This window comes from Manganibacter manganicus, from assembly GCF_002075885.1.
Classification (GTDB): Bacteria; Pseudomonadota; Alphaproteobacteria; order Rhizobiales; family Rhizobiaceae; genus Mesorhizobium; species Mesorhizobium manganicum.
In genome coordinates this window covers 1-55,365 of the sequence record NZ_MDET01000002.1, presented here as the reverse complement: position 1 = coordinate 55,365, position 55,365 = coordinate 1, and the positions used below count along the sequence as shown (strand labels likewise).

Here is a 55,365-nt window from a genome sequence, read left to right as displayed (position 1 = left end):
GTTTCATGGCCGAGAAAATAGATGGAAAAAGAATAGGTTGGCCGTTCAGTCTGCCATGGTAACCGTATAGCCGGCCTTGCGGAAATCTTCGACAAGGCCCTCCGCGCCGGGCAGATGCAGCGCACCCACCGCCATGAAGACATTGCCCTGGCCAAGGATCGGCAGCGCGTGTTCGGCCATCGCCTTGTTGCGGCTGGTGACCATGGTTTCCTCGAAGGCGGCATAGCCGTCGCCGTCGCCCGGCTCTTCAGGGACGGCTGCCCGCAGGAATGGCCAGATCATGCCGATCTCGCCCTGTCGGTAAAGCGCGATCATCGTCTCGTTGAGATCGTTCACGCGATCGCCAAGTTCCAGCGTCTGCACCAGCCCCTTCACATGGAAGGAAAGCGGCAACGATGCCATGGCGCGAAGCTGATCGGCGACCGTCTCGACGCCCTCGATCGTTTTGCCTGCTGCCCTGGCCTGTTGTGCGAGGCTGATGTCGAGCACCGGTTCGCCCCTGGATTTGCGCGCCAGTTCGCATTCTGGCACCGCCAGCATGGCGGCGAGCATCCAGGGCTTCATCCTGGCGACGCTGGCCGGCGGAATGCCGCGAGCTTCGAGCGCCTTGTCAACCAGTGCGGCATCCTTGGGTGAAAGCAGGGACGGCAGCGTTGTCTTGCCGGTGAACATGGTCAGTTCGGGGTCGCTGGCGAGACTCGCCATCATAGCCTTCTTGTCCAGAACGCCGGTGGTCTCGATAACCAGCGTGTTGGCGCCGTCAAAGGCCTTTTGTGCGGTGGGAGGCAGCGTGATCACCCGCGGATCAGTCATATGCATGGTGCCGAACAGGAAAGACGGCTGCTGACCGGCTTTCTCCAGTTTCCACGACAGCCCCTTGCCGTTCGGCACCTTGGCCGCTTCGGCAGTGATTTTCGCAAAGGCGGCCGGATCGTTCTTCTGCATTTCCGTTGCAAGATCTATTCCGGTACAGGCCGGAGTTTGCGCCTGCGCCTTGCCGGCGGCAAGCAGCGCTATGACAAGGAAAGACATGAAGAATAGCAGGTTGAGGCCGGCAAGGAGGCCAAGCCAGGCAAGGGAGCTACATTCGGCAAGCGCGACGATGCGTTTCATGTCTTTCATCTAGACTTCAAAAGCGGCGAAACGGTTAATTGATCGCGCACAATTGTTCGCAGGGTGCTATCACGCGCGCGGATGGGCGGCGTCGTAGATATCGAGCAGGCGCGCCGTATCGACACCGGTATAGATTTGCGTGGTCGACAGGCTGGCATGGCCGAGCAGTTCCTGAATGGTCCTGAGATCGCCGCCGCGCCCGAGAAGATGGGTGGCGAAGGAATGGCGCAAGGCATGTGGTGTCGCTGTATCCGGCAGGTCAAGCGCAGAGCGCAGCTTTGCCATGTCGCGTTGCAGGATGGCCGGATTGAGCGGACCGCCGCGCGCGCCGCGAAACAGCGGACCGTTGGTATCGAGATCATAGGGGCAGAGCCGGCGATATTCCGTCACAGCCTTGAGTGCGACAGGCAGAACCGGTACGAGACGCGTCTTGCCGCCCTTGCCGATAATGCGCAGCACGGTGTCGCTGGTCGATGCCAATTCGGTGCCGGACAGGCCGAGCGCCTCGGAAAGGCGCAAGCCGCAGCCGTAAAGCAGGGTCAGCACCGCGGCGTTGCGCGCGGCAACCCATGGCACCTCGACCAGTTGCTCGCCTGCCGAGACGACGCGTCTCGCATCGTGGGCTGTCAGCGGCTTGGGCAGCGATTTCGGCTGTTTCGGCGCACGAAGCGCAGCGGCGCCTGCTGCATTGACGAGACCGCGGCGTTCGAGATAGCGCAGCAGCGAGCGGATGCCGGCAAGGCCGCGCCCCAGCGTGCGCGCGCCTGCGCCGTCCGAGCGGCGCGCGGCAAGAAAGCCGCGCAGATCGGCGGGGCGCAGATCGGCAATGTCGGCAATGCCGGGTGGGCCGCCGCAATGGCCGGTCAGGAATTGCAGGAACTGGCGTGTGTCGCGCTCATAGGCCTCGACGGTTTTTCCCGCCAGCCGCCGCTCGCCGGCCAGTGCTTTCAGCCATGCCTGACGCGCGTCTTGCAGGTCGGGCCTGGCCGATATGAGGAATTCCTGCATTGGCAGCCGCTTTCCGATTGAATAAGTCAATGTTGACCGAAGCAGGTTAGCAAGCGGTGAAGCGTATTCATGGGTAAGCCCGAAAATCTCATCCAGATGGCCGTGATCGGCGCAGCCCACGGTATCAAGGGCGAGTTGCGCGTGAAAACCTTTACCGGCGATCCGCTGGCGCTCGGCGATTACGGGCCACTGCACGCCCGTGACGGCAGGATTTTCGAGGTGGCGAATATCAGGCCAACCGGCAATGTCGTCGTCGTCCGCTTCAAGGGAGTGGGAGACCGCAATGCGGCGGAGGCGCTGGCCGGTACGGAGCTTTTCATCGACCGCGCCGCCCTGCCCGAAGAAGACGAGGATGAGTTCTATCATGCCGATCTCGTCGGGCTGGCGGTGAGGGACGAGACGGCCGCGGCGGTCGGCAGGGTCGCAGCCGTGCAGAATTTCGGCGGCGGTGACATTCTCGAACTGACGCTTGGCGGCCGCAAGGGCGTGCTGATTCCGTTTTCCAAGGCTGCGGTGCCGGAAATTTCAATTGCCGGCGGCTATATCCGCGTCGATCGGATAGCTGCCGGGCTTGTCGAAGACGAGGATAAGATGCTTCGGCAGCAGTCAAAGGGCACCGAACAATGAGTTTTCGCGCCACGGTGCTGACGCTTTATCCGGAGATGTTTCCGGGCGCGCTCGGTCAGTCGCTCGCCGGTCGCGCGCTCGACGCCGGCACCTGGGACTTGCAGACGGTGCAGATCCGCGATTTTGCTGTCGACCGCCACCGCACGGTGGACGACACACCGGCCGGCGGCGGTGCCGGCATGGTGATGCGCGCCGATGTGCTGGCGCGCGCCATCGATCAGGCTTCGCCGCGAGGTGATACGCGCCCGCGTCTCTTGATGAGCCCGCGCGGCAAGCCGCTGACACAGGAGAAGGTCCGGACGCTAGCTGCCGGCCCCGGCGCGACGATCCTGTGCGGGCGCTTCGAGGGCGTCGACCAGCGTGTCATCGAGGCGCGCGGGCTGGAGGAAGTCTCGATCGGCGATTTCATCCTGTCGGGGGGCGAACCGGCGGCATTGGTATTGCTTGATGCGGTGGTGCGGCTTCTGCCCGGCGTCATGGGCAACGAAGTGTCCGGCGAGGAGGAGAGTTTTGAAAACGGCCTGCTGGAGCATCCGCATTACACGCGGCCGCAGGTGTTCGAGGGCATGACGATCCCCGAGGTGCTGACTTCAGGCAATCATGGAAAGATCGCCGCGTGGCGCCGTGCCGAGGCCGAGCGGTTGACGCGCGAGCGGCGGCCCGAACTGCTGGCAGCGGCTCAGGGCTTGACGAAATAATAGACGGCCAGAAACAGGCCGACGGCGATGACGAAGCCGCGTACAACGCCTTGCGGAACCCGCTTGGCGATCCAGACGCCCGAATAGCCTCCAAGCGCGCCGCCCGGGATCATCACGATCGCCTCCGGCCAGGCCACCACGCCGCCGACGACGAAGACCACGATGGCAAGTGAGGCGATCACCATGGCCAGCATGTTCTTCAGCGCGTTTATGCGGTGATAGTCGCCGCTTTCCGTGAGGCCCAGCGTCGCCAGCATCATCACGCCCATGCCGGCGCCGAAGAAGCCGCCATAGATAGCGGTAAAGAATTGTGCAGTTGCGCCGACCAGCGATCCCACCTTGGGTTGATTGCCGGTCTTCGGCTTGGGTTTCAGCCATGGTCCAACAGCAAACAGGGCTGTTGCCGCCAAAAGCAGCCACGGCACCAGAGCCTTGAACGACGCGCTGTCCAGCGCCAGCAGGATGAGCGAGCCGCCCAGCGCGCCGAAAGCCGAGATGGCGCAGAGCAACAGCGCGCCGCGCCAGAACAGCTTTATGTCGCTCCAGTAAGCGAGCGTCGAGGTGATGTAACCGGGAAATTGGGTGACGGAGGAGGTCGCGTTGGCGAGAATCGGCGGTGTTCCCAGAAGCGACATGGCGCCGAAAGTGAGGAAAGTACCGCCGCCGGCCATCGCATTGACGATGCCCGACAAATAGCCGGCAAGGAAAAGAATGATCGCATCGACTATGGACATGAAAGGCGCACCGCGCGTGGAGGAGGTGAGATTGCGCCGACCCGACGCCTTACTTTGTTGCGCAATCTTCGATATAGACGGCCCGCGCTAGGCTCAATGGCTAAAAAGTCTCGGGCCAAGGCGTGACAAAGCGATGAAATGGCTGTATGAGCGCGCCCGACCCGCTGGGAATTTCCCGGCGGACTAAAGATATGGACCCGTCAACAATGGCGGTGTAGCCGTCCCTGCCCAAGCCTGCTGGCGAGGGCATAGCCAAGCGGTCGAAGCGACTGCAAGGCGAGCCGAGGACGCTCTGACTGTCGGAAGAACAAGAAGTGGATTTCAAGATGGATATAATCCGTCAACTCGAGGCCGAACAGGCCGCCAAGATCGAAGCCAAGCGCCAGCTTCCCGAATTCCAGCCCGGCGATACGGTGCGCGTCAATGTACGCGTTACGGAAGGCACGCGCACACGCGTGCAGGCCTATGAGGGCGTCGTCATCGCCCGTTCCGGCGCCGGCCTGCATGAAAACTTCACGGTGCGCAAGATTTCCTATGGCGAGGGGGTGGAGCGCGTGTTCCCGGTCTATTCGCCTATGGTCGAGGGCGTCGAGGTCGTGCGTCGCGGCAAGGTGCGTCGTGCCAAGCTCTATTACCTGCGCGACCGTCGCGGCAAGTCGGCACGCATCTCGGAAAACACCGGCGTGCGCGCCCGCAAGCTGAACGATGCCGAGCGTGATGCGCTGGCCGCCGAAAAGGCGCGGATCGAGGCCGAGAAAATAGCGGCTGCCGAAGCTCTTGCCGCCGAGAAGGCCGCGCAGGAAGCCGCCGAGAAGAAGGCTGCCGAAGCCGATGCCGCTGAGGCGGAAAAGGCCGCGGAATAAGATTTCCGGCAGAACTGTTTGAGAAGGCGGCTTCGGGCCGCCTTTTTCATGACCCAGCTCAAACAGGCTGCTGATCGCGCTGCAAAGGCGAATGCTCCGATTGCCGAAGTGCCAAAAGATTGCTATTTGACGGTCATGGAAGAGCTGTTCGGAGACCCGTCCTATAAGGGCTTCGTGCTGCAGGACAAGAAGCGCCTGCCGGCACGGTTCTTCGCGCGCGTCTGCGGTGTGCCGACCGCCCGACTTATCTGACCCGGTTCCGTACCGGTTTACCGGCTATGGCCGGGTCTTTCCATGTCTCGCATCGACGGATTTACGCAAATGAGCGCACCGCGCACCCTCTACGACAAGATTTTCGACGACCATCTGGTTGACCGGCAGGACGATGGCACCTGCCTTCTGTGGATCGACCGGCATTTGGTGCATGAAGTGACCAGCCCGCAGGCCTTCGAAGGTTTGCGCATGGCCGGCCGCCCGGTGCGTCACCCGGAAAAGACGCTCGCCGTGGTCGATCACAACGTGCCGACCTCGGCGGACCGCGTGAACGGCATCAAAAACGAGGAAAGCCGCATCCAGGTCGAGGCGCTGGCGAAGAACGCCGCCGACTTCGGCGTCGAATATTATTCCGAGAAGGATCGCCGACAGGGCATCGTCCATATCATCGGGCCGGAGCAGGGCTTTACGCTGCCGGGCATGACCATCGTGTGCGGCGACAGCCACACCTCCACCCATGGCGCGTTCGGCGCGCTGGCGCACGGCATCGGCACATCCGAGGTCGAGCATGTGCTGGCGACGCAGACGCTGATCCAGCGCAAGGCCAAGAACATGCTGGTGCGTGTCGATGGCAAACTCCCCGAAGGCGTTACCGCCAAGGACATCATCCTCGCCATCATCGGCGAGATCGGTACGGCCGGCGGCACCGGCTATGTCATCGAATATGCCGGCGAGGCGATCCGTTCGCTGTCGATGGAAGGCCGCATGACGATTTGCAACATGTCGATCGAGGGCGGCGCGCGTGCCGGCCTCATCGCGCCGGACGAGACGACTTATCGCTATGTCAAGGACAAGCCGCGCGCGCCCAAAGGCGCGGCTTGGGACATGGCGCTTGACTATTGGAAGACGCTGAAATCCGACGAAGGCGCGCATTTCGACAAGGCGGTGGTATTGGATGCCGCCAAACTGCCGCCTATCGTCACTTGGGGCTCGTCGCCTGAGGACGTGGTCTCGGTGACCGGTGCGGTGCCCGATCCGGACCTGATCGAGGACGAGGCCAAGCGCAATTCCAAGAAGCGCGCGCTGGATTACATGGGACTGACGGCAGGCACCAGGATTACCGATATCGAGCTTGACCGCGTGTTCATCGGTTCCTGCACCAATGGACGCATCGAGGACTTGCGCGCCGTGGCAGCGGTGGCCAAAGGCAAGACGGTCAACCCGCGCGTCAACGCCATGATCGTGCCGGGCTCCGGCCTGGTGAAGGCGCAGGCCGAGGCCGAGGGGCTGGACAAGATCTTCATCGAGGCCGGTTTCGAATGGCGTGAGCCGGGTTGCTCGATGTGCCTGGCCATGAACGACGACCGGCTTGCCCCGCATGAGCGCTGCGCCTCGACCTCGAATCGCAATTTCGAGGGCCGGCAAGGCTTCAAGGGCCGTACCCATCTGGTCTCGCCGGCCATGGCGGCGGCGGCGGCGATTGCCGGCCATTTCGTCGATATCCGCGACTGGAAGTAATTTCGCCGTTCTGCGGCGTGGCGATCAAGCAAAGCCCGGGCTGCAACAGCCTGGGCTTTTTCATGCAGGGCGGCGAATGATCTCGTGGAACTGCTCGCGTTTGCCGGGCTGGTCCTCTTCGACCACCATCGCCAGTTTCTCCTTGTCGAAGAGGCGGAACCATTCATCCCATTCGACCAGTTCATAGCCGCCGGCATTGGGCGGCCGCTCAGGTTGGTCGAAATCCTCATAAGCCTCCTGTCCGAATACAATGGAGAGCATGGGTTGCGTTCCGCCCTCTGGCGAAACGTCGATGATCGCCGGATGTCCCGCTCTGGCGGCTGCCCAGTCGCGGATCGCCTGATGATCGGTAAGAGTGACTGTTTCCGGCATTGCGGAATCTCCCTGGGTTCGATTGCGGCAACGCGGCACCTCTTCTCTGGTTCCAGACCACTGTCCGACTGTCCGCAAAACAGTTTAACGCGTTGTTTGATCTTCGCGGCTAGGTTGTTCTCCAACGGCAATCAACGAAGGCGCACTGTTGGATACCGGCCTTTTTCTTGCACTGTTGAACCCGTCAATCGCGCTCGTGCTTGCCGCGGCGTTCGGTGCGCTATGGGCTTATCAGAAAAACCGGTCTTACCTAGCCGTGCTCGCCATCGGCTATGTCGCCACGGCCATCGGCTTCCTGCTGCAGCATTTTGTCCAGCCGCTCGGCTTGAAGGCGTCGCAGATTGCGTCGTCTCTCGCTTTCATGGTGGCCGTCTGCTTGATTTCCGGTGCCATCGTTTCGCGATACCGAAATCGCTTGCCTCTGGTGGGCATCGGCATCGCGGCCTCGGTGGGTGCCGCGCTTTACGGCTGGTTCATGTTCGTCGACCAGGATCTGATCCGCCGAATCCTGGTCCTGAACTTCGCGTTCGGCGCAATCAGCCTGGTGGTCGCGGCAGAACTGTGGGGCGTGCGCAAACGAGGCCCTGCGGAGACGGTTCTGCTCGTGTTGTCACTTCTGGCCAGTATGAACTTCATCGTGCGCACGCTGATCGTCCTGAAGATCGAGGGCCCGATCGGTGATCATCAGGGGTTCCTGCATTCGACTTACTGGACAACAGCGATGCTGTCACACGCGGTGTTGACGCTGATGCTGGCGCTGTGTCTGTTTACCGCTGCGGCACTTGATGTCGTGGCCGCGCTGCGTTCCGATTCGCATACCGATGCGCTCTCTGGCCTGTTCAACCGGCGCGGTTTTGAGGAGCAGGCATTGGAAGCGCTGGCACGTTGCGCTCCCACTGGCCTCCCTGTCAGTCTGGTGCTGGCCGATCTCGATCATTTCAAGGCGGTCAACGACAGTTTCGGCCATGCGGAAGGCGATCGCGTGATTGCCAATTTTGCTGGAGTGCTGCGTCGGGTTGCCGGCACGCAGGGTATTCCCGGCCGCATCGGCGGTGAGGAGTTTGCCGTTCTTCTGCCGTTGGCCGACCTAGCCGCCGCACGCTTGTTTGCCGAGACGGTTCGCGCCGGTTTTGGACTCAGCGAATCCGGCGGTATGCGTGTGACGGCCAGTTTCGGGATCGCCATGCTGAGCCATGATGAGCCGCTACATCGGCTCATGCAGCGGGCCGACGACGCGCTTTACAGGGCCAAGCAGAGCGGCCGTGATGGCGTGCGTGTGGTCTACGAGCGCTCCGCTTTGTCTACGCGTGTCGATCTTGGCGGGCGTGGCTGATACGCCGCTTTAGATGTTCTTCGTATCTCAGCGGCACGGATTGAGTTCCGGCATCTCGCCATCGGACAGGCCGTACATATAGCTGCGGCCTTTGACGAAGACCGGCGGGCGATAGCAATCGCGTGCATCGGTCAAACGGGCGGCCCCACCATGGCTTTCATTGATCTGACCGGCGTTTGTATAAGCGGCCAGTTTCTTTGCCATTGCGCCTTCCCCGATGAGAATGCGCTTGTAGCCGGCGGCGCTTTCGATAACGAGATTGCCGAAAGAATCGGCATAGACGTGATCATGGTCGTAAGTCCCGGCGACGGCAGATGTGACAAAAGCCGCATTTATGAAAGCAGCCAAGGCGGCGGCGAAAGCTGACAGAGCTAATCTGGAACGCATGGCATGTCTCCTTTCAGCGGCAAGCCTCCTCGAATCGCAAGATTAACCTTTCCTTAACCTTTGTTAAGAGGCATCGCGTTTGACGCGGCGCGAATTTTTGCGCAGTGGTTAACACGCCAAATACGGGTTGATCCTGGCGTTCCCGGACCGTTAGAGTGCCATGCATTCAATCGAACGCAGGACGTTCTAACGCTTTGATCGGGCATCGGAATAACTTGATCCGATTCCGCTTCGGCCCGAAGCCTTAGTGTTCGCTGTAAACGGAGATTCTCGCATGGCGTTACGCCGCATGGTTCCGGTGACGCTCGCCCTCCTGCCGCTTTTCAGCGTCGTCGCGTGCGTGTCGCAACCGGGCACGTCGAACAAGGCGTCTCAGCAGGCGGCGGTTCGGGCATCGTCTCAGCCGCGCACGGCGACCTATAGTTGCTCCGATGGCGGTATGATGACGATCGAGAATGTCGGCACGGCCATACGCCTTCTCGGGCCGGACGGTGTATCGGAAGAATTGCCGGCCGCACCGCCCAGCCAGCGAAGCCGATATGGCGCGGAGCATGACGCGATCGTGCTCGACGGCAAGGATGCGCTGGTGATGAAGAGCGGCCAGATGCCCCTGAACTGTACGCGCTGAAGCGAATGTCGGACAGGCAGTTGCTATGAGCTGCGCTTCAATCGGTTGAAGCGGCAAAGCTGGCAAATTTGGACTAAATTCCGAGTCGGGAAGGGTTTTCCGGCTTTGACGCGCTGCAAAAAGAGTTTTAGAACCCGCCTATTCGAAGTCGTATCCGCGACCGGCGATGCTGCATTTGCGTCGCCCGCAGGATGTTGAGCTGGGGGAGCCATGAGCCACTCACACGCCACCCGAGAAAGACCGCTCTCACCGCACCTTACCATCTATCGGCCGCCGATCACCATGACGACGTCGATCGTTCATCGTATCACCGGCGGTGCGCTTTATTTCGGTACGCTGCTGGTGGCCTGGTGGCTGACAGCGGCCGCAGGCCCGCAAGATTATTTCGAATTCGTAAACGGCATCTTCGGTTCATGGATCGGCCAATTGGTTCTGTTCGGCTACACATGGGCACTCCTGCACCATTTGCTCGGCGGTATCCGCCATCTGATCTGGGATACCGGTGCCGGCCTTGAAAAGCACACCGCCTCGAAGATTGCGTGGGCGAACGTCGTCGGTTCTGTCGTGCTAACGATCCTGGTTTGGGTCGTTGGCTATATGGTGCGGGGAGGCTGACCATGGCGGATATGCGCACACCTCTCAAGAAGGTCGAAGGTCTGGGCTCGGCGCGTGATGGCACCATTCATTTCTGGCGCCAGCGGGTAACGGCGATCGCCAGCATCCCGCTCACGCTGCTCTTCATCGGCTTCCTGATCGCGATGAATGGCGCCGGTTATGCGGAAATGCGTGCGGCGCTGGCAAATCCGCTGGTGGCGCTGCTCATCGCCCTGATGCTGATTTCAGCGCTCATCCATATGCGGATCGGCATGCAGATCATCATCGAGGATTACGTTCATGGCGATGGCGGCAAGCTGGCTCTTTTGATCCTCAACACTTTCTTCACAATAATCGTCGGCGTCGTCTCGCTCTTCGCGCTCGCCAAGCTGGCGTTCGGAGTTTGAGCATGGCCAAGGACGCAAAGACGAGCGGCGGCGCCGCAGCCTACACTTATGTCGACCATCAGTTCGACGTGGTAGTGGTGGGCGCCGGCGGCGCGGGCTTGCGCGCCACGCTCGGCATGGCCGAACAGGGGCTGAAGACCGCCTGCATCACCAAGGTGTTCCCCACCCGCTCGCATACCGTGGCGGCGCAGGGCGGCATCGCCGCTTCGCTCTCGAACATGGGTCCGGATAACTGGCAATGGCACATGTACGACACCGTCAAGGGGTCGGACTGGCTCGGCGACATGGACGCGATGGAATATCTGGTGCGTCAGGCGCCGGCGGCCGTGTATGAGCTTGAACATTACGGTGTGCCGTTCTCGCGCACTGAAGAAGGCAAGATTTATCAGCGGCCGTTCGGTGGCCATATGATGAATTTCGGCGACGGTCCGCCCGTGCAGCGCACCTGCGCGGCAGCCGACCGGACCGGTCACGCCATCTTGCATACGCTTTACGGCCAGTCTCTGAAGCATCACGCGCAATTCTTTATCGAATATTTCGCGCTCGATCTCATCATGGATGCGGACGGCACCTGCACCGGCGTGGTAGCCTGGAACCTCGACGACGGCACCATTCACCGCTTCTCGGCCAAGATGGTGGTGCTGGCGACCGGCGGCTATGGCCGGGCCTATTTCTCCGCCACCTCGGCGCATACCTGCACCGGCGACGGCGGCGGCATGGCCTCGCGTGCCGGTCTGCCGCTGCAAGACATGGAATTCGTGCAGTTCCACCCGACTGGCATCTATGGCGCCGGCTGCCTGATTACCGAGGGCGCTCGCGGCGAAGGCGGCTATCTGGTCAATTCCGAGGGCGAGCGCTTCATGGAGCGCTACGCGCCCTCGGCCAAGGATCTGGCATCGCGCGACGTCGTTTCGCGCTGCATGACGATGGAGATCCGCGAAGGCCGGGGCGTGGGCAAGAACAAGGACCATATCTTCCTGCACCTCGACCATCTCGACCCCGCCGTTTTGGCCGAGCGGCTGCCGGGCATTTCGGAATCGGCGAGAATCTTTGCCGGCGTCGATCTGACGAAGGAGCCGATCCCGGTCCTGCCGACCGTGCATTACAATATGGGGGGCATTCCGACCAATTATTGGGGTGAGGTGCTCAATCCGACCGCGATGAACCCGGACCAGATTTCGCCCGGCCTGATGGCCGTGGGCGAGGCAGGCTGTGCTTCGGTGCATGGCGCCAACCGGCTGGGCTCCAATTCGCTGATCGATCTTGTCGTGTTCGGCCGCGCTGCCGCCATTCGCGCCGGTCAGGTGATCGACCGCGACGCGGCGATCCCAACGCCCGATCCCGCATGCCTCGACAGGATCATGGACCGGTTCGATGGATTGCGGCATGCCAATGGCACGAGGCCGACCGCTGTGCTGCGCGAAAAGATGCAGCGCGCGATGCAGGAAGACGCCGCCGTGTTCCGCACCCAGGAAACGCTTGAGGCAGGTTGCCGCCGCGTTTCCGAAATCTGGGGCGAACTCAAGGACTTGCATGTCACCGATCGCTCGATGATCTGGAACTCCGATCTGGTCGAGACGCTCGAGCTTGAAAACCTGATGGCTAACGCCGTCGCCACGGTTTACAGCGCCGAAGCTCGCAAGGAGAGCCGTGGCGCGCATGCCCGCGAGGATTTCTCCGATCGCGACGACGTGAACTGGCGCAAGCACACACTGGCCCGAGTAGAGACCGACGGCCGGGTGACGTTAAGCTATCGCCCGGTGCATACCGAGCCGCAGCTCAAGGAAGAAGACGGCGGCATCAGCCTGGCCAAGATCGCGCCCAAGGCGCGGGTGTATTAGGCCATGGCCGCGCCGCGCCCATTTGTCGGCGAACCGGATATTCCCGGCGCAGCCGCCCATGGGGCGGTGGATGGCATGCTTGCCGGTTCGATCCTGCAAGCGGGAGTGTCTGACGCGGTATTTTCTCCCACCGATAGCGACGGTCGGGTGGCCATCCAGCCCAACACGTCGAAGCTCGGCATTTTTGCCGTCAATCTCGAGCGTTCTCCAGACCGCTGGGCGGCGATCGAGCAGCATTTCGGTCATCTGCCCTGGCCGCTCTACCGCACGCCCGCGCTCGATGCGCGGCGCGATCCGGGTGCCGTGCTCGCTATGCGCGGCCAGGAGCTGGCGCTGCCTCCGGAGGGTGTCGGATGGAACCCGTATCGCTTCCGTGTTTTCTCGCTAGTGGAGGAGGCTTGCCTCGCCGGCCATATGCTGGCCTGGCGGCAGTTTCTGCAGTCGGGTCATGAACGTGGCCTGATCCTGGAGGACGACGCCCAACCCTATGGCGATTTCGAGGGCGTTGTCCGTGCGCTTCTGGAAGACGGGCCGGCGATCGACGTCGTCAAGCTGGAAGGCACGCCCGCGCGGGCAAGCGGCCGGCTGGCTATCCCTGTGCGGCCGCTTGGGAAAGCCCATCAACTGGTGCGCTCATTGCGGCCGCGTTCCGGCGGTGCCGCCTATATTCTTACCCGGACCGCCGCCGAGCGGCTCTTGCAGCGGATCGACAAGGTGATGATGCCGGTGGACGATTTTTTGTGGAGTTCGGGCCTGCACGGTCTGGATGTCACCCATGTGTCGCCATGGCTGGTCATGCAGTCCGGCATTGTCAGCACCATGGTGCCCGACCGGGCACCGCACCGCCATGTCAAGCGCCGCGATCCGGTTCATCTGTTGTTGCAGGTGGGGCGCCGGCTCTTCTCGCGCTGGCGGCTTTGGTGGTCTGCTTTGCATGGCCGGCCCTGGGCGATTTTTGCTGCACGGCCCGCGCCGTGGCTGCCGCAAGACTATCCGAAAACACGAAATGCGGCTTCGGCTGCGAAAGGCTGAGGCGGACAGAATGGTCGAACTCGCACTCCCCAAGAATTCGCAGATCAGGCAGGGCAAAACCTGGCCGAAACCGGAAGGCGCCACGAATCTGCGGGAATACCGCATCTATCGCTGGTCGCCCGACGATGGCGAGAATCCGAGCATCGACACCTATTTCGTCGACATGGACGATTGTGGACCGATGGTTCTGGACGCACTTTTGTGGATCAAGAACAAGATCGATCCGACGCTGACACTGCGCCGGTCCTGCCGTGAGGGCATTTGCGGTTCCTGTGCAATGAACATCGACGGGTCCAACACGCTCGCCTGCACCAAAGGGGCCGACGAGATTTCAGGGCCGGTGAAGATCTATCCTCTGCCGCATATGGAGGTGGTCAAGGACCTGGTGCCTGACCTCAACAATTTCTATGCCCAGCACGCCTCGATCCAGCCCTGGCTGCAAACTGTTTCGCCGGAGCCGGCCAAGGAATGGCTGCAAAGCCATGACGACCGCGCCAAACTCGACGGGCTTTATGAATGCATCCTGTGTGCCTGTTGCTCGACCGCCTGCCCGAGCTACTGGTGGAATGGCGACCGCTATCTCGGCCCGGCGGTGCTGTTGCAGGCCTATCGCTGGCTGATAGACAGCCGGGACGAAGCGACGGGCGACCGGCTCGACAATCTGGAGGATCCGTTCCGGCTCTATCGCTGCCACACTATCATGAACTGCACCCAGACCTGCCCCAAGGGATTGAATCCGGCGAAGGCGATCGCCGAGATCAAGAAGATGATGGTGGAGAGAAGGGTGTGACGGCAATCGGTTCCTTGTTTCAGCGCGCCTGCGGCGGCGCGGTTGCCGAAATCAAGAAGACGATGGTTGAACGGCGCGTATGAGCGACCAGAACGAACTGCCAATCCTGTCTCCCGCAGAAGCGCGTGTGCTCGGCTGCCTGATCGAGAAGAAAGAACTGACGCCGGATGTCTATCCGATGACATCCAACGGGCTGGTCACGGCGGCCAATCAGAAGACCTCGCGCGATCCGGTCATGGCGCTGGAGGTGACCGACATCAATCGCGCCCTCGCCACGCTGCAAACGAAAGGTCTGGCGCGCCAGCAATTCGCTTCGCGCGTCGAACGCTACGAGCATTTGATGGCGCAGGCATTTTCGCTCACCCGCAACCAGACAGCGCTGCTCGGCTTGCTTTTGCTGCGCGGGCCGCAGACGGTCCATGAGTTGCTGGCGCGCACCGAGCGCATGGCGAACTTCGCCGATGCCGATGCGGTGCGTTCCGAACTCGACATGCTGATCGGGCGCCGCCCGCCGCTGGTCAAGGAAATCGGCCGCGCACCCGGCCAGCGTGAGGATCGCTACGCCCACCTGCTGTGCGGGGATGTGGAGGTCTCGGTCTATGTTCCCGCGCCGACAAGCCGGACGACAGGTTCACCGGCGATCGCGGAACTGGAAGCGCGCATCACGGCTCTGGAAGAGCAGATGGCGGCGTTGACCGCACGGCTTGACGCCCTCGGCGGCTGATGCCGTTACGCGGAGGCGCGCCGTCACCGACGACGCGCCCGAAAATCGGCCCCGGAAATCGGCCGATGAATAATCAGGCCAGCCTGGCGTCGAGCGTCACCTTGATGGCGCCCAGCGCCTTGGAGACGGGGCAGCCGGCCTTGGCCTGCTCGGCCAGCTCGTTGAATTTTGCCGCATCGATGCCAGGCACCTTGCCGGTGAGCTTGATGGCGCTTTCGGTGATCTCGAACCCGCCCTCGGCAGCCGCCCCATAGGTCACGACTGCTTCCGCGTTCAATTCTTCGGCGGGCGTGCCGTTCTCGGCGAGGAAATGCGAAAGCTGCATGGCAAAGCAACCGGCATGGGCGGCCGCGATCAATTCCTCGGGGTTGGTACCTGATTTGCCGCTTTCATCCTGGAATCGGCCTTTGAACGAGTAAGGCTGTTTGGAAAGGGCGCCGCTTTGCGTGTCGAGCGTGCCCGTGCCTGCGGTGAGCGTGCCTTTCCAGACGGCGGTGGCGTGACGGTTCATGGCCTTCTCCTTATTGGCTGTGCAAAATGACGGGCCGCGTAGCAGCTTGCATGATTATAGGACTCATAGGTGCCAAGGCCATGGCGGTCTTTGCGCGAGGTCAACCAATGGGCAGGAACGTGCGGAGAGCGGCCTCGTCAAGCCGTAGCTGCAACCGGCTCGCGGCAGACATCGACCCATTGCGCGCTGGTCAGCGCGGCCAGTCGCTCCGGGGAAAGTCGCACGGCCGCGTTGGTGGCGCCGGCAGCCGGCACGACAATATCGAAGCGCCGCAAGGACACGTCGCAATAGATCGGCATCGGCGCCGGTAGGCCGAAAGGACAGACGCCGCCGACCGGGTGACTGGTCAGCGTCGCGACCTCCTCGGCGTCGAGCATGCGCGGCTTGCCGCCGAAGCGATCCTTGAATTTGCGGTTGTCGAGCCGTGCGGTGCCGCAGGCCACCACCAGCATGGCCTGCTCGCCGGCGCGCAGGCATATGGTCTTGGCGATCTGCTCCGGTTCCACGCCATGTGCTTCGGCAGCCAACGGCACCGTCGCCGAGCTTTTTTCGGTAACGATCACCTCGATGTCGGGAGCATGGGTTGCGAAATAGCGGCGGACGGATTCAAGGCTCATGGAGCGACCATAAAGGCAGGCCCGCTGGTCGGGCAACCCCTTTACATGGGCAGGCGAAACGCAGCCGGCTATATCGCTTCGCCCCTGAGCAGGCGCGGTGTCGATCTGGAGAGGCCCGACGCCTGGCGGATAAAGAAATCCTTCAGGCGCGGCATGCGCTCGACAAGGCCGAGGCCGATGTCGCGCACCGCGCGCAGCGGGGCGATATCGTTGGAAAACAGCCGGTTGAGCACATCGGTGGTGACGCCCATTTGCACCGTGTCGAAACGCCGCCATTGCTGATAGCGTTCCAGCACGTTCATGGCCCCGAAATCCTGGCCGAGCCGGTCGGCTTCGACGATCACTTCGGCCAGTGCCGCCACGTCCTTGAAGCCGAGATTGAGGCCCTGGCCGGCGATCGGGTGGATGCCGTGTGCGGCGTCTCCGGCAAGTGCGACGCGCGGTGCGACGAAGGCGCGGGCAAGGGTCAGGCCGAGCGGCCATGCGCGCGGCTTGTTGTCCACGCGGATTCCGCCCAGTTGCAGGCCGAAGCGCTGTTCCAGTTCGGTCTCGAAGACGAGATCGTCGCCATTGACCAGCTTCTCGGCATCTTCGGTGCGCTCGACCCAGACGATGGAAGAGCGGTTCCGGCCCTTTTCATCCGGCTTGAGCGGCAGGGTGGCAAAGGGGCCGGCGGGCAGGAAATGTTCTTCGGCGCGGCCGTCATGCGGGCGCTCATGCGCCACGGTGCAGACGATGCCAGACTGGCCGTACTCCCAATGCACGGTCTTGATGCCGGCCATGTCGCGCAGCTTCGAGCGCACGCCGTCGGCGGCAACGACAAGGCGTGTCCTGAGCGTGGCGCCATCGGCCAGATGCACGGTGGCGAAGGCGCCGCCCGGCTCCAACCCCTCGACCGCCATGCCCTCGATCATGTCGATACCGAGCTTGGCGGCGCGGGCGCGCAGCGCCCCGTTCAGATCCTTGTTGGCAACCATATGGGCGAAGGGCTCGCCCGCCTCGACCTCGCCGCCGAAGCTCAGGAACACCGGCCGCACCGGGTCGGCGGTGCGCGAATCGGTGATGATCATTTCGGTGATCGCCTGCGCCTGCGGAAGAATTGCCTCCCACACGCCGAGCCGGTCCAGCATGCGGCTGGCCGCCGCCGCGATGGCCGAGGCGCGGCCGTCTCTTTGCCAGACGCCGGCGGGGGCTGCGTCGACGATGGTGATGTTCAGGCTCGGCCGCGCCTGTTTCAGCGAGACAGCGGCGGCCAGGCCGACATAGCCGGCGCCGGCGACAAGCACGTCGAGCGGGCCGGGATCTGCCGTCTGCAGCTTTGAAGTTGCCATTTTCCGCACCTTTGATGCCGTTCCCTTGCGTCACTGTCTTGACGGGGCATCGCCCCTGTCCGACACCAGCCGCGATCCTGTTTGCGAAAGGTGCAAAAAGCATGACGGCAGCCATGGACGAACTGCTCGCCATTCTCGACCTCGAACGGCTGGAGCACAACCTGTTTCGTGGTCGCAGTCCCAATCTCGACTGGCAGCGCGTGTTCGGCGGCCAGACTGTCGCGCAGGCGCTGGTGGCGGCGCAGCGCACGGTGGAGCCGGCGCGCCATGTTCATTCCCTGCACGGTTATTTCATGCGGCCCGGCGATACCAGGCTGCCGATCGTCTATGAGGTCGATCGCATCCGCGACGGCACCTCTTTCACCACTCGCCGCGTCGTGGCGATCCAGCATGGCCATGCGATCTTCTCGCTCGAGGCATCTTTCCAGCGCGACGAGCCGGGGCTGGAACATCAAATGAAGATGCCGCTCGACGTGCCCGATCCCGATACGCTGCTTTCGCAGCCCGAACTGATCGGCAAATATGGCGATGCGGTGCCGGAAGGCGTGCGCCGCTATTGGGAGCGCGAGCGGCCGCTGGAAATGAAACCGGTGATGCTGAAGCACTATACCAGCCGCGAAAAGCTCGACCCGGTGCAGCATATCTGGATTCGCACCAGCGGGCCGGTGCCGGACGACCGCGCCACGCAGGCTGCGGTGCTGGCTTATCTCTCCGACATGACGCTGCTCGATACGTCGACCTTCGCGCATGGCCGTGCGGTTTTTGACCGCGATATTCAGGCCGCGAGCCTCGACCACGCCATGTGGTTCCACCGGCCGCACAGGCTCGACGACTGGGTGCTCTACACGCAGGACAGCCCGTCCACGCAAGGTTCGCGCGGTTTCACGCGCGGGCTGATGTTTGCGCGTGACGGCACGCTGATCGCGTCGGTCGCGCAGGAGGGGTTGATCCGTCTGAGGCGTAAGCTCAAGGAATAGGCATTTCGATAGGCTTGCACTTATTTTGGGCAGCCATGCGGTTAGGCGGGAAGCTGCGCCGCAGCGCGCATCATCGAAAATCATTCCATGACAAGGCGTTAGAGCCCGTGTCCGGCAATTGGCACGGAGCTTGATTGTCTGCTGGCAATTGGCCCGCATATCGGGTCGAGCCACGGAACGGAGACGTCGATGAAATCTGCTTTTGTTGCGAACAGGCGGCTGATGGCCGCCAGCCTGCTGCCGGCATTGTTGTGGCCTGCCATTGCCACTGCGCAGGAGGCGCAAGCCGTCTCGCTGCCACCACCTGCACTTGACAGCGGCAATACCGCCTGGATGCTCGTCTCGACGGTTCTGGTGCTGATGATGACCATTCCGGGACTGGCGCTGTTTTATGGCGGCATGGTGCGCAAGAAGAACGTGCTGGCGACAGTGATGCAGAGCTTCGCCGTGTGTTGTCTCGTCACCGTGCTATGGTTCGTCGTCGGCTATTCGTTGGCCTTTTCGGACGGCGGCGCGCTGAACGCCTGGGTCGGCGGCCTGTCGAAGTTGCTGCACCAGGGCATCACGGTCGAGACACTGTGGGCGCCGGGCGTGGCCAATATCCCCGAATTCGTCTTCTCGACCTTCCAGATGACCTTCGCCATCATCACGCCGGCGCTGATTGCCGGCGCGTTTGCCGAGCGGATGAAGTTTTCGGCGCTGCTTCTGTTCACCGGCCTGTGGCTGCTTGTCGTCTATGCCCCGATCGCGCATTGGGTGTGGGGCGGCGGCTTTCTCGGCTCGGCCGGGGTGCTCGATTTCGCAGGCGGTACGGTCGTGCATATCAATGCCGGTGTCGCGGGTCTCGTCTGCGCGCTGGTTGTCGGCAAGCGCGAGGGCTACGGCCAGGTCAACATGGCGCCGCACAATCTCGTCTATTCGGTCATCGGCGCTTCGCTGCTGTGGGTCGGCTGGTTCGGCTTCAATGCCGGATCGGAGCTTGCCGCCGACGGTCTCGCGGGGGCTGCCATGTTCAATACGCAAATCGCCGCCGCCGCGGCGGCGCTCGCCTGGATGGCCGCCGAATGGGTGATCGCCCAAAAGCCCAGCGTGCTCGGCATTATCTCAGGCGCGGTTGCCGGCCTCGTCGCGGTGACGCCGGCGGCCGGCTTCGTCAACCCGACCGGCGCCTTTTTCATCGGTATCGCGTCGGGCCTCGTCTGCTATGTCGCGGCCGTCAAGCTCAAGCATGCGCTGGGCTATGACGATTCGCTCGATGCCTTCGGTGTGCATGGCGTCGGCGGCCTTGTCGGCGCGCTCCTGACCGGCGTGTTCGCCGATCCGGCGATCAACGGGCTTGGCAAGAACGCCTCGGTCGGCACCCAGCTTTACGGTGTCGTCTTCACCGTTGCGTGGACCGCGATCGCCACCTTCGTCATCCTGCAAGTGGTGAAGATCGCCGTCGGCGGCCTGCGCCCGACAAGGCAGCAGGAGATCGAAGGGCTCGACGTGACGCTGCATGGCGAGGTGGTGCAATAACGTTCCCACCGTGGGTGCTCGGCGGCGCCCACGCCTTGAGGCCCGGTTGATTCCGGGCCTCTTTTTTATGGAAAAATACGAAACAGCTTCGAACGAACGGGGGCGAGTTGCCCCTTGCGCCGGTTCCGCAAGCAGCGGAAATTGCGCGCTGCTGGAGGGGCCGGCGCCGATCATGGCGCTGGCGCGGCGTCAACCGCCGCCGGAAGCTGAACGAGGAGGAGCGCCAGTGCTCGAGACATTTTTCAAGCCGCGAGAGCAGGGCTCTTCGGTCCGTACCGAAATCATCGCCGGCGTCACGACCTTTCTGACGATGTCCTACATCATCTTCGTCAACCCGGAGATATTGTCCACGACGGGCATGGACCGCAGCGCGGTCTTCGTCGCCACCTGCCTTGCCGCCGCCATCGGCTCGCTGATCATGGCCTTCCTGCCGCGCTGGCCGATCGGTATGGCGCCCGGCATGGGGCTCAATGCCTTCTTCGCCTTCACCGTCGTCGGCGCCATGGGCTTTACCTGGCAGCAGGCGCTGGGCGCGGTGTTCATTTCGGGCGCGATCTTCCTGATCCTGACCGTCACCGGGGTGCGAAGCTGGCTGATCGCCGGCATTCCGCATTCCATGCGCAGCGCGGTCGCCGCCGGCATCGGCCTGTTCCTGGCCATCATCGCGCTGAAAAGCTCGGAGATCGTGGTTGCCGACAAGGCGACCTTCGTCACGCTCGGCAATCTGACCAGAACCGGGCCGCTGCTGGCGATTGCCGGCTTCTTCATCATCGCGGCCCTTGACGCACTCAAGGTGCGCGGCGCCATCCTGCTCGGCATCCTCATCATCACCATCGCCTCGATGGCGCTCGGCGTCAGCCAGTTCGGCGGCATCATCTCCATGCCGCCCTCGATCGCGCCGACCTTCCTGCAACTCGATATCGTCGGCGCGCTGCATGGCGGCCTTGTCCATGTCATCCTGATCTTCGTGCTGGTGGAAGTGTTCGACGCCACAGGCACGCTGATCGGCGTCGCCAAGCGCGCCGGCTTGATCGACGAGGGCAAGCCGAACCGCCTCGGCCGCGCGCTGCTGGCGGATTCGACGGCGATCCTCGCCGGCTCGCTGCTCGGCACGTCGAGCACCACCGCTTACGTGGAGAGCGCGTCGGGCGTGCAGGCTGGCGGGCGCACCGGCCTGACCGCGCTGGTCATCGGCATCCTGTTTTTGGCTGCGCTGTTCTTCTCGCCGCTGGCCGGTGCCGTGCCGGTCTACGCGACGGCTCCCGCTTTGCTCTACGTCGCCTGCCTGATGATGCGCGAACTGGTCGAGGTCGAATGGGCCGAGATCACCGAGGCGGCGCCGGCCGCGCTGACCGCGCTGATCATGCCGTTCACCTATTCCATCGCCAACGGCCTTGCCTTCGGCTTCATCAGCTATGCGGTGTTGAAGGCGCTGACGGGGCGCTGGCGCGAGGTGCATCTGGCGACCTGGCTGGTGGCGGTCCTGTTCGCCATCCGCTTCGCCATGGTCGGTTCATAGGCCACACCATTGTCTTCGACAAAGCTGCGCCCGGATCGTTCGACGGTTCGGGCGCTGTCGTATCGGGGCTTGCCTTCTCCCTTGTCGAGAAGGAAGGACATGCTTCACCGTTGCCACGCCCGGCTTTTCGCCGTCTGGCTATTGTCAAGGAACGCTTCTCCGGCACCGGGGAGAGGAAATCGGGACGTGGGTCGCCGGACCTGACATCTACGACGTGTCGGGCGCCGGCGGCGCCGGGACGTCCGGCCGGTGAGGCGTCGGGCCGGACATCTCGTGCGGCGGCTGGCTGGCGCGCTGACCGGCCGTGCCGGGACGTGCTGCCCGCCGCGTCAGCATGGCGCACAGCAAAAGCGCCAGAACGCGCAGACGCGCCGCAAGCCGTGCCGCATCGCCGGCTTGTTCCGGCGCATCCGCCGGCACTGGCGGCACCGGCGCGCTGCCGAACAGGAAGGCCCACGCCTCGGCCTCGCCGCGGCTCAGAATGCCGAGAACATGCCTGCGGCGAAGGAAAGGAGCGCCGGCGGCACGGTCGGCCAGCTGGGCCAGCGCGAACAGCAGCGCCACGATGCGCTCCAGCACATCGCGCTCGCCATTCCCGTCCTTGTCCCAGCCAGCCATCCTGTCCTCCGCTTCGGCTGCGTAAAGTATGGATGAGGTTTCGCGGGTGTGGACAAACGAGACCAGAGGAAATCGCCGCGAACCGGGCAAGCCCTTGTTCGGCAACGGCTTCATTTTCGATCGTGCCGGTTGGCGGTGAGTTTTCGTCCACGCCGGCCGGAGCAACTCTTGTGGGTCGAGTCACCATGAGAGCGGGAGGCAGCGCACATCTCTTTGCCTTGAGGCCGTTGTGCACGTCACCTCCTCCGCATGAGAGGACGGGAATATCCTGCGGCTTGCTACCCTCATTTATTTTTGAATTCCATTTGACTTAATAAATAAGCGGTGCCACTCTGTTCCTCGGGAGGACATTGACGCATGGCGTTGCGTGGGACCAATCAGGAGTTCGGCGGGCCTTACAACCGGCGCATCGTGCTGGAGGCTATCCGCCTGCACGGCCCGACGACACGGCGCGACATTGCAAGGCGCGTCGGCCTCACCGTGCAGACCGTCTCGACCATCGTGCGCGAACTGGAGGAGGGCGGTTATGTGCTGTCCGCCCGCGCCGAGCCGAAGAAGCGCGGCCTGCCGCCGGCGACACTCAGCATCAATCCCGGCGGCGGCTATGCGGTCGGCATCCATGTCACGCCCATCGGCATCGACGCGGCGCTGGTCGATCTCAGCGGCGAGGTGGTGGCCAGCGGCCGCCGCGAGGCGCCGAACCCCACGCCCGACCATGCCTTCGAGCAGATCGGCAATCTTGTGAGCGAACTGGCCGGCATGAAGGCCGGCCAGCGGATACTGGGCATCGGCCTGGCCCTTCCCGGTCCGTTCGGCGTGGAGAAGATGAGTTTCATCGGCCCGACCACCATGGCAGGCTGGAACGACGTGGCGCTTGCCGAACGGCTTTCCGATTCGACCGGCCTGCCGGCTTTCCTGGAAACGGACATGGCGGCGGCGGCCCTCGGTGAGCGGCTTTACGGCCTCGGCGCCGGGTTCTCGGATTATTATTATCTCTATTTCGGCGTCGGACTCGGCGGCGTCATGGTACATGATGGCATCGTGCTGCGTGGCGCCTGGGGCAATGCCGGCGAGATCGGCCATATTCCGCTCGTGGCGGGCGGCGAGCCTTGCCCGTGCGGCAATCGCGGCTGTCTTGAACGCTATCTTTCGCTGGAAGCATACGGGCGCAGCGGGCGCAGCGAAGCGGATTGGGTGAAAGAGGTCACGCCGGCCTTCCATGCCGCCATCACCATCATCGAGAACCTGTTCGACCCCGAGACGGTCATTCTCGGCGGGCTGGCGCCGGAAAGCCTGCTCGAAAGGCTGGCTGAAGCTGCGCAGCGCCTGCCCAATTCGGTCTCGGCGCGCGGCGACCGCACGGCACCGCGCATTACGGTGGCGCATGGCGGGCCGCATGCGGTGCTGCGCGGGGCTGCCGCGCTGGCGGTTTCCGGCGTGCTTTCGCCGCGCTTCGGCCGGATGTTTGCTACCGGACGCGAACGCGACAACGATGTCCTGCGCGGAAAGGGAATGGCGGCATGAGCGAACCTCTCCTCGTCCTCGACGATGTCACCAAGAACTACGGCGCCATCCAGGCGCTGAAAGGCATCAGCTTCTCGATCGGCCGCGGCGAGGTGGTGGCGCTGCTGGGCGACAACGGCGCCGGCAAATCGACGCTGGTCAAGATCATTTCCGGCGGGCTGGAGCCGACCTCCGGGCGCATGCTGTTCGAGGGCAAGGAATTTCTGGCGCGCTCGCCATCGGAAGCCAAGGACGCCGGCATCGAGACGGTCTATCAGGACCTTTCCCTGTGCACCAATGTCGATGTGGTGGCCAATTTCTTCATGGGGCGCGAGATCACCCGCAAGGTGCTTGGCGTCCCGGTTCTCGACGAGCGGGCGATGGAAGGCGTCGTCGCCAAGGCGCTCGCGGATGCCGGCACGCGCATTCCCTCGTTGCGCGCCAATGTCGAGCATCTGTCGGGCGGCCAGCGCCAGGCGATCGAATTGAACCGCTTCGTCCATTGGGGCGGCAAGCTGGTGCTGCTTGACGAGCCGTTCGCGGCGCTCGGCGTCGAGCAGACGCGGCGCGGCCTCGACATGATCCGCAAGGTGGCCAGCCAGGGCATCGGCGTCGTCATCATCACCCATATCATGCAGCAGGCCTTCCAGGTCGCCGACCGGATCGTGGTGATCCGGCAGGGCGTCGTGGCCGGCGATGTCGCAACCAGTCAGACCAGTCCAGACGCGGTGATCAACATGATCACCGGCGAGACGCTTGCCGGCGCCGGAGCGGCAAGTGTTGCGAGGTGAAACGGGAGAGTATCCGGTGAAACAGGGAGGAAGGACATGAAACGAACAGTTCTGGCCGTACTCGGCATGGTGGCCCTCGGCCTCGCCATGCTGCAGCCGGCCTTCGCCCAGACCAAGGGCACCGTCTATTATCTGGTGCCGACCCTGCTCGACGAGTTCCAGACCGGCTCGGTGAGCGCTCTGGAGCTGTTCCTGAAGCAGGTCGGCTACAAGATGGAAACGCTCAACGCCGACAACAAGACGGACCGCCAGCAGTCGCAGATGAATGACGTCATCGCCTTGAAGCCGAAGGCGATCATCCTGGCCGCGGTGGATTTCAACGCGCTGAAGCCTTCGGTGGAGAAGGCGCGCGCCGCCGGCATCCCGGTGGTGGAGTTCGACCGGCAGATCACCTCGACGCCGTCCGACTTCACCTCTGTCGCCGGTACGATCGAAATCGGCCATATCGCCGCCGAACAGGCGCAACGCCTGCTCAAGGAGAAGAATGGCGATGTCAAGGGTAAGGTCCTGCAGGTGCTGGGCGACCCCGGCGATCCCTATACGCTCGATATCCAGAAGGGTTTCGAGGAGAAGATGAAGGCGTTCCCGGATGTCGAGATCATCTCGCTTCCGGCCCTGCAATGGGAAGCCAGCAATGCCGGCACGATCGTTGCCGACCAGATGCTCGCCAATCCCGATATCGACCTGATCTTCAGCCATGCGGCACATCTTTCGGTGGCTGGCGTCGCGTCGCTTGAAGCGGCCGGCAAGAAACCGGGCGACGTGATGATGATGAGCTCCAATGGCGCGCCGGTGGGTCTCGACCTGATCCGCAAGGGCTGGCTGAATGTCGAGGTGGAGCAGCCGCTCTACGCACAGGCCGCCGCCGTTGCCATGTTCATGGACAAGATCGTCAACAAGCAGGAACTCAAGCCCGGCGAATATGACGTGCTTGGCCTGAAATCGACGCTGACCAATGAAGCGTGGGGCCCGAATCTCAAGATTCCGGGTGCCGCGATCACCAAGGAAAACGTCGACAATCCGGCTTTCTGGGGCAATCTGAAGCCCCCGACGGACACCATCAAACCGGTCGAATAAGCCTGTCGCTCCCGCTCCGGGCCGCGCGCCCGGAGCATCTTTATTGCCAAGCTGCGCTTCTGTCGGAGGCGCATACAGGAAACTGCGCAAACCAGGATCGCCCGCATGAATCCTCGCACACGCCGCGCCCTCGAGTTCGTTCTCGACCATCTCGTCTGGTTCATGCTGCTCTTCGTGCTGGTGGTCTTTTCCCTCTTCATCCCGCACTATTTCCAGCTCGGCATCTTCGCCAATATCATCGAGGCGTCGAGCGTGCTCGGTGTCATGTCGATCGGCCTGGCGCTGGTCATCATCGCCGGCCATATGGACCTGTCGGTCGAATCGGTGGCCGCGCTCAGCGCCATGGCGGTCGGCATATTGTTCTGCTCGGCGGGCATCGGCATCGGGCTCGATATCCAGCCCGCATGGCTGATGGTGCCGATCTCGCTGCTGATCGCCATTATCGTCGGCGGCCTGATCGGCCTTTCCAACGGCTATTTCATCGTCAAGATGAAGATGGATGCCTTCATCATCACGCTGGCCTCCTACATCTGGGTGCGCGGCCTGGTGCTTGCCATTTCGGGCGGGCGCTCTGCACAGGATCTCGCGCCGGCGATCCGCTGGTTCGGCATTCAGCGGCTGCTCGGCCTGCCGCTCACCGCCTGGATCGCCATTGCCTGCTTCGTCGCCTTCTCATTGCTTATGGCCAAGACGCCGTTCGGCCGCCATCTGGTCATGATCGGCGGTAATGAAACGGCGACGTTTCGCGCCGGCATCCACGTCAAGCGCAATCTCATCATCGCCTTCATGCTGGCCGGCGCCATTGCCGGGCTGGCGGGCTGGCTGCTGACCATCCGTACATCCGGGGCCACGGCCAATCTCGGCATCGGCCTTCTGTTCAACGCCTTCGCGGCGGTGGTCATCGGCGGCGTCAGCCTCAAGGGCGGCGTCGGCGCGCTGCCCGGCGTCTATGCCGGCGTGCTGCTTCTGTCGGCGATCAACACGGCGATCAATCTGATGGGCCTTCCCGCCAATTACACGCAGGTCATCCATGGCCTTCTGGTGCTCGCTGCCGTGCTGCTCGATTCCTTCAAGCAGACGCTGCGGCTGAAGCTGGCTTAGGAGGCAGGCATGGCTGGAAGGATCGAAGGCAAGGTGGCGCTGGTCGTCGGTGCGGCGCGCGGCATCGGCAAGGGCATCGCACAGCGTTTTGCCGAAGAGGGCGCGAAGCTGGTTCTGGCCGACATGGATACCGAGGCGGGCCAGGCGAGCGCGACCGAACTGAATGCCGCCTTCCTTGCCACCGATATTTCGCAAATCGCCGATGCCAGGGCTGCGGTGGCGCTGGCGCTGGAACGCCACGGCCGGCTCGACATCATCGTGCAGAATGCCGGCATCTATCCGTGGCAACTGATCGAAAACACCAGCCCGGAAGATTGGGACGCGGTGATGGCGGTCAATCTGCGCGGCACGTTCAACGCCGCGCGCGCGGCACTTGAGCCGATGAAGGCGCAGCGTGCGGGACGCATGCTGTTCACCTCCTCGATCACCGGCCCGCATGTCACCAGCCCCGGCCACGGTCATTATTCGGCGACCAAGGCCGGCATCAACGGTTTCATCCGCTCGGCGGCGCTGGAGTTTTCCGGCTATGGCATCACCGTCAACGGCGTCGAGCCGGGCAACATCCTGACCGAAGCCATCCAGGAGCATCGCGGCGCGGCCTTCATCAAGAATATGGAGGCGGCGATCCCGCTCGGCCGCCTCGGCACGCCGCGCGACATCGCCAACGCCTTCCTGTTCCTCGCTTCCGACGATGCCGCCTATATCACCGGCACGACGATCGTCGTGGATGGCGGGCAATTGCTGCCCGAGGGCCAGGATTTCCGCCTCAACCCGCCGTGAGAAGGCGATGGTCGGGTCCGGCATCGTTCTCGACTTCGGCGGCGGGTTCACCCTGCGCCGCGCCTGTACCGCCGATCATGTGGCGCTGGCCATGGTGTGCCTGAAAACCGGCGATGCCGGCAAGGACGCCAGCGCGCTGGAGGACGATCCCGACCTGCTCGGCCTCATCTACACCATCCCCTACCAGATCTTCGAGCCGGGCCTCGCCTTCATGGTCGAGGGGCCGGAAGGCGTGTGCGGTTACCTTCTGGGCGCGGCCGACACGCGCGCCTTCAATGCGCGGCTGCGTGAAAGCTGGTATCCGTCGCTTCAGGCCCGCTTCGCCGATCCGGGCGCCGACGCCTCACGCTGGCAAGGCAGCGACTGGGCGCGGCACTGGATCCATCATCCCGAACTCGACATGCCAGTGATTCTCGACGCCTATCCGTCGCACGGTCATATCGACCTCCTGCCGCCGGCCCGTGGCCGTGGCATCGGCCGCAAGGCGATGAGTTTCCTCGAGGAAAAGCTGGTCGAGGCCGGCTCACCCGGCCTGCACCTTCAGGTCATGCCGGAAAATCGCGGCGCGCTTTCGTTTTATGCCGCACTCGGCTTTGCGGAATTGCGTCATCCCAGCCTGCCGCGGCATTGTGTGCATGTGGTGAAAAAGCTGCGATAGGCACTGAAACGCGGGTCTCATCCATCTCACCGGCGCGCGCATGGCCATTGTGGTTCCGGGTCGGAGCGGCCAGCCTGCGCTGGGCGACGACATGATCGGCGAGCCGCAGGGCAAGTGCCACGATCGTCAGGGTCGGCATGTCGTTGCCGCAGGTCGGGAACACCGAACTGCCGGCGATGTAGAGATTGTGCATGCCATGCACCTTGCAATCCGCATCGACCACGCCGAGGCGCGGGTCCGTGTGCATCCGTGTCGTTCCCATATGATGATCGCAGCCGTAGATGCGCGGCAGCCGGCCTTCGTCGGCCTGCTGGAGGTCGATCTGCCCGATATCGGAGGCTTCGAATTCCTGTTTGACCAGCGACATCATGCGCCGCAGCGTTTTCTTTTCCAGATCGCCGATCCGCCAGTCGAGCCGCGCCTGGTTCAGTCCGAACCTGTCGCGCAGGGCGGACAGGGTGACGCGGCTTTCGCGGTCCGGAACCGGCTCGATGATGCTCTCGACCTGGAAGTAGGTCGATCTGGCCGCCAGTTTCAGCCGCCGGTAAAGCAGGGACGCGATCAGGCGCGGGCTGCGCTGGGCAACGGATGCCAACATGCCCGGTTTGATTTCGTCGAACAGCCGCCAGCGAACGGCATCCCAGACATCATGGAAATCCTCGGTGAGATCGCGGTCCTCACCGGACCAGCAGGCCCGGAAATAGGTGCGGCACTGCACCAGCTTCTCTTCCCGCTGGACCTTTTCGACCAGACCGACATAGGCGCTGCTGCTGGTGCCATCCACCGCCAGGCTCGGATTGTGATAGGTGTAGCTGGTGTCGTAGAAGCGGAAACCGGCGGCATCGCGCGGCGAGACCATGCGTCCGATGCGCACGCGCGGGTGCTCCATGAAATAGCGCCCGACCACGTCGTGCCGGTTGCCGAGCCCGCGATGATCGACCCTGTTCGACAGCAGCATCAGGCGGGCATTTTCAATTCCGCCGGCTGCCAGGATCGTCTGCTTGGCGCGCACGAAAAAGCGTTGCTGCGCGCCATTGTCGAAGTGGACACCGGTTACGGTCGCAGCGGCGTCGCATGTGGCGATCTCGGTCACATTGGCGTTGAGCAGCACCTTGACCGCCCTGGCCTCGGCCAGTTGCCGCTCATAGGCATAGCCGAAATGCGTCGGCGGGCTGAACTTGTTGACCATCGTTTCAAGCGATCCGCCGCGCAATCTGAGCAGCTTGACCTGGTTGTGGTCGAGGCGGTCATACCAGAATTGCGGGTCGAAATCGTGATCGTTGACCTGAACGAGCCGGTTGGCGCGCGGATAAAAAGACGCCACTTCCGTATAATCGAGCGGCCAGCCGCTGTTCGGCATCCAGTCGCGCGTCTCGAAATCGATGGGCAGGAACTGGCGTATCCAGCCGCCCCAGCAATTCGAACTGCCGCCCAATTGCCGGGTTCGGCTGGTGCGCAGATTGTAAGGGAGGCCGGCATTCTCTCCCTTGTAAAGGGTCTGCGATGTCCGGGTGAAGTCGCGCTGCCCGCCTTCCAGCACGCAGGTCGCGATGCCGCAGCGCTCGAATTCGAGTGCGAGCGTAATGCCGGCGGCACCGCCTCCGACGATGCATATCTCGGTGTCAAAGCTGGTGCCGCTCGGCAATTTTCGTGCATCGACAAACATGGCAGTGACAGGCGACCTCCCCTCCTGAAACTCACTTGTCCAGTGATAGAGCGGGCGGGGGCGGGCAGAAATGCCCGCTGAGGGCTGAACGGCATATCCCTTGGGCGTAATCCGCGACCGAATGGCTGTCGCCGGCCATGCACAATCAGACGATTTGTGGACGGGCCTGCCCGGCACCGCGTCGAGGCTCGCGAAAACGCTCATGGTTAAAGCGCTCTTAACCTTCACCCCGATAGTCTGGCAGCCGAATCCGCCGGCGCGCGCTTGCGTGGCGGCAATGCATTTGAATGACGGGGAAGAACGCATGCGTTCAGGGGCTTCAGCACCGCTCGCGCTGGCAGAAACGGGGCACGGCCTACAGGCGTTCGCGCGCCGCCAGGTCGGGCGTGTGATCGGATGCGCCTTGTTTGCGTTCGTCGCCTTCGGCATTGCCAGCCTGGCAACCTGGAACGTGGCCGATCCGAGCTTTTCGCATGCCACCGACAATGTCGTGACCAACGCCATGGGCTATCCGGGCGCGGTCTTTTCGGACCTTGCCATGCAGTTCTTCGGCCTGTCGGCGGTGGCGGCGCTGGTGCCGGCCGTCATCTGGGGATTTCTTCTGTTTTCGGCGCGCGGTGTCGACAAATTGCCGAAGCGCGGCTTTGCCTGGTTCGGCTTTGCGCTGCTGGCGGCCGCGATTGCCGGCTGCATCACCGCTCCGCCCACCTGGCCGCTGCCGGCCGGCCTTGGCGGCGTCGCCGGCGATATGGTCTTGAGCGTGCCGGGAGCCTTCACTGGCGGCTATCCTACCGGTATCATCGGCGCCGTCATCGCGCTTTTGCTCATTGCGCCGGCTTTGTGGCTGTTTGCCTTTGGCGCCGCCCTGATCTCGCGCCGCAACGGCTTCGCGGTGATGGAGGAGCCGGAGCCGGCCCAGGCCGAGGATCGCGACCAGATACTGTTCGAGAACGAGGACGATGACGAGGAAAGCCGGTTCGGCCTTGCTTTCGGGGTGCTCGCGCATTGGTGGCTGTCGGCGCGGGCTTATATGCGCCGTCGCGCGGCGCGGCGTCATGAGCATGACGATTTCGAGCCTGAAATGGAGTCGCGCTCCAGCGGCTGGCGGCGCGCGGCGGAACGCGTCGAATCGGCTGAACTTGCCGAGGCGCGGCTGGATGCTGGCGCGCGTGTCGAGCCGGAATTCTTCGCCGAGCCGGCGCATGCGGGTTCCGCGACGCTCGACCCGCGCGATGCGGATATTTTCGACGACGAGTTTGACGCCAGCTTCGACGGCGAAGCCGCCGGCGGATCGGCACAGGCTCCGCAGGTCCGGCAGTTTCGCTCCGACGCGGCGACGCGCGTCGCCGCGCCACCGCCGCGGCCCACCCCCGGCGTGCGCGTGCAGCGCGAGGCCCAGACCTCGCTGATTACATCCGGTGGCTTCGAGATGCCGTCGTTGCATTTCCTGTCCGAGCCGAAGAACGTGGCGCGCGACCCGAGCCTTTCCAACGAGTCGCTGGAGCAGAATGCCCGCCTGCTCGAAGGCGTGCTGGAGGATTTCGGCGTCAAGGGCGAGATCATCAACGTCAAGCCGGGTCCGGTCGTCACGCTTTATGAGCTTGAGCCGGCGCCGGGCATCAAGTCCTCTCGCGTCATCGGCCTGGCCGACGACATCGCTCGCTCGATGAGCGCGATCGCCGCCCGTGTCGCGGTCGTGCCCGGCCGCAACGCCATCGGCATCGAACTGCCGAACGCCAAGCGTGAAATGGTCTATCTGCGCGAGATCCTCGCCAGCCGCGATTTCGAGCAGACCAAGGCCAGGCTGGCGCTGGCGCTCGGCAAGACCATCAACGGCGAGGCGGTCATCGTCGATATCGCCAAGATGCCGCATGTTCTGGTGGCCGGCACCACGGGTTCGGGCAAGTCGGTGGCCATCAACACGATGATCCTGTCGCTGCTCTACCGGATGAAGCCGGAGGAATGCCGCCTGATCATGATCGATCCGAAGATGCTGGAGCTTTCCGTCTATGACGGCATCCCGCACCTTTTGACGCCCGTCGTCACCGATCCGAAGAAGGCCGTGGTGGCGCTGAAATGGACGGTGCGGGAAATGGAAGACCGCTACCGCAAGATGTCCAAGGTCGGCGTGCGCAATATAGACGGCTTCAACCAGCGCGTCGCCCAGGCCAGGAAGAAGGGCGAGCAGATCCAGCGCACGGTGCAGACCGGTTTCGACCGCCAGACCGGCGAAGCGATCTACGAGACCGAGGAACTCGATCTCGAGCCGATGCCCTATATCGTCGTCATCATCGACGAGATGGCCGATCTGATGATGGTGGCCGGCAAGGATATCGAAGGCGCGGTGCAGCGCCTGGCGCAGATGGCGCGCGCCGCCGGCATCCACGTCATCATGGCGACGCAGCGTCCTTCGGTGGACGTCATCACCGGCACGATCAAGGCCAATTTCCCGACGCGCATCTCCTTCCAGGTGACGTCGAAGATCGACAGCCGCACCATTCTGGGCGAGCAGGGCGCGGAGCAACTGCTCGGCATGGGCGACATGCTCTATATGGCCGGCGGCGGGCGCATCCAGCGCGTGCACGGGCCGTTCGTCTCCGACGACGAGGTCGAGAAGATCGTCGCGCATCTGAAATTGCAGGGAGTGCCGGAATATCTCGACGCCATCACCGAGGACGAGGAGGACGATGACGAGGGTTCCTCGAAGAGCGGCGGCAGCAGCGGCGGCGGCAATATCGAGGATTCCGACGATCCGTATGACCAGGCGGTGGCCGTGGTGCTGCGCGACGGCAAGGCCTCGACCAGCTACATCCAGCGCCGCCTCGGCATCGGCTACAACCGTGCCGCCTCGATCATCGAACGGATGGAACAGGAGGGCGTCGTCGGCCCGGCCAATCACGCCGGCAAGCGCGAGATCCTGGTGCCGACGGAGGACGACAAATTCTGATCTCGATCGTTCGACGGGAACCAGGCGGCGGCCGGCGTGTTTTGGCAAGCGTCAAACTTCAGCCCAACTGGCGTTTCAAAACGGTTTGAATTCGAGAGATGGACAAGTGAGCGGCATGAAAGACAATCGATTCGACCCAGCCGGCAACGCGCCCGTCACGCGTCGCGCCCTGTTCGGTTTCGGATTGGCTCTTGGCGGCGCGGCGGCGCTCAACCTTTCACCGGGCTTTTCTCTGGTGGCGGCGGCGCAGGCCGCGGTTCCTGCGGCGGCGCAGGCGATCGCCGACCACTTTTCCTCGGTGAAGACGATGACCGGCGAGTTCGTCCAGTTCGGCCCGCGCGGCGAGCAGACGGGCGGCAAGTTCTATCTTGAACGGCCGGGCAGGATTCGCTTCAACTACAACGGGTCTTCCAAATTCCAGGTCATCTCGGATGGCAAATCGGTGGTCATCCTCAACGAGAAGATGCGCACGTCCGACCTCTATCCGCTCTCCAAGACGCCGCTGAAATTGTTGCTTGAAGACCATATCGACCTTTCCGGCAACAAGGTGACCGGCGTCAAGCAGGAGGACGATCTCACCACCATCCAGCTCTCCGACAAGTCGGTGTTCGGCAATGCGAAGATCACCATGATGTTCGACCCGAAAACCTACGATTTGCGGCAATGGACCATTACCGACGCGCAAGGCAAGGACACCACGGTGATGATCTTCAACGTCCAGAAGGGCGTGACCTTCGCCGACAACACGTTCGAGATCAATTACACGCTCAATCGCGAGTGGAATACCAAGCACCGTTAGGACATCCCGGCAAAGTATGAGCGGGTTTGCGCCCGCAAATGCGGCTGAACAGACAGACCGGACCGCGAAAGGTCGTATGCTTTTTTGCCGGACAGGCCATGCGCGGCCCCAAGGGTTGTTTTCCATGCCGCATGCTGGCAGATGAATGAGACCTTTCATCGTGCATGCCGGCTCGGTCAGGCGGCGCACCGTCGCGGAATCATTCATGGCCTTTTCGATCGCTACCTGGAATATCAATTCCGTTCGCTTGCGCATGCCGCTGGTCGAGCGTTTTCTGCTCGAATATGCGCCCGACGTGCTCAGCCTGCAGGAAACCAAATGCGCGAACGACGTATTTCCCGCGGCGGCGTTCCGGAAGCTTGGCTACGAGCACATCGCCATCAACGGCCAGAAGGGCTATCACGGCGTGGCGACCGTTGCGCGGCGTCCCATCGAGATTGTCGAGAGGCGGCGCTTCTGCGAAAACGACGATTGCCGGCATGTCTCGGTGCGGTTCGACGCCGGCGGTAAATCCTTGCTTTTGCACAATTTCTACGTGCCGGCCGGCGGCGACGAGCCCGATCCGGAAATCAACCGGAAATTCCGGCACAAGCTGGACTTCGTGGCCGAGATGAATGCGATCCGTGCCGAGCATGACGAGGTTTCGGGCTCGGTCCTGGTCGGCGACCTCAACATCGCGCCGCTCGAGCATGATGTGTGGTCGCACAAGCAACTCCTCAACGTGGTCAGCCATACGCCGGTGGAGACGACCGGTTTCGAAGCAATGCGCAAGGCCGGCGGCTGGATCGACCTGATGCGCCATGGCGTGCCCGACGATCAGAAGCTTTATACCTGGTGGAGTTACCGGGCGCAGGATTGGCAGGCTTCCAATCGCGGCCGGCGCCTCGACCATGTCTGGTGTTCGGCCAATCTGGTGCCGCATTTTGCCGGCTACGAGATCCTGCGCGAGGCGCGCGGCTGGGAGCGCCCTTCCGACCATGTGCCGGTGATCGCCCGCTTCGACCTGAATTGACCGCGCCGGCCGCTCCTCACCCCGAGAAGCGTGGCGCCAGGCTTTCGATGCGCCGGATCATGGCCTGGAATTCCTCCGAAATGCGGTGGTGCAACAGCACCGCCAGATCGGGATATTCCTCCAGGATGCGCCGGAACATGGCGCGGTTCAGGCGCATGATCTGCGAATCGAGTGCCGCGGAGGCGCTGGTCAGGCGCCTGGTGTCGGCGATCAGCGCCAGTTCGCCGAGCAGCGCGCCGGGGCCGGCCGTGCCGATGATCTGGCGCTCGCCGCTGCCTTCGCGATAAAGCGCGATGCAGCCCGACACCACGACATAGGCGGAATCGGCGGTATCGTCCTCGCGGTAGAGTTTCCTGTCGGCGGGCAGGGCCGTGGTTTCCGCGCCGAAGGCGAGCAGGCGCAACTGTTCGCGCGTGAAACCCTCGAAGAGTCCCACGGCAGACAAGATACGTATATCGTCATCGAGCGCCATCGCGTCCCCGACTGCCCAGCCCGGTCCTCCTTCGCACGATCCCGCCCGAATCGCTATGCGGCCATTTGGGGTCCATATCCCGGCATAGAATTCCGATCTCAGGATAAAGACCGCATAAATTCAACAACCTAAAGCGTACGAAACAAAACCGAAAGATCGCGGTACACCTTACGGTTTCGATCCTAATCCGGGAGAATGATTAAAAATTTAAGGAACCAGCTTGTAGCCGCCACTTTCGGTGACGAGAATTTCGGCATTGGAGGGATCGCGCTCGATCTTCTGGCGCAGGCGATAGACATGCGTTTCGAGCGTATGGGTGGTGACGCCTGAATTGTAGCCCCACACTTCCTCCAGCAGCACGTCGCGGGTCACGACCTTCTGCTCGGCGCGATAGAGATATTTGATGATCGAGGCTTCCTTCTCCGTCAGCCTTATCTTGCCGCCGCGCTGATCGACCAGCAGCTTCTGGCTCGGCTTGAACGTATAGGGACCGACCGAGAACGTGGCGTCTTCGCTCTGTTCATGCTGCCTGAGCTGCGCGCGGATGCGGGCCAGCAGCACCGCGAAGCGGAACGGCTTGGTCACATAGTCGTTGGCGCCGGCTTCGAGGCCGAGAATGGTGTCGGAATCGGTATCGTGGCCGGTCAGCATGATGATGGGCGCCTTGTAGCCGCCCTTGCGCAGCATCTTCACCGCTTCGCGGCCGTCCATATCAGGCAGGCCGACATCCATGATCAGCAGGTCGATCATGCCATTGCGGGCCGTCGCCACGCCCTTGGCGGCCGTCGCCTCCTGAATCACATGGAATTCCTCATAGAGCGACAATTGCTCGACCAGCATCGTGCGCAGGTCTTCGTCGTCGTCTACGATCAGTATGGTGCGTGAAGTCATGGATCAATCCGTTGTTTCGAAATGAATAATCGTCGTCACCTGTTGACCGTCGTCCGTTTATGCGGAAGCTGACCGGCACAACAGCCGATCACAGTGATTTGTTCCTCCATGCGATCATACAAGAAAAAACGCCAGCGTAACGCTTCGGATGCAAGTTTACCAACAGGCCTTCGCATGCTGACGGTGCATGCCCGGCCCGGCAAGCCGCAACAGGGGCTTCTGCGGGCCGGAAAGCTGGTGTTTCCCTGCGCTTTGGGCCGCGGCGGAATCGTTTCCGCCAAGCGTGAAGGCGATGGCGGGACGCCGCTGGCGACGATGCGTATTTTGTCGGGCTATTTCCGCAACGATCATTTCGCCGGCGCACGGCGCACGCGGCTGGCCATGACGACGATCGGCCCGGACCTCGGCTGGTGCGAGGTGCCCGACGACCGCAATTACAACAGGCCGGTGCGCATTCCCTACGGTGCCAGCCATGAGCGTATGCGGCGCGACGACCGGCTTTATGACGTGTGCCTGGTGCTCGACTGGAACATCCGCCCGCGCCTGCGCGGGCGCGGCAGCGCGATCTTCTTCCATCTGGCGCGTCCCGGCTATACGCCGACGCAAGGTTGCGTGGCGGTGAGCGAACGCACCATGGCGCGGCTTTTGCCGCTATTGTCGGCCCGCACGATGGTCAAGGTGGTCCGATAGTTCAGAAACTGCGGCGCGGATCGTTGCCCCGCCAGCCTCTTTCAAGCAGGGACAGCTTGGAGGCTTCCTCGTAGGAGGGGCGCCGCACGGTTCGCGGATCGACGCCGATATCGACGAGCATGCGATCTGGGAGCGGCTGCAGTTCGGTAACCGGCAATGTGTCCGGCTTGCGCGTGAAGAGGCGGCGAAAAGCGGCGCGCAGGCCGGTCGGTTGGCAGCGGGGTGTGTGAAGGGCGAAATCGGACATCGGTGCATCCTTTGGCGGCGTCAAGCCGGCTTTGGCATCTCATTGCTGGCCCTATGATGCGTCGTTGAAAGATTTGGGGGAAACGAGTAGTTTTTGCTCCATTGTATAGTTTCCTTTGAAGACGACGATGGCTCGCCTGTTGCCTGGTACCCGTGCCTTGCGGACGCTGGAAGCGGCGGGCCGGCACCTCAATTTCACGCGCGCGGCCGATGAGCTCGGCCTGACGCCGGCGGCGGTCAGCTATCAGATCAAGGAAATCGAGGATCAGCTTGGCCTGATCCTGTTCACGCGCACCAGCCGGGCCATCCGGCTTACCGAAAGCGGCCATGTCCTGTTCGAGGCGGCGGCCGATGCGCTCGATCTGCTCAACCGCGCGGCCGCCAGGGCGCGCAAGGTAGCGCGCGGAACGACGCTGCTGAAAGTGACGGCCGATGCCCATTTCGCCACCAAATGGCTGATGCGGCGCGTCGATGGCTTCCGTGAGCGGCATCCCGGCATCGAGTTGCGTTTCGACATCTGCTACAGCCTGCGCGATTTCGAACTGGACGATATCGATGTCGGTATTCGTTTCGGAGCCGGAAAATATCCGGGACTTGCAGCCGACCGGCTGTTCGACAATGTCATCATTCCGGTTTGCAGCCCACGCCTGCTGGCCTGTGGCCCGCCGCTGAACGCGCCGCGCGACCTGTTCAACCATACGCTCGCCCATATCGAATGGTCGCGCCAGGGTGTCACCTGGCCCAACTGGCGCATGTGGATGGCGGCCGCCGGCATCAACGATTTCGACGACAGCCGGGTGATGGTGTTCGGCACCTCGTCGGATGCCGTGCAGGCGGCGCTCGAGGGCAATGCCGTGGCCTTGGCCGATTTCGCCATGGTGGCGAACGACCTTTCGGAAGGCCGCCTGATCCGTCCCTTCGACCTCGGCATCAGGATGGCGCGCGAGTTCGCGTATTTTCTCGTCTACCCCGACAATGCGGCGTCCGACCCGCGCATTGCGGCGTTCCGCGAGTGGCTTCTTGAAGAAGCCGCGAAAACGGAAGTCTGATACCAACGGTCATTTTGAATGACCGTTGGAGCGCGCGACTGCGCGCCGCGCCGGCGATTGAGGCGTCGTGGATGTGTCAACGTTCAGGACCTCCGGTACAGTGCTCAGGTCAGGCGCCGGACGGTCGTGCGCTTGATTTCGGAATCTTCCAGCGCGCGCGTCACCGGCACCTCGTAGACGGCAAGTTCTTCAAGGCCGGTTTTCGGCAGATAGGCGCGGCCGGGGTCGCCGATCAGGATTTCGGCGCCGCGCGCCTTGAGATCGCGAAACCACGGCAGCAGCCGGTCCGCGAAGGGTTTGTCGTAGAACACGTCGCCCGCCAGCACCACGTCCCAGCCGCCATCGCTGCCGATCAGATCGTTTCCATCGAAGTTCACGACAACGCCGTTGGCTTCGCCGTTCAGGCGGGTCGCGGCGCGGCAGAACGGGTCGATGTCGGCGGCGGTAACATGAGCGGCTTCGGCCCTGACGGCCGCTATGGCAAGGAGACCGGAGCCGGTGGCGAAATCGAGCACGCGCAGGCCGCGAACCATCTGCGGATTGTCGAGCACGAAGCGGGCAAGGCCCTGCCCGCCAGCCCAGGCGAATGCCCAGAAGGGCGGCGGCAGGCCGATCTCGGCCAGTTCCTCCTCGGTGCGCCGCCACAGATCATGCGCCTCATCGGCCAGATACAGGCGGATTTCCGGCACATGCGGCGGTGCAGTCAGCGCCGTATTGGCAAGAATGAACTTTTCGGCTTCCGCCAGGGTCACGATATCGGGTCAGGGGCCAAGATCACGGTATCGGGTCGAGGCCGCCCATGCGGCAAACCTCGCGCCATTCCTCAGCCGTCACCGGTTGTACGGACAGCCGGCCAAGCCGCACCAGCGCCATCTCCGACAGTTTCGGATTGGCCTTGATGTCGGCCAGCGTCGGCGGGTTGGGCACGTCGCGCACGGCGCGGATATCGACGCAGTCCCAGCGCGGATCGTCCGTTGTCGTGTCATGATGGGCGAGCGCGCAGACCTCGGCGATGCCGACAATGTTCAGCCCTTCATTGGAGTGATAGAAAAAGCCCAGATCGCCGATCTGCATGGCGCGCATATTGTTGCGCGCCGCATAATTGCGCACGCCATCCCATTGCTCGCCCGCCTCGCCGACCTTTTTCAGGTCGTCGAAGGAAAACTTGAACGGTTCGGATTTGAACAGCCAGTAATTCATGGTGCCCCTCCCGCCGCGTCAAGCCGCGTCCGGCTTGTTGACGACCCAGTTCCATGCCCGGACATCGACATTCTCGAACAGGCCGGCCCTGGCATAAGGGTCACTCGCGGCAATCGCCTTCGCCGCTTCCAGATCAGCGGCCTCGATCACCGAAAGAGTGCCGTTCGACTTGCCTTCGGCGTCGAGGAACGGACCGGCAAAGGCCAGCTTGTTTTCATCGTTCAGCTTGCCCAAAAAGGCAAGGTGGTCGGGCCGCGTATCCTGCCGGAGCTGGAGGTGTCCCGGCTTGTCCGTGCAGATCAGGGCAAAAAGCATTTCAAACTCCCGTTTTGCGAAATCATTCGTCGGCTTCGGATTTCAGCGGACGCGTCATCAGCGCCGTGACCGCTTCGCCGATGGTGACGGTGCCGTCCAGTATGGCGGCGACAGCCGAAATGATCGGTGCCTCGATGCCGCGTTCCGCGACGATGCGGGCGGCAATCGCCGCCGTCGGCACGCCTTCGGCCAGTGGCCGCCCAGTCAGTTCCTCGCCGCGCCCGAGTGCCAGGCCGTAGCTGAAATTGCGCGATTGCACGGAGGCGCAGGATAAAAGCAGGTCGCCGAGGCCGGAAAGCCCCATCAGCGTCTCAGGGCGCGCGCCGAAGACCGCCCCGATGCGGCGCAGTTCGACGAAGCCGCGCGTTACCATGGCGGCCTGGGCGCTGGCGCCGAGCGCCGCGCCGGTGACGGCGCCCGCGGCGATGGCGAAGACGTTCTTGAGTGCGCCGCCGATTTCGACGCCGGTGAGGTCGTCGCTCGAATAGCAGCGCAGGTTCTGCGCCGAAAAGGCGGCGGCCAGCTCGGCGGCCAAAGCTTCCTCGCGCGCGGCGACGACCACCGCCGTGGGCAGGCCGCGCGCGACATCGGCGGCAAAGCTCGGTCCTGAAAGTGCTGCAATCGGATGATCTGGCAGCAATGCCTCGACGATGCCCGACATCAGCGTGCCGGTTTCCCGTTCGATGCCCTTGGCGCACAGCACCAGCGGCACGTTTGCGGGCAGATGCGGGCGCGCCTCGGCCAGCACGGTGCGCAGCGATTGCGCGGGTGTCGCCACCAGAACGCAGTCGGCATCGCCAAGCGCCGTTTTCAGGTCGGTCGTCGCGGCAATGCCGGTATCGAGCGCGATGCCCGGCAGATAACGCGGGTTCTCGCCCTTGCGGATGGCGGCTGCCATGTCGGCGTCGCGCGCCCAAAGTGCCGTGTGATGGCCGGCGCGCAGCATGGCGAGCGCCAGCGCCGTGCCCCAGGCGCCGCCTCCGAGAACGGCGATGCGCCGGCTTTGCATCAGGCTTTCATTCATGCCTTGGCTCCCCGTCTGCCCGAGCCGATCACCGGCGTGGACACGCTGTCCAGTGGCCAGCGCGAGCGCGGCACGAAGGAAAAGGCGTCCTCATTGTCGGCGAGCCCTGCGCGCAGCCGCTCGATGCCGGCCCAGGCGATCATCGCCGCATTGTCGGTACACAGTTTCAAGGGCGGCGAGACGAAGGCAAAACCGGCCGCCGCGCATTGGGCCTGCAACGCCGCCTTCAAGGTGCGGTTGGCGGCAACGCCGCCGGCGACCACCAGTGCCGGATCGGCCTTGTCGGGAAACTCGGCCTTGAAGCGGTCGAGCGCGCGGGCGACACGGTCGGCCAGCGCATCGGCCACCGCCGCCTGGAACGAAGCGCAGATATCGGCCACGTCCTGATCGGAAAGCGGCGCAATCGCCGTTGCCGCCTGTCGCACGGCGGTCTTCAGCCCGGAAAACGAAAAGTCCGGTTGTGCCGCGCCTTTCATCGGGCGCGGAAAGGAAAAGCGCGAGGCATCGCCGTGCAGGGCAGTCTGCTCGACATTCGGACCGCCGGGATAGGCCAGGCCGAGCATCTTGGCGGTCTTGTCGAAGGCCTCGCCCAGTGCGTCGTCAATGGTTGTCGCCCAGCGCTGGTAATCACCGACGCCCCTGACCGCGACGATCTGCGTATGGCCGCCCGAAACCAGCAGCAACAGATAGGGAAATGCGATGCCGTCGGTCAGCCGCGCCGTCAGCGCGTGGCCTTCCAGATGGTTGATCGCCATCAGCGGCTTTTCGGCGGCGGCGGCGATGGCTTTTGCCGTCATCAGCCCAACGATCAACCCGCCGACGAGGCCCGGCCCGGCGGTGGCGGCGATGGCGTCGATTTCGGCAAGATCGGCCCCAGAATCGGCAAGCGCGGCTTCGACAATGCCGTCCAGCGCCTCGACATGGGCGCGCGCGGCGATTTCCGGCACCACGCCGCCGAACACCGCATGATCGGCGATCTGGCTGAGCACGACGTTTGAAAGGATTTCAGGCGTGCCGGCAGCATCCAGCGCCACGACGCTCGCCGCCGTTTCGTCGCAACTCGTCTCAATACCCAGAACGCGGATCAATTGGTCGCAAACCTCGAACGTTGCCCGACGCGGCTTTCCCCGATAGGAACAGGCTGGCCCCGACAGGAACAGGCCCGATGGACGGCAGCCAGCCTGCCGGGGGTTATCACGGACAGCGCGTCATGCAAACAGCCTTGAAAATCGGAACGCGCGGCAGCGAACTGGCGCTGACCCAGGCGCGGGAAGCGCGCCAGCGGTTGATGCAGGCGCATGGCCTGCCCGAAACCGCCTTCGAGATCGTGCCGCTGACGACCAGCGGCGACCGCATTCAGGACCGGCCGCTCTCGGAGGTCGGCGGCAAGGGTCTGTTCACCAAGGAACTGGAAGACGCGCTGCTTGACCGGCGCATCGATATCGCCGTGCATTCCTCGAAAGACATGGCGACGGTTCTGCCGAAGGGTTTGCAGGCGTCCATCTTCCTGCCGCGCGAGGACGTGCGCGACGTCTTCATCGGCCGCGACGCGCGCTCCATCGCCGATCTGCCGCAGGGTGCGGTTGTCGGCTCGGCATCGCTGCGCCGGCAGGCGCTGATCCGCCGCATGCGCCCCGATCTCAAGACGATATTGTTTCGCGGCAACGTCAATACGCGGCTGCGAAAGCTGGGCGAGGGCCTTGCCGACGGCACGATCCTGGCGCTGGCCGGGTTGAAACGCCTGCAACTGGAGCATGTCGCCACCGATATCATGGCGGAGGATTTTTTCCCGCCGGCGCCCGGGCAGGGGGCCATCGGCATTGAAAGCCGCAGCGACGACGATGCGGCAAATGCGTTGCTGGCAGTGATCCACGACAAGCCAACCGGCTATGCGCTCACCTGCGAGCGCGCCTTCCTGGCGGCGCTCGATGGCTCCTGCCGCATGCCGATCGCCGGTCATGCCGTCGTCGACGGTACACAACTGCGCTTCAAGGGCATGGTCCTGCAGCCGGACGGCAGTGCGTGGCACGAGATCGCCGTGCAAGGCCCGGTTGCGGACGCGGCGAGGATCGGGGCCGAGGCCGGGGCCGAAATCCGCGCCGAGGCCGGCGAGAAATTTTTTGAGGGATGGGGGTGAATGGGCCGGCTCCGCATCCTGGTGACGCGGCCTGAACCTTCCGCCCGCCGCACGGCAGGCGAGCTTGCGGGAATGGGGCACGAGCCGATCATTCTGCCGCTGACGCAAACACTTCCCTTGCAGCTCGGCGCGGCTGCGCCGAAAGACAGCGTTGCCGTCGCCATCACCAGCGCCAATGCCCTGCGTCACGCGCCACCCGCGCTGATCGCCTCGCTCGCTGCGCTGCCCTGCCATGCGGTCGGCGAGAAGACGGCGCAGGCCGCGCGCGCGGCCGGCTTTACCCATGTCGAGACAGGGGCGGGCGACGCCGTCGCGCTTGCCGACAAGATTGCGCCATCGCTGGCGGGAAAGGCGCTTGTCTATCTGTGTGGACGCGTGCGTTTTCCCGCCTTTGAAGAGAAGCTGGCTGCTGCCGGCGTTCAGGTCCACGCGCTCGAAAGCTACGATACGGTTCCCGTTGCTTACACCGATAGCGCAATGGCTGGATTGCTCGGCGGCCAGCCGGTCGATGCGGTGCTGCTATATTCGGCGACCGCCGCCGATGCCGTGCTTGCCATGATGTCGCGGCCGGCGCTGTCGGGGCATTTCGGCGGCACCGATTATCTGTGCCTGTCGCAGCGCGTGGGGGCGCGGCTTGCCGCACTCGATCAACGCCATGTGAAGATTGCACGACGCCCCGATGAGGCGGCCCTGCTGGCGCTTCTGCCGGCGGGCGATGCGTCCGCGTCATCACAGCGCCCCTTTTCACCGGTTTGAGGTGTGATAGACCTTGAGGAATATTAGCGCCGCCTGGCGATTGTCGGGACAACAAAGCGGAGCCGGGTATGGTCAAGACGCCCAACACGCGCCATTCGAAGAACCGCCGGGATCCGGTGACCATCGAGCTTGGGCCGGAGGAGGTTTCGCGCATCGGCGAGGAAAAAAGCGCGGCTGATGCCCCCGACGCCGCTCCCGAGCCGGAAACGGCGGCGGAGACGGAGATGCGGGCCGAGCAGGCCGATTTCGAGCCGTGGGAACAGGCCGAATCGGCCGCCGAAGCGGCGGTGGACCCGCAAAATCCCGCTTCCAGCGTCGCCGATGAACAGGCGGCGCCGGCATCCGTGCAGCCGGACGGATTTCAGGAAGAAGACGGGCGCGTGCGAAATGGCGAGGAGCAGGCGCAGGCCGGTCCTGAAACTGCCGCGCCCGCCGACGTTCCGCATCGGCGCGGCCCGAACGCCATCGTGGCCGGCCTTGCGGGCGCAATCATCGCGCTTCTGGGGGCTGGCGCGCTGCAATATGGCGGGGTTCTCGGCGCGCCGGGAGCGGGTGCGGTGACGGATCTGCAAAGCACGGTTGCCTCGTTGAAGGGCCAGATGGCCTCGCTTTCCCAATCGCAGAACAATGGCGACGCGCTGGGTCGGATCGCTACCCTTTCCGATGCGCTCGACAAGGTGAAGGCCGATGTCGCGGCGCTGAAATCCGACATGCAGGCCAATACCGGTGACACGCAGGCGGCCGCCGCGCTGGGTGAAAAGGTGACGGCGATCGAGAACGCGCTTTCGGTGCTTCAGCAGCAGGATGACAAGGGCGCGCCCGTCGATCTCGGCCCGCTGAAGGACGAGATCGGTACGCTCGACACTACGGTAAAGGCGCAAGGCGATGCCGTGGCCAAGCAGGATGAACGGCTGGCGGCGGTCGAGCAATCGGTGGGACAGCTTTCCGGCAAGGTCGATCAGGCGGCCGGACAGCCGAAGATCGCGCTCGCCATCTCGGCCTCGGCGCTGAAATCGGCCTTCGAGCGCGGCACGCCGTTCAAGGCGGAGCTGGAAACCTTCGCCGCCGTCTCGCCCGACGCGCCGCAGCTTGCCGCCTTGCGAGCCTATGCGGCGAAAGGCGTGCCGACGCCAGCCGAGATCGACGCCGGGGCCGATGAGGCGGCCAATGCGATGGTGGCGGCGGCCACGCCCGAAGACCCCAATGCCGGCTTCCTGGAAAAGCTCGCCGACAGCGCGCGTTCACTGGTCAAGGTGCGGCCCGTCGGCGCGGTAGCGGGCAAGGGCGTGCCGGAAACGGTGGCGAGGATGGAATTTGCGGTGAAGGGCGGCGATTACGCCAAGGCGCTTTCGGAATACGACACGCTGCCCGATGCGGCGAAGGTTGCGGGCGCCGGCTTTGCCGCCCAGTTAAAGGCCCGCCTCGATGCGCAGGCCAAGATCGACGCGCTGGTTGCCGACGCCATGAAGACGCAAGGGTAGACCATGATCCGCTTGCTGTTCTTTATTCTCGTCGTCTTCGTGCTTGCTTTCGGCTTTTCGTGGCTGGCGGACCGGCCGGGCGACATGGTGGTGACGCTGGACGGCTACCAGTATCAGGTCAGCCTGATGGTCGCGGCCTCGGCGCTGGTGGCGGCGGTCGCGGCGGTGATGATCGTCTGGTGGCTGGTGAAATCGATCTGGAACAGCCCCTATGCGATTGCGCGGCATTTTCGGGTGCGGCGGCGCGACCGTGGCTATCAGGCGCTGTCCACCGGGCTGATCGCCGCCGGCTCGGGCGATGGCGCACTGGCGCGCAGGAAGACGAAGGAAGCTTCAAAGCTCATCAGTGCGGACCAGGAGCCGCTGATCCATCTGCTCAATGCGCAGGCCTCGCTGCTCGAGGGCGACCATGAAGGCGCGCGCGCCAGATTCGAGGCGATGCTCGACGATCCCGAGATGCGGCTGCTCGGCCTGCGCGGGCTTTATCTGGAGGCCGAACGGCTGGGCGACCGCAATGCGGCGCGCCATTATGCCGGCCGTGCCGCCGAGAGCGCGCCGCAGCTTGCCTGGGCGGCCGAATCGACGCTGGAAGATCTCGCCCGCAATGGCGATTGGGACGGGGCGCTGAAACTGGTCGAGGCGCAGAAATCGACGCGCCAGATTGAAAAATCGGAAGCCAACCGCCGCCGCGCGCTGCTTTTGACGGCCAAGGCCGAATCACTCTTCGAGCATGACCCCGCCGCCGCCCGCGTTGCCGCGCTGGAAGCGAACAGGCTGTTGCCGGACTTTTCGCCGGCGGCGCTTGTCGCGGCCAGGGCGCAGCTTCGGCAAAACGATGTGCGCAAGGCCTCCAAAATCCTCGAAGCGGCATGGAAGGCCGAGCCGCATCCGGAGATCGCCGAGCTTTATATCCATGCGCGGCCGGGCGATGCCGCGCTTGACCGCCTCGGACGCGCCAGACGCTTGCAGGAGATGAAGAAGAACCACGCCGAATCCTCGCTCGCCGTCGCCCGCGCGGCGCTGGATGCAAAGGATTACAGAACAGCGCGGGCCGAGGCCGAGGCGGCGATCCGCATGGACCGGCGCGAGGGCGCCTATCTTCTTCTGGCCGATATCGAGGAGGCCGAAACCGGCAATGAGGGCAAGGTGCGCCAGTTGCTGTCGCACGCGGTGCGGGGGCCGCGCGACCCCGCATGGATTGCCGATGGAGTCGAATCGGAGCGGTGGATGCCGGTGTCGCCGGTGACGGGCCGCTTCGACGCGTTCGAATGGCGCGGGCCGGTGGAGCGGCTCGGCCAGATGATCGAGAGCGGGCGCGATCGGGATGGCGACACCCCGGTGCCGCCCATTCTCGTTGCGCCTCCGGTTGCCGAGGTGGATGAGACATCGCCAGTGCAGGCCGGCAATTCGCCGGACGGCGTCGCCAGACCGGCAGAAACGGCGAGGCCGCATATCGATGCGGGAAGCATGGCCGACCCAGAAAAGGCTAGCGATGCGAAGGTGGGCGATGCGAAGGTGGGGGGGGCCGACGAGGTGCAGGGAAGCGCGCCGATCATACCCGATGCCGAACCGGTCGAGCCGGAACCCGAATCCAGGCCTGAACCGGCGCGGCTGCCGGACGATCCCGGCGTCGAACCGCTGGAGGACGACGACAAGCCGCAACGCCGCTTCCGTTTATTTTGATCGTGTCCGGTTTGCTTTCTCCACATTTGCCGCGATAGCGTAGCTTGTCATGCCGAGCGGGAACCAGTCGATGTTCGAACGTATGTTGTCGTTTTTGAAGGATTTGCCGGGTGGCGCGGAGCGCCGCGGCTTGGACGGGGACGATCCGCGCGTCGCCGCTTCGGCGCTGCTCTATCATGTCATCGATGCCGACGGCGTGCGCCAGGACGCCGAATGGGAGCGCTTCAAGGCCTTGTTGCGCGAGACCTATGGCGTCAGCGGTGACGAACTGGAAGAACTGGCGGAGGCCGGCGCCAGAGCCGATGGCGAGGCAATCGACCTTTATGCCTTCACCAGCGTGCTCAAGCGCGATCTCGATCTCGACGCCCGCAAGGCCTTTATCGGGCTGATGTGGGAACTGGTCTATGCAGACGGCGAGTTGCACGAACTGGAAGACAACGTCGTGTGGCGGGTAGCCGAGCTGATCGGCGTCGAGCGGCGCGACCGCGTCGAGGCACGGCGCGCGGCCGCTGCCAGCGTCAAGAAAAATTCAGGCAACGAATAAACGGGCTTTTCCCCATGCTCTCCAGACCTCGGCCGAAAATCCTGATCGTGCTGCATCAGGAAAGTTCGAGCCCCGGTCGCGTCGGGCATATGCTGATCGAGGGCGGTTTCGATCTCGACATTCGCCGCCCGCCGCTGGGCGATGCGTTGCCGGAAACGTTGGACGGCCACGAAGGCGTGGTTGTCTTCGGCGGACCGATGAGCGCCAACGACCAGGATGAGTTCGTGCGCCGGGAAACCGAGTGGCTTTCCGTGCCGCTCAGGGAGAATCGCCCCTTGCTCGGCATCTGCCTTGGCGCGCAGATGCTGGTCAACCATCTCGGCGGCAAGGTCGAGGGTCATGGGCAGGGGCTGGTCGAGGTCGGTTGGTATCCGCTCAAGGCGACCGAAGAGGGCGCGCGGCTGATGCCATGGCCGGAGATGGTCTACCAATTCCACCGTGAAGGCTTTTCGCTGCCCAGGGACGCCACGCTGCTGGCGACCGCCGAGACCTATCCCAACCAGGCGTTCCGCTATGGCGACAATGCCTGGGGCATCCAGTTTCATGGCGAGTTGACGCGGCTGATGATGCATCGCTGGGTGGTGCGCGGCGCACATCGTTTCGAACTGCCTGGCGCGCAGCCCGGCCGCGACCATCTCGGCGGGCGGCTGATCTGGGATATGCATCTGAAGCGCTGGCTGGACGAGTTTTTGAAGACGGTGTTCGGCAAGCCGGCGCTCACCCGGTAGCGCGATCTGGATCAGGCGCGGCCGTTCAGGTGGCGCACCTTGCGCAATTGCGGAAACAGTACCGCCCACAGGCCGGCGACGGCGATCGCGCCGATCCCGCCGACGACCACCGCCGGCACGGTGCCGATGACGGCCGCCATGGTGCCGGCGCGGAATTCGCCGAGTTCGTTCGAGGCGCCGACGAACACCTGATTGACCGCGTTGACGCGGCCGCGCAGCCGGTCTGGCGTCCAGAGCTGGATCAGGGTCTCGCGGATATAGACGCTGAACATGTCTGTCGCGCCGAGGGCGACGAGGGCGATAATCGACAGCCACGTCACGGTCGAAAGGCCGAACAGCACCGTGACCACGCCGAACAGACCGACAAAGGCAAGCATGATCCTGCCGGCATGATCGCGGATCGGATGGCCGGCCAGCCAGACGGCGACTGAAATCGCGCCGATGCCGGGCGCGGCGCGCAACAGGCCGAGCCCCCATGGCCCGAGGTCCAGTATGTCGCGGGCATAGACCGGCAGCAGCGCCGTGGCGCCCGAAAGCAGCACGGCGAACAGGTCGAGCGAGATGGCGCCGAGCACCACCTTCTCGTTCCAGATATAGCCGAAGCCGGCAAACAGCGTTTGCAGAGTCGGCCGCTCGCTCGCGCTGTGTCGGGCCGGGCGTGGGATGGTCAGGATCAGCATCATGGAGCAGAGCATGAGCATGGTCGCCGTGCCGTAGGCGGCTTCGGGACCGAGCCCGTAGAGCAGGCCGCCGACAACCGGGCCGACAATGGTGGCCGTCTGCCAGGCCGAGGAGTTCCAGGCGATCGCGTTGGCAAAATCCTCCGCCGGCACGAGATTGGCGAACAGCGAGGACGAGGCCGGGCCGAAGAAGGCGCGGGCGACGCCGAACAGGCCGAGCACGGCGAAGATCAGTCCCGGCCCGCCGCCGCGCCAGCTATGCAGCAGCAGGGTCGCCGCGCACAGTGCTTCGACAAGGATCGCCAGCGCCATGATGAAGCGGCGGCCGAAGCGGTCGGCAACGGCGCCGGTGACAAGCACAAGCAGCAGCGCCGGCAGGAATTGCACGAGCCCGACAATGCCAAGATCGAGCGGGTCGTGGGTCATGTCGTAAATCTGCCAGCCGACGGCGACCGAGACGATGGCGGTGGCGAAGTTGGCGAGGAAACGTGCCAGCCAATAGCTGAGGAATGACCGGTGGCGAAAGGCGGCGTAGCGCTGGTCTGGCGAGGAAAGCGTGTCGGTTTGCATGGCATGGCCCCTCGGTCGACGCCGGCTGGCGGGGCTCTTTCGGGGCTGGCGCTGGTCTGGTCGGCCCGGTCTTTAGCCGATCGCGGCAAAATCGCAAAGCGATTTGCATGGCCTTTGCCTGCCGGCAGGGAACCTGCGGCGCTTATGCCACGCGGCAAAGATGGTGGAAAACACGCCGGCCGCGATTCTGCCGCAGGCAAATTCATCTTCGCATAAGTTCTTGAATCATCTAATCTTGTTGGAAGGCAAAGGGGTTCAGGAGGTCGATTGACAATCGCCGCCGACAATTCGACGCGTCTGTGGACGCTCGCCGCCCTGGCTTTCTGGCGGCGGGCGCGCCGTCGGCTGCGCGCCGGTCCGGCCTATCGCTGGCGCTATTCGGGACGTACGCCTGAACGCGTGCTGATCGCGCCGCCCGATCTCCGCTTGGCCGATCCGCAGATCGCGATGGAGATCTATTACGGCCGTTATCCGCTGTCCGGCCACCTGGTCGAGACAGGCGGCCAGTCGCCGTTCCAGATCGAAGTGCATGAACGGGGCTGGCAACGATCGCTGCACGGCTTCCGCTGGTTGCGCCATATGCGCGCCGCCGGCACCGAACTCGCCTCGGCCAATGCGCGGGCGCTGGTTTCAGACTGGATCGCTCATCATGGCAGCCACATTGCCGGCGTGGCGTGGGAGCCTGGCACCACGGCCAAGCGTATCGTCGCCTGGTTGCAGCATTCCTCTGTCGTGCTGCAGGGCGCGGAGTTCCCGTTCTACCGGGCGTTCCTGAAGTCACTGGCCATGCAGATCCGCTATCTGCGCTCGGTGGCGCGCGAATTGCCTGTCGGCAAGGAGCGGTTGCGGGCGCGCGTCGCGCTGGCTTTCTCGGCGCTGTCCCTGCCGGTGCCGCCATCGGCGCTGCGCTCCGCCACGCGCCATCTCAGCGACGAACTGGAGCGGCAGATACTTCCCGACGGAGGCCATATTTCGCGCAACCCGATGGCCGTTCTGGAAATCCTTTCCGACCTTTTGCCGCTGCGCCAGACCTATGCCAATCAGGCGGAGACGCCGCCGCCCGCGCTGATGGGCGCCATCGACCGCATGCTGCCGGCCTTGCGCTTCTTTCGTCATCAGGACGGCGCCATGGCGCGCTTCAACGGCATGGGTGCCACCATCCATGACCGCGTCGCGGCGATTTTGCGGCATGACGATACCGACGGCGCGCCGCTGCTGCATGCGCCGCATTCCGGCTATGAGCGCCTGTCGATGGGCGGGGTGACGGTGATTGCCGATACGGGCGCCGCGCCGCCGCTCGAGGTTTCCGGCGCCGCCCATGCCGGCTGCCTTTCATTCGAGTTTTCGTCGGGGCGGCAACATTTCGTGGTCAATGCCGGGGTCGATACGTTCGGTGCGGCCGAATTCCGGCCGCTGGCGCGGGCCACGGCGGCGCATTCCACGGCCACGATCAACGACACGTCGTCGGCTCGTTTCAGCCATTCGCCGCGTTTCAGCGATCTTGTCGGCGCGCCGCTGGTCGGCGGGCCGCGGCAGGTGTCGTGCCGCCGGCAGGACGGCAATGGCAGCCAGGGCTTCGTCGCCAGCCATGATGGGTATCTGGCGCGCTTCGGCCTGCTGCATGAGCGCGAACTGACCTTGTCGGGCCAGGGCGGCGTGCTTTCGGGCCGTGACCGCTTCCTGCCTTCTGGCGGCCGGCCGGCGCGTGCCGGCGGCAACAATGATGTCGTGTTGCGCTTCCACATCCATCCGGACACGAATCTCTATCAGGATGGCGCCGGGCGTCTGGTGCTGACGGCGCCCGGCGCCGACCATTGGAGCTTCAATTCGGCCGAGGTGGCGCCGCGTGTCGAGGAATCGATTTATTTCGCCGGGCTTGCCGGTCCGCAGCGCAGCCGGCAGATCGTGCTTTCCTTCAAGGCTTCCGAGATCGCCGAAGTGCATTGGCAGTTCGAGCGGATCGGCCATCGCGAAATGGATTGAAGGACCAGATCAAAAAAAATCTCGCGCTTTGTCGGATCGGCCGGACCCCATTCGTCATTTGAGCATCTGGCGGCAATTCCGCCGTAGGGAGAAGAGATATGCCCAGCACGATTCGCCTGCATCGCGTCCTGGCGACAAGCCCGGAAAAAGTCTATCGCGCCTTCATCGAGGCGGACGCGCTCGCCAAATGGCTTCCGCCCAACGGCTTCGTCTGCACGGTCCATCATCTGGAGGCGAAGGTCGGCGGCGCGCACAGGGCGTCCTTCCGCAATTTCACGACCGGCGAGAGCCATTCATTCGGCGGCGAATATGTCGAACTCGTTCCGGGCGAGCGCCTGCGCTACACCGATAGGTTCGACGATCCGAATCTGCCCGGCGAAATGCAGGTGACGGTGACGCTGAAGAAAGTCTCCTGCGGCACGGAACTGGAGATCACGCAGGCCGGCGTGCCTGACATCGTCCCGGCCGAATCCTGCTATCTCGGCTGGCAGGATTCATTGCGCAATCTGGCGAAGCTGGTCGAGCCGGATATCCAACAATAGAGTCAACATTACCAGAGCATCGGACCGAAAAGTGGTTGCCGGTTTTCGGGTGTTTCCGATGCTCCATCAAAGTGTCAGAACGTCCTTTTTGCGTTCAGTTGAACGCACGGCGCTCTGATGGGCGGCCGGCATACCGTTTGAATTGCCAGCCGCCTGTGCTACGGCCGGCCCGTTGTTCCCACACACAGCGGAAAGGCTTGCCTCATGGCCGTTGCCTCCAAGAACATTCCGGCACCCGATCTGGTTCAGGTGCGCCGCGCATTGCTTTCGGTGTCCGACAAGACCGGGCTTGTCGATTTCGCCCGCGCGCTGGCCGGTGCCGGCGTCGAACTGGTCTCGACCGGCGGCACGGCAAAGGCCATCGCCGATGCGGGGATTGCGGTGCGTGACGTTTGTGAACTCACCGGCTTTCCCGAGATCATGGACGGGCGGGTGAAGACGCTGCATCCTTCCGTGCATGGCGCGCTGCTTGGCGTGCGCGACGATCCCGATCATGCGGCTGCGATGCGGACACACAGGATCGAGCCGATCGACCTCGTGGTGGTCAATCTCTATCCGTTCGAGGAGGTGCGCGCCTCCGGCGCCGCCTATGCCGCGGTGGTGGAGAATATCGACATTGGCGGGCCGGCGATGGTGCGGGCTTCGGCCAAGAACCATGCCTATGTCGCCATCGTCACCGATCCGGAGGATTATTCCGCCGTCCTCAACGCGCTGGAGATGAACACCGGCAGCCTGTCGCTGGATTTCCGCAAGAAGCTGGCCGCAAAGGCCTTTGCCCGCACCGCCGCCTATGATGCGGCGATCTCCGGCTGGTTCGCCGATGAGCTTGCCATCGAGCATCCGGCATGGCGGGCCTTTGGCGGCAAGCTCGAAAACGTCATGCGCTATGGCGAGAATCCGCACCAGTCAGCGGGCTTTTATGTCACTGGCGAAAAGCGGCCCGGCGTTGCGACGGCGCGACAATTGCAGGGCAAGCAGTTGTCCTACAACAACATCAACGACACTGACGCCGCCTTCGAACTCGTCGGCGAATTCGATGCGGCGCGCATAGCGGCGGTGGCCATCATCAAGCATGCCAATCCGTGCGGCGTGGCCGAGGGCGCGAGCCTGAAGGACGCTTATCTCAAGGCGCTGGCCTGCGATCCGGTTTCCGCCTTCGGCGGCATCGTGGCGCTGAACCGCAAGCTCGATGCGGCAGCCGCGCAGGAAATCGTGAAGACCTTTACCGAAGTCATCATCGCGCCGGAAGCCGACGAGGCGGCGGTGGAAATCGTTGCGGCGAAGAAGAATCTGCGCCTGCTCGTCACCGGCGGCCTGCCCGATCCGCGCGCCGCCGCCACGCTGGTCAAGTCGGTGGCCGGCGGTCTTCTGGTGCAGGGCAGGGACAATGCGGCCGTGGACGATCTTGATCTGAAGGTGGTGACGAAGCGCGCGCCGAGCGAAGCGGAAATGGCCGATCTGAAATTCGCCTTCCGCGTGGCCAAGCATGTCAAGTCGAACGCCATCGTCTATGTGAAGGACGGCGCGACCGTCGGCATCGGCGCCGGCCAGATGAGCCGGGTGGACTCCTCGCGCATCGCCGCATCCAAGGCGCGGGATGCAGCCGAGGCTGCCGGGTTGCCCGAACCGCTGACCAAAGGCTCGGTCGTGGCGTCGGACGCGTTCTTCCCCTTCGCCGATGGCCTGATGGCGGCGATCGAGGCGGGCGCGACGGCGGTGATACAGCCGGGCGGCTCGATGAACGATGCCGATGTCATTGCCGCAGCCGATCAGCATGGCATCGCCATGGTGTTTACGGGCGTGCGGCATTTCCGGCATTAGAGCGCCGTGCGTTCAATCGAACGCACAAAGGACGCTCTAACACTTTGATAGAGCGTCGGAATAATCCGAAAACCGGATTCCACTTTTCGGTCCGATGCTCTGAAACTCAGTTCTCCCGCCTGTCCGCCGGATAGGGCGTGCCGAGAAGAATCGCCATGCCGCCGGCGAGGAACAGGATGATGACCGCCATGCCGAGCCGTGCCGAGTCTGTAGCGGCGGTGACGGTAGCGATGAGAAAGGGCGCTGCGAAGCTGGTGGCGCGGCCGGCCAGCGCGTAGATGCCGAAGTAGCGGCCGGATTCTTGCGGCGTGACGCTGCGCGCCATGTAGGAGCGCGAGGAGGCCTGCACCGGGCCGAAGGCAAGGCCGATCAGCAGGCCGTAGAGAATGTAGGCCTTCTCCGCCGCCGTGCCGAACAGCGCGCCCGAATCGGCAATCGGAAGCGGCAACGCGCCGAACAGCGTATAGCCCGGCCCGGTCGAGACGATGCCGATGGTGGCGACGATCAGGAAGGTGAGCGACAATATCACCAGTACCTTGGAGCCGAAGGCGGTGTCGAGCCAGCTGGCAACGAGACAACCGAAAACGGCGACGACGTTGAGGATGATGCCGAACAGGCCGATCTCGGTGATCGACCAGTGGAACATGGCTGCCGCGAACGTGCCGCCCAGAGCCAGCAACGCGTTGACGCCGTCCTGATAGATCATGCGGGCGACGAGGAAACGGAAGATGCCGGCGCGACGGCGCACTTCGCCGATTGTCGCCTTCAGCTCCGTCAGACCCTGCCGCACCGCCGGACGGATCGCCATGCCGCGCGCGGCATCGGGCGTGAAGAAAAACATCGGCAGGATGAAGACGAGATACCACAGCGCCGAAAGCGGGCCGGTGGCGCGGGCATCCTCGCCCAGTTTCGGGTCGAGCCCGAACAGGGGCGTAGCGCCGACGATCGTCTTGCCGGTTTCCGGCGAGCCGGCAAGCAGGGCGACGACGAAGATCAGCGCGATCATGCCGCCGAGATAGCCAAAACCCCAGGCAAGGTTGGAGATGCGGCCGATTTCTTCCTTCGGCACCAGGCGCGGCATCATGGAATCGTTGAACACGGCGGAGAATTCCGCCGCCACCGTGGCCAGCGAAAACAGCAGCACCACCGGAACAAGCGCGCTGCCGGGCGTAGCGTACCAGAGCAGGCAGAGGCAGACGATCTGCACCGCCGAGAACAGGCCGATCCACGGCTTGCGCGGTCCGGTCTGGTCGGCGATCGAACCGAGCACCGGCGAGAGAACGGCGATGACGAAGCCGGCGGCGGCGATGCCATAGCCCCAGGCGGCCTGTCCCGTTGCCGGATCGCTCGCCATGCGCGAGACGACATAAGGACCGAAGATGAAGGTGGTGACGACGGTGAAGAAGGGCTGCGCCGCCCAGTCGAACGCCATCCAGCCCCAGATGCCGCGCCGCGAAACGCGTTCAACGATCGTATCGGTCATCTGCACTCCATGCGCCGTCCCGGCGGCCATGTCTGCATGTTTTTCCGGGTCATGCAAAGCCGTCGCCCCCGCGAAACGATGCTCGATGCAAACCGGGGTTCAAATGTCGAATATGCTCCACTAGGCTCAGGACCTATTAATTCCGATTGAGATGTGATTCACGGTCTCCGATTGGAGGCCGTGATGGGTGATTTGTTTCTGCTTAGCGAGCGGCAGATGGCGCGGATATCACCATTCTTCCCGCTGTCGCACGGGGTGCCGAGGGTTGACGACCGGCGGGTGGTGAGCGGCATCGTCTACGTGATCCGCAACGGGCTGCAGTGGAAGGATGCGCCGGCTGGCTACGGCCCGCACAAGACGCTCTACAACCGTTTCATCCGCTGGAGTCTGATGGGCGTGTTCGACCGTATCTTCGCAGGGCTTGCCGGAGAAGGACCGAAACCCGAGCGCATCATGATCGACGCGACGCATCTGAAGGCTCATCGCACGGCGGCGAGCCTGCTCAAAAGGGGGATGTTCCCCGTCGTATCGGGCGAACCAAGGGTGGGCTGAACTCCAAGCTCCACACCGTCTGCGACGGTGAAGGCCGGCCGATCATCCTGCTTTTGTCGGAAGGCCAGATGAGCGACCACAAGGGCGCCCGCATGGTGCTCGACGCCTTGCCGAGCGCTTCACACCTGATCGCCGATCGCGGCTACGACAGCGCCTGGTTCCGGACCGAACTCGAAGCACGCGGCATCAAACCCTGCATTCCGTCGAGCCG

General features: G+C 63.8%; 56 protein-coding genes and 1 pseudogene. 37 read left to right on the top strand and 20 right to left on the bottom strand.

Going from position 1 to position 55,365, the window contains the following annotated elements:
* Positions 1–45 precede the first annotated feature (45 nt).
* Positions 46–1,113, bottom strand: coding sequence for a TraB/GumN family protein (locus BFN67_RS02365; protein ID WP_080918091.1), 1,068 nt, complete (start codon positions 1,111–1,113; stop codon positions 46–48).
* Positions 1,114–1,182: 69 nt separating this feature from the next.
* A complete protein-coding gene (locus BFN67_RS02360) occupies positions 1,183–2,121 on the bottom strand; it encodes a tyrosine recombinase XerC (protein ID WP_080918002.1) in 939 nt (312 codons plus the stop codon).
* Between the two features lie 69 nt (positions 2,122–2,190).
* On the opposite strand from BFN67_RS02360, the gene rimM reads away from it, so the two are divergent.
* Together rimM and trmD are read left to right on the top strand one after the other, a co-directional pair.
* Positions 2,191–2,748, top strand: coding sequence for a ribosome maturation factor RimM (gene rimM / locus BFN67_RS02355; RefSeq protein WP_080918001.1), 558 nt, complete (start codon positions 2,191–2,193; stop codon positions 2,746–2,748).
* Complete coding sequence (gene trmD / locus BFN67_RS02350) at positions 2,745–3,446, top strand: tRNA (guanosine(37)-N1)-methyltransferase TrmD (protein WP_080918000.1); 702 nt, start codon at positions 2,745–2,747, stop codon at positions 3,444–3,446. Before rimM ends, trmD begins: the two co-directional genes overlap by 4 nt.
* On the opposite strand, the gene BFN67_RS02345 is transcribed toward trmD, so the two are convergent.
* Positions 3,428–4,180 (bottom strand): sulfite exporter TauE/SafE family protein, encoded by a 753-nt coding sequence (locus tag BFN67_RS02345; protein ID WP_080917999.1) that lies wholly within the window; start codon positions 4,178–4,180, stop codon positions 3,428–3,430. The two genes, trmD and BFN67_RS02345, sit on opposite strands and share 19 nt — an antisense overlap.
* Positions 4,181–4,506: 326 nt before the next feature.
* Here BFN67_RS02345 and rplS point away from each other — a divergent pair, with 326 nt between their 5' ends.
* The 3 genes from rplS (at position 4,507) to leuC (ending at position 6,774) form a co-directional block, all read left to right on the top strand.
* Complete coding sequence (gene rplS / locus BFN67_RS02340) at positions 4,507–5,043, top strand: 50S ribosomal protein L19 (protein WP_080917998.1); 537 nt, start codon at positions 4,507–4,509, stop codon at positions 5,041–5,043.
* Between the two features lie 48 nt (positions 5,044–5,091).
* Positions 5,092–5,295: a hypothetical protein gene (locus BFN67_RS24455; RefSeq protein WP_080917997.1), complete on the top strand. Its 204-nt coding sequence runs from the start codon at positions 5,092–5,094 to the stop codon at positions 5,293–5,295.
* 69 nt (positions 5,296–5,364) lie between these two features.
* Complete coding sequence (gene leuC / locus BFN67_RS02330) at positions 5,365–6,774, top strand: 3-isopropylmalate dehydratase large subunit (RefSeq protein WP_080917996.1); 1,410 nt, start codon at positions 5,365–5,367, stop codon at positions 6,772–6,774.
* Between the two features lie 60 nt (positions 6,775–6,834).
* On the opposite strand, the gene BFN67_RS02325 is transcribed toward leuC, so the two are convergent.
* Entirely contained in the window at positions 6,835–7,146 is a 312-nt protein-coding gene (locus BFN67_RS02325) for a hypothetical protein (RefSeq protein WP_080917995.1), read from the bottom strand.
* Between the two features lie 148 nt (positions 7,147–7,294).
* On the opposite strand from BFN67_RS02325, the gene BFN67_RS02320 reads away from it, so the two are divergent.
* Positions 7,295–8,479 carry a GGDEF domain-containing protein gene (locus BFN67_RS02320; protein ID WP_080917994.1) on the top strand — a complete coding sequence of 395 codons (1,185 nt, stop codon included), beginning with the start codon at positions 7,295–7,297 and terminating at the stop codon, positions 8,477–8,479.
* A gap of 27 nt (positions 8,480–8,506) precedes the next feature.
* Here the strand turns inward: BFN67_RS02320 and BFN67_RS02315 are convergent, their stop codons facing one another.
* Positions 8,507–8,866 carry a hypothetical protein gene (locus BFN67_RS02315; protein ID WP_139788996.1) on the bottom strand — a complete coding sequence of 120 codons (360 nt, stop codon included), beginning with the start codon at positions 8,864–8,866 and terminating at the stop codon, positions 8,507–8,509.
* Between the two features lie 274 nt (positions 8,867–9,140).
* Here BFN67_RS02315 and BFN67_RS02310 point away from each other — a divergent pair, with 274 nt between their 5' ends.
* The 7 genes from BFN67_RS02310 to BFN67_RS02280 all read left to right on the top strand — a co-directional run bounded on the left by BFN67_RS02310 (position 9,141) and on the right by BFN67_RS02280 (position 14,882).
* Positions 9,141–9,494 (top strand): hypothetical protein, encoded by a 354-nt coding sequence (locus BFN67_RS02310; RefSeq protein ID WP_080917993.1) that lies wholly within the window; start codon positions 9,141–9,143, stop codon positions 9,492–9,494.
* A gap of 210 nt (positions 9,495–9,704) precedes the next feature.
* The gene (sdhC, locus tag BFN67_RS02305) at positions 9,705–10,109 is read left to right on the top strand and encodes a succinate dehydrogenase, cytochrome b556 subunit (protein ID WP_080917992.1); all 405 of its coding nucleotides are present in this window, start codon (positions 9,705–9,707) and stop codon (positions 10,107–10,109) included.
* Between the two features lie 2 nt (positions 10,110–10,111).
* Positions 10,112–10,495, top strand: a complete 384-nt coding sequence (gene sdhD / locus BFN67_RS02300; RefSeq protein WP_080917991.1) for a succinate dehydrogenase, hydrophobic membrane anchor protein — start codon at positions 10,112–10,114, stop codon at positions 10,493–10,495.
* Between the two features lie 2 nt (positions 10,496–10,497).
* Complete coding sequence (gene sdhA, locus BFN67_RS02295) at positions 10,498–12,336, top strand: succinate dehydrogenase flavoprotein subunit (RefSeq protein ID WP_080917990.1); 1,839 nt, start codon at positions 10,498–10,500, stop codon at positions 12,334–12,336.
* 3 nt (positions 12,337–12,339) lie between these two features.
* On the top strand, positions 12,340–13,368 hold the full coding sequence (locus tag BFN67_RS02290; protein WP_080917989.1) for a glycosyltransferase family 25 protein: 1,029 nt from the start codon (positions 12,340–12,342) through the stop codon (positions 13,366–13,368).
* A gap of 10 nt (positions 13,369–13,378) precedes the next feature.
* Complete coding sequence (locus BFN67_RS02285; RefSeq protein ID WP_080917988.1) at positions 13,379–14,158, top strand: succinate dehydrogenase iron-sulfur subunit; 780 nt, start codon at positions 13,379–13,381, stop codon at positions 14,156–14,158.
* Positions 14,159–14,237: 79 nt separating this feature from the next.
* The gene (locus BFN67_RS02280) at positions 14,238–14,882 is read left to right on the top strand and encodes a YceH family protein (RefSeq protein WP_080917987.1); all 645 of its coding nucleotides are present in this window, start codon (positions 14,238–14,240) and stop codon (positions 14,880–14,882) included.
* A 73-nt stretch (positions 14,883–14,955) separates the two neighbouring features.
* On the opposite strand, the gene BFN67_RS02275 is transcribed toward BFN67_RS02280, so the two are convergent.
* From BFN67_RS02275 to BFN67_RS02265, 3 genes are all read right to left on the bottom strand, one after another.
* Positions 14,956–15,393: an OsmC family protein gene (locus tag BFN67_RS02275; RefSeq protein WP_080917986.1), complete on the bottom strand. Its 438-nt coding sequence runs from the start codon at positions 15,391–15,393 to the stop codon at positions 14,956–14,958.
* A gap of 137 nt (positions 15,394–15,530) precedes the next feature.
* On the bottom strand, positions 15,531–16,010 hold the full coding sequence (locus BFN67_RS02270) for a YbaK/EbsC family protein (RefSeq protein ID WP_080917985.1): 480 nt from the start codon (positions 16,008–16,010) through the stop codon (positions 15,531–15,533).
* Between the two features lie 68 nt (positions 16,011–16,078).
* Entirely contained in the window at positions 16,079–17,341 is a 1,263-nt protein-coding gene (locus BFN67_RS02265) for a ubiquinone biosynthesis hydroxylase (protein ID WP_080917984.1), read from the bottom strand.
* Between the two features lie 101 nt (positions 17,342–17,442).
* Between BFN67_RS02265 and tesB the strand changes: the two genes are divergently transcribed.
* From tesB to BFN67_RS02250, 3 genes are all read left to right on the top strand, one after another.
* On the top strand, positions 17,443–18,318 hold the full coding sequence (tesB, locus tag BFN67_RS02260) for an acyl-CoA thioesterase II (protein WP_080917983.1): 876 nt from the start codon (positions 17,443–17,445) through the stop codon (positions 18,316–18,318).
* Positions 18,319–18,507: 189 nt separating this feature from the next.
* On the top strand, positions 18,508–19,836 hold the full coding sequence (locus BFN67_RS02255) for an ammonium transporter (RefSeq protein ID WP_080917982.1): 1,329 nt from the start codon (positions 18,508–18,510) through the stop codon (positions 19,834–19,836).
* Between the two features lie 226 nt (positions 19,837–20,062).
* Complete coding sequence (locus BFN67_RS02250) at positions 20,063–21,355, top strand: NCS2 family permease (RefSeq protein WP_080918089.1); 1,293 nt, start codon at positions 20,063–20,065, stop codon at positions 21,353–21,355.
* Positions 21,356–21,562: 207 nt separating this feature from the next.
* Here the strand turns inward: BFN67_RS02250 and BFN67_RS02245 are convergent, their stop codons facing one another.
* Positions 21,563–21,973, bottom strand: a complete 411-nt coding sequence (locus BFN67_RS02245) for a hypothetical protein (RefSeq protein ID WP_080917981.1) — start codon at positions 21,971–21,973, stop codon at positions 21,563–21,565.
* Positions 21,974–22,330: 357 nt separating this feature from the next.
* On the opposite strand from BFN67_RS02245, the gene BFN67_RS02240 reads away from it, so the two are divergent.
* The 6 genes from BFN67_RS02240 to BFN67_RS02215 all read left to right on the top strand — a co-directional run bounded on the left by BFN67_RS02240 (position 22,331) and on the right by BFN67_RS02215 (position 27,883).
* Positions 22,331–23,497 carry an ROK family transcriptional regulator gene (locus BFN67_RS02240; RefSeq protein WP_080917980.1) on the top strand — a complete coding sequence of 389 codons (1,167 nt, stop codon included), beginning with the start codon at positions 22,331–22,333 and terminating at the stop codon, positions 23,495–23,497.
* Complete coding sequence (locus BFN67_RS02235) at positions 23,494–24,267, top strand: ATP-binding cassette domain-containing protein (protein ID WP_080917979.1); 774 nt, start codon at positions 23,494–23,496, stop codon at positions 24,265–24,267. Before BFN67_RS02240 ends, BFN67_RS02235 begins: the two co-directional genes overlap by 4 nt.
* 36 nt (positions 24,268–24,303) lie before the next feature.
* On the top strand, positions 24,304–25,344 hold the full coding sequence (locus BFN67_RS02230) for a sugar ABC transporter substrate-binding protein (protein ID WP_080917978.1): 1,041 nt from the start codon (positions 24,304–24,306) through the stop codon (positions 25,342–25,344).
* Between the two features lie 105 nt (positions 25,345–25,449).
* Positions 25,450–26,445, top strand: a complete 996-nt coding sequence (locus BFN67_RS02225) for an ABC transporter permease (RefSeq protein WP_080917977.1) — start codon at positions 25,450–25,452, stop codon at positions 26,443–26,445.
* Positions 26,446–26,454: 9 nt separating this feature from the next.
* Positions 26,455–27,225 carry an SDR family oxidoreductase gene (locus BFN67_RS02220; RefSeq protein ID WP_080917976.1) on the top strand — a complete coding sequence of 257 codons (771 nt, stop codon included), beginning with the start codon at positions 26,455–26,457 and terminating at the stop codon, positions 27,223–27,225.
* 7 nt (positions 27,226–27,232) lie between these two features.
* A complete protein-coding gene (locus tag BFN67_RS02215) occupies positions 27,233–27,883 on the top strand; it encodes a GNAT family N-acetyltransferase (protein WP_192856748.1) in 651 nt (216 codons plus the stop codon).
* Here the strand turns inward: BFN67_RS02215 and BFN67_RS02210 are convergent.
* Positions 27,771–29,549 (bottom strand): FAD-dependent oxidoreductase, encoded by a 1,779-nt coding sequence (locus BFN67_RS02210; protein WP_158083460.1) that lies wholly within the window; start codon positions 29,547–29,549, stop codon positions 27,771–27,773. The two genes, BFN67_RS02215 and BFN67_RS02210, sit on opposite strands and share 113 nt — an antisense overlap.
* A 304-nt stretch (positions 29,550–29,853) precedes the next feature.
* Here BFN67_RS02210 and BFN67_RS02205 point away from each other — a divergent pair, with 304 nt between their 5' ends.
* The 3 genes from BFN67_RS02205 to BFN67_RS02195 all read left to right on the top strand — a co-directional run bounded on the left by BFN67_RS02205 (position 29,854) and on the right by BFN67_RS02195 (position 34,307).
* Positions 29,854–32,496, top strand: coding sequence for a DNA translocase FtsK (locus BFN67_RS02205; RefSeq protein ID WP_080917974.1), 2,643 nt, complete (start codon positions 29,854–29,856; stop codon positions 32,494–32,496).
* A 115-nt stretch (positions 32,497–32,611) separates the two neighbouring features.
* Positions 32,612–33,295 (top strand): outer membrane lipoprotein carrier protein LolA, encoded by a 684-nt coding sequence (locus tag BFN67_RS02200; protein WP_080917973.1) that lies wholly within the window; start codon positions 32,612–32,614, stop codon positions 33,293–33,295.
* 205 nt (positions 33,296–33,500) lie between these two features.
* Positions 33,501–34,307, top strand: coding sequence for an exodeoxyribonuclease III (locus BFN67_RS02195; RefSeq protein ID WP_080918087.1), 807 nt, complete (start codon positions 33,501–33,503; stop codon positions 34,305–34,307).
* Between the two features lie 16 nt (positions 34,308–34,323).
* Here the strand turns inward: BFN67_RS02195 and BFN67_RS02190 are convergent, their stop codons facing one another.
* Positions 34,324–34,779: a cyclic nucleotide-binding domain-containing protein gene (locus BFN67_RS02190; protein ID WP_080917972.1), complete on the bottom strand. Its 456-nt coding sequence runs from the start codon at positions 34,777–34,779 to the stop codon at positions 34,324–34,326.
* 207 nt (positions 34,780–34,986) lie between these two features.
* On the bottom strand, positions 34,987–35,670 hold the full coding sequence (locus tag BFN67_RS02185) for a response regulator transcription factor (RefSeq protein ID WP_080917971.1): 684 nt from the start codon (positions 35,668–35,670) through the stop codon (positions 34,987–34,989).
* Between the two features lie 174 nt (positions 35,671–35,844).
* Between BFN67_RS02185 and BFN67_RS02180 the strand changes: the two genes are divergently transcribed.
* Complete coding sequence (locus BFN67_RS02180; RefSeq protein ID WP_080917970.1) at positions 35,845–36,360, top strand: L,D-transpeptidase family protein; 516 nt, start codon at positions 35,845–35,847, stop codon at positions 36,358–36,360.
* A gap of 1 nt (position 36,361) precedes the next feature.
* Here the strand turns inward: BFN67_RS02180 and BFN67_RS02175 are convergent, their stop codons facing one another.
* A complete protein-coding gene (locus BFN67_RS02175) occupies positions 36,362–36,607 on the bottom strand; it encodes a hypothetical protein (RefSeq protein ID WP_080917969.1) in 246 nt (81 codons plus the stop codon).
* A gap of 127 nt (positions 36,608–36,734) precedes the next feature.
* Between BFN67_RS02175 and gcvA the strand changes: the two genes are divergently transcribed.
* Positions 36,735–37,655, top strand: a complete 921-nt coding sequence (gene gcvA / locus BFN67_RS02170; RefSeq protein ID WP_080917968.1) for a transcriptional regulator GcvA — start codon at positions 36,735–36,737, stop codon at positions 37,653–37,655.
* A 104-nt stretch (positions 37,656–37,759) separates the two neighbouring features.
* On the opposite strand, the gene BFN67_RS02165 is transcribed toward gcvA, so the two are convergent.
* Genes BFN67_RS02165 through tsaD form a run of 5 tightly spaced genes read right to left on the bottom strand, consistent with a single transcriptional unit; the run spans position 37,760 to position 41,279 of the window.
* Positions 37,760–38,407, bottom strand: a complete 648-nt coding sequence (locus tag BFN67_RS02165) for a class I SAM-dependent methyltransferase (protein WP_080917967.1) — start codon at positions 38,405–38,407, stop codon at positions 37,760–37,762.
* A 22-nt stretch (positions 38,408–38,429) separates the two neighbouring features.
* The gene (locus BFN67_RS02160) at positions 38,430–38,855 is read right to left on the bottom strand and encodes an EVE domain-containing protein (RefSeq protein ID WP_080917966.1); all 426 of its coding nucleotides are present in this window, start codon (positions 38,853–38,855) and stop codon (positions 38,430–38,432) included.
* Between the two features lie 18 nt (positions 38,856–38,873).
* Positions 38,874–39,170: a YciI-like protein gene (locus BFN67_RS02155; RefSeq protein WP_080917965.1), complete on the bottom strand. Its 297-nt coding sequence runs from the start codon at positions 39,168–39,170 to the stop codon at positions 38,874–38,876.
* A 22-nt stretch (positions 39,171–39,192) separates the two neighbouring features.
* On the bottom strand, positions 39,193–40,194 hold the full coding sequence (locus BFN67_RS02150; protein WP_245295135.1) for an NAD(P)H-dependent glycerol-3-phosphate dehydrogenase: 1,002 nt from the start codon (positions 40,192–40,194) through the stop codon (positions 39,193–39,195).
* Positions 40,191–41,279, bottom strand: coding sequence for a tRNA (adenosine(37)-N6)-threonylcarbamoyltransferase complex transferase subunit TsaD (gene tsaD / locus BFN67_RS02145; RefSeq protein ID WP_192856752.1), 1,089 nt, complete (start codon positions 41,277–41,279; stop codon positions 40,191–40,193). Before tsaD ends, BFN67_RS02150 begins: the two co-directional genes overlap by 4 nt.
* 125 nt (positions 41,280–41,404) lie before the next feature.
* Here tsaD and hemC point away from each other — a divergent pair, with 125 nt between their 5' ends.
* The 6 genes from hemC (at position 41,405) to BFN67_RS02115 (ending at position 47,523) form a co-directional block, all read left to right on the top strand.
* Positions 41,405–42,331, top strand: a complete 927-nt coding sequence (gene hemC / locus BFN67_RS02140) for a hydroxymethylbilane synthase (RefSeq protein ID WP_080917963.1) — start codon at positions 41,405–41,407, stop codon at positions 42,329–42,331.
* Positions 42,332–43,087, top strand: coding sequence for a uroporphyrinogen-III synthase (locus BFN67_RS02135; RefSeq protein WP_080917962.1), 756 nt, complete (start codon positions 42,332–42,334; stop codon positions 43,085–43,087).
* 68 nt (positions 43,088–43,155) lie between these two features.
* Positions 43,156–44,568: a hypothetical protein gene (locus BFN67_RS02130; protein ID WP_080917961.1), complete on the top strand. Its 1,413-nt coding sequence runs from the start codon at positions 43,156–43,158 to the stop codon at positions 44,566–44,568.
* Positions 44,569–44,571: 3 nt separating this feature from the next.
* On the top strand, positions 44,572–46,251 hold the full coding sequence (locus BFN67_RS02125) for a heme biosynthesis protein HemY (protein WP_080917960.1): 1,680 nt from the start codon (positions 44,572–44,574) through the stop codon (positions 46,249–46,251).
* A 70-nt stretch (positions 46,252–46,321) separates the two neighbouring features.
* Entirely contained in the window at positions 46,322–46,795 is a 474-nt protein-coding gene (locus BFN67_RS02120; RefSeq protein ID WP_080918085.1) for a tellurite resistance TerB family protein, read from the top strand.
* 14 nt (positions 46,796–46,809) lie between these two features.
* Positions 46,810–47,523, top strand: coding sequence for a glutamine amidotransferase (locus tag BFN67_RS02115; RefSeq protein WP_080917959.1), 714 nt, complete (start codon positions 46,810–46,812; stop codon positions 47,521–47,523).
* An 11-nt stretch (positions 47,524–47,534) separates the two neighbouring features.
* Here BFN67_RS02115 and BFN67_RS02110 read toward each other — a convergent pair whose 3' ends face one another.
* A complete protein-coding gene (locus BFN67_RS02110; RefSeq protein WP_080917958.1) occupies positions 47,535–48,773 on the bottom strand; it encodes an MFS transporter in 1,239 nt (412 codons plus the stop codon).
* Between the two features lie 267 nt (positions 48,774–49,040).
* On the opposite strand from BFN67_RS02110, the gene BFN67_RS02105 reads away from it, so the two are divergent.
* The 3 genes from BFN67_RS02105 to purH all read left to right on the top strand — a co-directional run bounded on the left by BFN67_RS02105 (position 49,041) and on the right by purH (position 53,119).
* Complete coding sequence (locus BFN67_RS02105; protein WP_080917957.1) at positions 49,041–50,756, top strand: heparinase II/III family protein; 1,716 nt, start codon at positions 49,041–49,043, stop codon at positions 50,754–50,756.
* A gap of 98 nt (positions 50,757–50,854) precedes the next feature.
* On the top strand, positions 50,855–51,298 hold the full coding sequence (locus BFN67_RS02100; protein WP_080917956.1) for an SRPBCC family protein: 444 nt from the start codon (positions 50,855–50,857) through the stop codon (positions 51,296–51,298).
* A 204-nt stretch (positions 51,299–51,502) separates the two neighbouring features.
* Positions 51,503–53,119 (top strand): bifunctional phosphoribosylaminoimidazolecarboxamide formyltransferase/IMP cyclohydrolase, encoded by a 1,617-nt coding sequence (gene purH / locus BFN67_RS02095; protein WP_080917955.1) that lies wholly within the window; start codon positions 51,503–51,505, stop codon positions 53,117–53,119.
* 106 nt (positions 53,120–53,225) lie between these two features.
* Here the strand turns inward: purH and BFN67_RS02090 are convergent, their stop codons facing one another.
* Positions 53,226–54,602: an MFS transporter gene (locus BFN67_RS02090; RefSeq protein ID WP_080918084.1), complete on the bottom strand. Its 1,377-nt coding sequence runs from the start codon at positions 54,600–54,602 to the stop codon at positions 53,226–53,228.
* Positions 54,603–54,785: 183 nt separating this feature from the next.
* On the opposite strand from BFN67_RS02090, the pseudogene BFN67_RS23830 reads away from it, so the two are divergent.
* Positions 54,786–55,365, top strand: a pseudogene (locus tag BFN67_RS23830) (IS5 family transposase); the annotation flags it as partial.

Coding starts and splice junctions, on each gene's coding strand:
- BFN67_RS02365 (WP_080918091.1), bottom strand. CDS start 1,113: ATGAAACGCATCGTCGCGCTTGCCGAATGTAGCTCCCTTGCCTGGCTT.
- BFN67_RS02360 (WP_080918002.1), bottom strand. CDS start 2,121: ATGCAGGAATTCCTCATATCGGCCAGGCCCGACCTGCAAGACGCGCGT.
- rimM (WP_080918001.1), top strand. CDS start 2,191: ATGGGTAAGCCCGAAAATCTCATCCAGATGGCCGTGATCGGCGCAGCC.
- trmD (WP_080918000.1), top strand. CDS start 2,745: ATGAGTTTTCGCGCCACGGTGCTGACGCTTTATCCGGAGATGTTTCCG.
- BFN67_RS02345 (WP_080917999.1), bottom strand. CDS start 4,180: ATGTCCATAGTCGATGCGATCATTCTTTTCCTTGCCGGCTATTTGTCG.
- rplS (WP_080917998.1), top strand. CDS start 4,507: ATGGATATAATCCGTCAACTCGAGGCCGAACAGGCCGCCAAGATCGAA.
- BFN67_RS24455 (WP_080917997.1), top strand. CDS start 5,092: ATGACCCAGCTCAAACAGGCTGCTGATCGCGCTGCAAAGGCGAATGCT.
- leuC (WP_080917996.1), top strand. CDS start 5,365: ATGAGCGCACCGCGCACCCTCTACGACAAGATTTTCGACGACCATCTG.
- BFN67_RS02325 (WP_080917995.1), bottom strand. CDS start 7,146: ATGCCGGAAACAGTCACTCTTACCGATCATCAGGCGATCCGCGACTGG.
- BFN67_RS02315 (WP_139788996.1), bottom strand. CDS start 8,866: ATGCGTTCCAGATTAGCTCTGTCAGCTTTCGCCGCCGCCTTGGCTGCT.
- BFN67_RS02310 (WP_080917993.1), top strand. CDS start 9,141: ATGGCGTTACGCCGCATGGTTCCGGTGACGCTCGCCCTCCTGCCGCTT.
- sdhC (WP_080917992.1), top strand. CDS start 9,705: ATGAGCCACTCACACGCCACCCGAGAAAGACCGCTCTCACCGCACCTT.
- sdhD (WP_080917991.1), top strand. CDS start 10,112: ATGGCGGATATGCGCACACCTCTCAAGAAGGTCGAAGGTCTGGGCTCG.
- sdhA (WP_080917990.1), top strand. CDS start 10,498: ATGGCCAAGGACGCAAAGACGAGCGGCGGCGCCGCAGCCTACACTTAT.
- BFN67_RS02290 (WP_080917989.1), top strand. CDS start 12,340: ATGGCCGCGCCGCGCCCATTTGTCGGCGAACCGGATATTCCCGGCGCA.
- BFN67_RS02285 (WP_080917988.1), top strand. CDS start 13,379: ATGGTCGAACTCGCACTCCCCAAGAATTCGCAGATCAGGCAGGGCAAA.
- BFN67_RS02280 (WP_080917987.1), top strand. CDS start 14,238: ATGAGCGACCAGAACGAACTGCCAATCCTGTCTCCCGCAGAAGCGCGT.
- BFN67_RS02275 (WP_080917986.1), bottom strand. CDS start 15,393: ATGAACCGTCACGCCACCGCCGTCTGGAAAGGCACGCTCACCGCAGGC.
- BFN67_RS02270 (WP_080917985.1), bottom strand. CDS start 16,010: ATGAGCCTTGAATCCGTCCGCCGCTATTTCGCAACCCATGCTCCCGAC.
- BFN67_RS02265 (WP_080917984.1), bottom strand. CDS start 17,341: ATGGCAACTTCAAAGCTGCAGACGGCAGATCCCGGCCCGCTCGACGTG.
- tesB (WP_080917983.1), top strand. CDS start 17,443: ATGACGGCAGCCATGGACGAACTGCTCGCCATTCTCGACCTCGAACGG.
- BFN67_RS02255 (WP_080917982.1), top strand. CDS start 18,508: ATGAAATCTGCTTTTGTTGCGAACAGGCGGCTGATGGCCGCCAGCCTG.
- BFN67_RS02245 (WP_080917981.1), bottom strand. CDS start 21,973: ATGGCTGGCTGGGACAAGGACGGGAATGGCGAGCGCGATGTGCTGGAG.
- BFN67_RS02240 (WP_080917980.1), top strand. CDS start 22,331: ATGGCGTTGCGTGGGACCAATCAGGAGTTCGGCGGGCCTTACAACCGG.
- BFN67_RS02235 (WP_080917979.1), top strand. CDS start 23,494: ATGAGCGAACCTCTCCTCGTCCTCGACGATGTCACCAAGAACTACGGC.
- BFN67_RS02230 (WP_080917978.1), top strand. CDS start 24,304: ATGAAACGAACAGTTCTGGCCGTACTCGGCATGGTGGCCCTCGGCCTC.
- BFN67_RS02225 (WP_080917977.1), top strand. CDS start 25,450: ATGAATCCTCGCACACGCCGCGCCCTCGAGTTCGTTCTCGACCATCTC.
- BFN67_RS02220 (WP_080917976.1), top strand. CDS start 26,455: ATGGCTGGAAGGATCGAAGGCAAGGTGGCGCTGGTCGTCGGTGCGGCG.
- BFN67_RS02215 (WP_192856748.1), top strand. CDS start 27,233: ATGGTCGGGTCCGGCATCGTTCTCGACTTCGGCGGCGGGTTCACCCTG.
- BFN67_RS02210 (WP_158083460.1), bottom strand. CDS start 29,549: ATGTTTGTCGATGCACGAAAATTGCCGAGCGGCACCAGCTTTGACACC.
- BFN67_RS02205 (WP_080917974.1), top strand. CDS start 29,854: ATGCGTTCAGGGGCTTCAGCACCGCTCGCGCTGGCAGAAACGGGGCAC.
- BFN67_RS02200 (WP_080917973.1), top strand. CDS start 32,612: ATGAAAGACAATCGATTCGACCCAGCCGGCAACGCGCCCGTCACGCGT.
- BFN67_RS02195 (WP_080918087.1), top strand. CDS start 33,501: ATGGCCTTTTCGATCGCTACCTGGAATATCAATTCCGTTCGCTTGCGC.
- BFN67_RS02190 (WP_080917972.1), bottom strand. CDS start 34,779: ATGGCGCTCGATGACGATATACGTATCTTGTCTGCCGTGGGACTCTTC.
- BFN67_RS02185 (WP_080917971.1), bottom strand. CDS start 35,670: ATGACTTCACGCACCATACTGATCGTAGACGACGACGAAGACCTGCGC.
- BFN67_RS02180 (WP_080917970.1), top strand. CDS start 35,845: ATGCTGACGGTGCATGCCCGGCCCGGCAAGCCGCAACAGGGGCTTCTG.
- BFN67_RS02175 (WP_080917969.1), bottom strand. CDS start 36,607: ATGTCCGATTTCGCCCTTCACACACCCCGCTGCCAACCGACCGGCCTG.
- gcvA (WP_080917968.1), top strand. CDS start 36,735: ATGGCTCGCCTGTTGCCTGGTACCCGTGCCTTGCGGACGCTGGAAGCG.
- BFN67_RS02160 (WP_080917966.1), bottom strand. CDS start 38,855: ATGAATTACTGGCTGTTCAAATCCGAACCGTTCAAGTTTTCCTTCGAC.
- BFN67_RS02155 (WP_080917965.1), bottom strand. CDS start 39,170: ATGCTTTTTGCCCTGATCTGCACGGACAAGCCGGGACACCTCCAGCTC.
- BFN67_RS02150 (WP_245295135.1), bottom strand. CDS start 40,194: ATGAATGAAAGCCTGATGCAAAGCCGGCGCATCGCCGTTCTCGGAGGC.
- hemC (WP_080917963.1), top strand. CDS start 41,405: ATGCAAACAGCCTTGAAAATCGGAACGCGCGGCAGCGAACTGGCGCTG.
- BFN67_RS02135 (WP_080917962.1), top strand. CDS start 42,332: ATGGGCCGGCTCCGCATCCTGGTGACGCGGCCTGAACCTTCCGCCCGC.
- BFN67_RS02130 (WP_080917961.1), top strand. CDS start 43,156: ATGGTCAAGACGCCCAACACGCGCCATTCGAAGAACCGCCGGGATCCG.
- BFN67_RS02125 (WP_080917960.1), top strand. CDS start 44,572: ATGATCCGCTTGCTGTTCTTTATTCTCGTCGTCTTCGTGCTTGCTTTC.
- BFN67_RS02120 (WP_080918085.1), top strand. CDS start 46,322: ATGTTCGAACGTATGTTGTCGTTTTTGAAGGATTTGCCGGGTGGCGCG.
- BFN67_RS02115 (WP_080917959.1), top strand. CDS start 46,810: ATGCTCTCCAGACCTCGGCCGAAAATCCTGATCGTGCTGCATCAGGAA.
- BFN67_RS02110 (WP_080917958.1), bottom strand. CDS start 48,773: ATGCAAACCGACACGCTTTCCTCGCCAGACCAGCGCTACGCCGCCTTT.
- BFN67_RS02100 (WP_080917956.1), top strand. CDS start 50,855: ATGCCCAGCACGATTCGCCTGCATCGCGTCCTGGCGACAAGCCCGGAA.
- purH (WP_080917955.1), top strand. CDS start 51,503: ATGGCCGTTGCCTCCAAGAACATTCCGGCACCCGATCTGGTTCAGGTG.
- BFN67_RS02090 (WP_080918084.1), bottom strand. CDS start 54,602: ATGACCGATACGATCGTTGAACGCGTTTCGCGGCGCGGCATCTGGGGC.